This window comes from Aneurinibacillus thermoaerophilus (assembly GCF_019603355.1).
Classification (GTDB): domain Bacteria; phylum Bacillota; class Bacilli; order Aneurinibacillales; family Aneurinibacillaceae; genus Aneurinibacillus; species Aneurinibacillus thermoaerophilus.
In genome coordinates, this window is record NZ_CP080764.1 from 1,372,506 (window position 1) to 1,430,176 (window position 57,671).

Consider the following 57,671-nt stretch of genomic DNA (forward strand, 5'->3'; position numbering starts at 1 on the left):
GATGTGAAGATACTCAGCTTATAAATGAAGCACAACAATTTTTTCGTATCTTCGAACAAATTGAGAGCCAATCACACGCTTTTACTTTGAATACCGATCCTCGACAGATTGCGCAATTTAATGCAGAGGTTTATAATGCTGTCTCCCATATTTGGGCTTATAAAAGAAAACTTCTTGGTCTTATTTTACATTGCAAGTTGCCTGGAGCTAATTTATTTCCTTTACTTATTGATCATATAAGTAGAGAAGCAAATTACTTTAGAAATAGGTTGTCAGAGTTAAATCAAGGTCAATTGGAGCCAATACCCGATGCCATTATCGATGAAAACGTATTTTTCTTGCGTATTATGGCCGATCATGCGAAATTTATTGGTCATCTTCTGGACCCGTCAGAACGAAAACTCGTAGAGCAGGCTCAGGAATTCAGTCATGATTTTGATCAATTATTATTTCAAGCAATTGATTTGGATTCTATGCGTCCACAATCACAAACGTCCCCTCTTCTTAGTCAGTTTCTTGACCAAAACAGAGTATCTGTAAAATCACTTCGTGATTTTAAAAAGACGGCTCGTGATTTAATTGAGGCATGCCGTATTAAAAGTATTATTCACCCGTTACTGGCTGATCACGTATTCCGTGAAGCGGAGAGATTTCTGGAGATTATCGATATGTTTGAAAGGGCACTAACAGGAAAAAAATCTGTTAGTAAATGCTAAAAACGTCCGACAATGCCCACTTTATAAACTAGGATAGCCGCTCCAATTGAGAAGTGGCTTTTTCTTTTGCGTAACGTTACAACCGAGCCAGTGAAACGCAAGCGCACATGTAACGCTTCATCTAATGCCGCTTCATTGGTTGGCTTGTAACGTTAAAACTTTGCGTTACAATTGCAGGAAAATAGTCCTTCTTTTACAATAATATTTTGGGTGTTTAAAATCTATTATGCAAGAAAAACACAACTTGCTTTCTTAAAAGGAATATTGGAGCACTGTATTCAGGAAAAAGAGCAGTTCTCTCAGAAATTAAAAGAAAAGCCGGAGTTAAGAAATTTCTAACTAGAAAGAAGTTCGGTGAGAAATATCCGTTTGGCGATTTATCCTTTTATTATGTAGTGAAGACCAAAAGTAACTTTTTATTTTGCTGAATATGGAAAACTTAACAAAATTCTCTTGATATATGATACTAAATATGATACTATAATATCAGGAGGTGAAACATGGCAAGGATAGATAAAATCCTCGAAAAAATGAAAAACCGCCCTAACGGAATACGGTTCGAGGAAATTGCCATCGTGCTTGAATATTACGGATACATACAAGTGAGAAGCAAAGGGTCTCACCATCATTTCCGAAATCAAGCAGGCGATGTAATCACAATCCCAAAGCAAAATCCCGTTAAGGCGGTGTACGTAAAAAACGTACTAAAAAGGATGGGGGAGTGACGGCTCCCCTTCCTTCAAAATATATTCTATCCTTGTAAAGAATAAATGGCAAATAAAGACGTTTCTTATTACATGAGCTTACCCTATACCATTCAGATTCAACATATAAATGATGAAAGCGGTCAGTATTATTATGCGACTGTGCTTGAATTGGATGGTTGTCAAAGTGATGGGCAAACGGTAGAAGAAGCACATAAAAACATTCGGGAAGCAATGGAAGGTTGGTTTGAGACTAAATTAGAGTTTGGCGACCCAATTCCAGAACCGATAACCGATGATGATTACAGTGGAAAATTCGTCGTGCGTGTTCCTAAAAGTTTACATCGGCAGTTAGCACAAATGGCAGCAAAAGAAGGAATATCGTTAAATCAATACGTACTTTACAAATTAAGCCGTTAAGTCGCTCATCGAGCGGCTTTTTCTTTACCCTAAAACGGAGGTGGGTGATAGAAATGGAAATACGAAAGGTACCTGTCAGCAACATCAATTCAGCGCCGTACAACCTGCGTGTGGATTTACGGCCCGGAGATCCGGAATACGAGAAGCTAAAGCGTTCCATTGCGGAGTTTGGATATGTCGAGCCGCTTGTTTGGAACGAACGTACCGGGAATCTTGTAGGCGGCCACCAGCGATTAAAAATTTTACTGGAACAAGGCCATACGGAAATCGAAGTATCCGTGGTTAACCTGGACGAAGTACGCGAGAAGGCGCTGAACATCGCACTGAATAAAATTAGTGGACGATGGGATGAAGAGAAGCTGGCTATCTTGCTCCAGGAGTTGGCTGAGAGTGAAAGTAGTATCGAGCTGACCGGCTTTGATGGTGAGGAACTGGAAGACCTTCTCTCTGCTTTACCTGCTGACACAGAGCCGGATGAGCCCGTCGTCGATGATGAATATGACGTGCAGGTTGCGCTCGATGCTATCAAAGAGCCGGAAACAAGGCATGGGGATATATGGCGCTTGGGCAGGCATTTGCTTGTCTGTGGTGATGCTGCACGCTTAGAAGATGTACAGCGTCTTATGCAGGGTAAAAAAGCAAATCTGGTAGTTACAGACCCGCCGTATAACGTAGCTGTGGAAAGTGATTCAGAACGTCTGGCTGCAGACAGTCGTGATTCTATTTTAAATGACAACATGTCCGATGAGGATTTTGTTGTGTTCTTAAATCAGATATTTGCAAACTACGCCGCGATCATGAAACCGAACGCGGCGATTTACATTTTTCACCCATCTTCTTATCAGCGAGAGTTTGAGAATGCGATGAATGCCGCTGGAATCGTGACCCGTTCACAGTGCATTTGGGTGAAGAACGCGCCGACGTTTGGCTGAGCGCAGTACCGGTATAAGCATGAGCCAGTGTTTTATGCACACATCAAAGGGAAAGCGCCGGCATGGTATGGCGATCGAAAGCAGACGACAGTGTGGAAAGCAGGATTGCCTGTCGAAATTCCACAACCAGAAACCGTATGGGAAGTATCGCGTGGCGATGTGACGAAATATGTCCATCCGACACAGAAACCATTGGATTTGCTGGCGATTCCGATTGGCAACAGCAGCAAGAAAGGGGATATTGTTGTTGATTTCTTTGGTGGCAGCGGTTCAACGCTGATGACGTGTGAACAGATGGGACGTGAATGTCGGAGCTTGAATTGGACCCGGTATTTTGTGATGTGATTAAGCAGCGATTCTATGAAGCAACTGGTATTGAGCCTGTTCTTGTTTCTCGTATTGATGAAGTGGCATAACCGTAGAAAAAGCAAAAGGAGGACGCTGCGAACGCCCTCCTGACAAGCTGCCGGGTACCCCCGACGAAGGATAGCAGAACACCGTGGCCACGGAAGGGAAAGCTGCTATCCTGTTTCCATTTTACATGGAACTCGGGGGTATGTTCAATGAAAAATACGAACGAATATTCTTGTTTTGGTAATAAGGAAAATGTACTGCTGCAGCACGAAATAGAGACGATGGAAAACATTATGGAGTCGAAGTCAAAGTATCGAAAAATCATTCATGCTGGCATTGCACGCTGGGTGAAAGACTTTCAGGAAGGCCGGATTGAAATTAAAACGGTGGATGATTTGAAGAAGCTGATTGAAATCGACTTAGATCTCCAGCGAGATGACGTATAAAAACAAACTCAACTCAAACCAGATTATGGAGGTGGGTGGAATGTAGTGGGACGAGAAAGAAATCCGAATCGCAGAAAAGCATTTGAAATGTGGAAAGAGAGCAGTGGAACTTTAAGTTTAAAGGACATTGCTGCTGCTTTAGTTTTCGGGAATATATACCGTAATGACAAATATATCGCGGAGATAAAACACCATATTAAGAAATTCAGCGCCTTCTGGTATTGAAATTTTCTTTAGCACCTTTTTCTCTTTGTCATCTAGCAGATATTTAAAACTTAAATTAAGCATATATTATCCTCCTAATAAAATATATGGCTACCTTCTTTTGCGCTCCATTTTATACAATTCTTATTGACTTTGCTGGCAAATCCCAAATGTTATATCTTTTTATGTTGTGCATAATAATTTAATAACTGTAGTTGCCCAAAAACACTTACACAAATTTACAATTGAATAGAAAAGAGACATATCTCTTCACCCTGTGTAAAAATAGAAGTACCACCAACCACTTTTACGCAAAGGAGAAGACTATATGCCTCTTACGTATAGGGTAGCACATCAACAGGAAATCAACAATATTTTACGTACCTGGCGTTTCCCACTTTATTTTTCTAAGCCGGTAATGAACCATATGGTTCATTTTCTCGATGGTGTGATGACCAGAGGTTTTTCTGGAACGTTAACCGATATCCATCGTGAAAGCTGCCATTCACAAGACCGACGGACACTGAGCCATTTTCTTACTCATGGGAAGTGGAATGAGCAGCATTTGATGCGTATAATTCAGCAACAATCATGGGAGAGCATCAAGAGGGAAGCGAAACATACACAAGAGCCGATTTTCGTTATTATCGATGATACGGTCTGTAGAAAGACAAAGCCCTCGTCACAGGCATTGTCCCCTATGCAAGGAACAGATTTTCACTATTCCCATACCGAAGGTAAGTCAGTATGGGGGCATGCAGTAGTTCAGGAATTCATTCGATGTGGTGAAAAAGCATTCCCTTATGCGTTTAGCCGATACGAATCAGAGCAAAACAGCAAAATTGATATTGCATGTGAACTGCTTTCTATGGTGCCAAAAAGTTCTTTTTCTACTTATGTTCTTATGGATACATGGTATCCTGCTCAATCTGTACTCGAAACCTGCGCTTTATCTGGATTTCACGTCATTAGCGGTATAAAAACCAATCGTATTATTTATCCATATGGTATTCGGCAGTCAATAAAGGAATTTGCCTCGCACATCCATAAAGAAGATACCGACCTTGTGACCGTCGGTCACGCTTCTTATCACGTCTATCGTTATGAAGGCAAGCTAAATTTCATTGAAAATGCTGTGGTACTACTGTGTTGGGATGCGACCCAGCCAATGACTCTCCAAACTATGCGGGCATTCTTAAGTACAGACGTTTCCTTATCTAATGAGCAAATTCTAACGTACTACAGTAAACGTTGGGCGATTGAGACTTATTTTCGTACCATGAAAAGCAACTTTTCCTTTAACGGTTATCAAATACGTAGTACCGTTGCAATTAAGCGGTTTTGGACATTGCTTTCTTTTACAGCCATGTTCTGCAGTGCAACAGGACACGGTGATATCTTAACAGGACTACGAAGTTGGCAAAACAAAAAGACAGAGAGTTGGATCGAATTTGTTTACTATGAAGCAAAGGCAGGAACGCAGCTGGATTTGATAAAAAATCAGTTACAAGCTGCCTAGGAGAACCTTCGGTTCTTTCTATATGGTAAATTTTGTATCAAATTTTGGGCAAGTCTAGTCATTTATTAACAAATTATTTATTGCATTTTTTACCTTGGAATATTATACTAATTTTGGAATTTATATATTTTTCTATTTTTAATAGAATTTTCTATCTAGAATTCTCTGAGAAAGATTGGTGAAACAATGCCAGAGACCAATTTATTCACTAATGAATTTCAAAAAAATAAAGAACAAAGTATTTCTGATATACGTTCGTTTCTAAGAAAAGCTAAAGATATGCAAGTTGTTAAATCGACTACTCGGATAATTACTACTCCTCCAGTTCTTAAAGAAGAGAATCGAATTGAATTGGAATATGTATTAAAAAAATTATTAGAGATTATCTTAACAATTCCAGATCGTATCTTTGGTGGGGATCTGGAGCAGATGGGGAGATTTTTAGGTTATCAGCCTAAAGAAATTCGAAAAATTCTGGATGGTACTATTCGCTTTGAAGATAAAGTGTTGTCACGTGGAGATTTATATCAAACGCCAGATGGTTGGAAGCTACTTGAATTGAATTTAGGTAGTAATGTTGGTGGCATGACGATGGCTTGGTTAAATCGTTTGATGCAGGAAACACCGTTTTATAATGAGTTGATAAAATCAAATGATTTGAAATATTTTGATCCATTGATATTTTGGGTTAATACGATTCGTGGCATGTTGCAGATAAATAGTAATTCACTTACTCTTGCTATGGTTGAAAGTGAAAAGGTTTTAAGTAGTTATTCTCATACATTGCAGTTAATGGCAAAAGAACTACAGGACCATACCGGTATTCAGTCGTTTGTTTGTTCGCAACGTGATTTAGAGGAAGGAACTGATGGTCTATATTTTAATGGTCGGAAGATAGATGTAGTATACCGATTATTTGACTTGGGCGATGTGGAAGCAGCGCCCGAGGAATATTGGCACATTTTCGAGGCATTAAGGGCAAAGCGGGTTCAAATGCCAATGGGGCTAGAATACAAAATACTAGGGAATAAAATTCTCTTTGCTATGATGTCAGACCCTCAGTATGAACCCTATTTTTCAAATGAAGAGCTATACATAATACATCGATACATTCCTTGGACGCGGTTGTTTGAAGAAAAGCTAATATCTTTTGCATTGCACAATCAAAGATCTCTAGTTATTAAGCCAGCAGATGGATATGGTGGAATAGGGGTTCTTTGTGGATGGGAACATCGAGAAGAGGATTGGAGGAACACTCTATATTCACTACTTAAAAGAAAAGAGAAATATATCATTCAGGAAAAAGTGACACCCTCAACTAGTGAAGTGTACTGTTCAACACCTGAGGGAGAAATAATCTCTCAAGAAGTACAACTTCTTTGGGGAGCCTATTTATTTGACAAAAGATTTGCTGGTGGTATCCTGCGGGCGAAGCCAATAGGGGGAGGTTCTGTAATTAATTTACACAATGGTGCCGCTATTGGGCCGATATTTATACACGGATGAATTGGAAAAGATACTTTTTCGTTTTTGCCTTGAAAGGAGGATTGAGCTATGGCAGTTCTAATTCTTTGCCGAGAAGAAACTAGTGATGTAATAGAACTGAATCGGGAACTGAAAAAACGTGGATACGAAGTTATCGTATCTACTCCTCAGGATATTTTAGTTCGTTCCTGTGGCGGAGAGAATCAGTTTCTTTACCGAAATGAACCTTTACGAATCTCCTGTGTTTTGGGCTGGGTATCTCTTCAGCAACGGGAATATGGTATGTGGTTACTAAAAGCGTTTGAAATAGCCGGTATTCCTGTGATTAACGACACCGATGTATTGACTATAGGCCAAAACAAGTTTCTCAATTCAATACTGCTAAACCATCACAACATTCCACATATCCCAACTTTTCTAGTGGGGAATATGGATCAACTGGATGAAGTAATCAATCAGCTACATTTCCCTTTAGTATTGAAGCCGATTATTGGTGCTAAAGGACAAATGGTAATACGTGTTGATGATGAGAACGCCTTGCGTAATATTGCTCCTTTTTATATGCAGGGAAATAAACCTTTATATGTACAAGCTCATATAAATAAACCAGGTCGCGATATCCGAGTTCGTGTTATTGACTACAAAGCAGAGTATGCATTTTATCGATACTCGGATAAGGGGACATTCTTAACAAACTTGTCGGTGGGAGGCAATTGGGAAGAATGCCCATTAGAATCTGACTTATCTGAACTTGCTGAAAAGTGCAGTAGAGTATTTAATGCTTCAGTAGCAGGCGTTGATATTGTGGAAGATGAACAAGGAAACTATCTGGTTATCGAAGTAAATACCACGCCTGCGATTACATATCCACGTGATGAAACTGTTTTACTAGTCGCAGATTTGATAGAGAGAGTTCTACAAAAAAATGTTACTTCTTCTGATAGTACTTAATACTATTGAAGAGTTACATGAATCAATTTCATAACTCGGAGCCTTAGAGCCCCAAGGGTTTCAGGAGCTTAAAAAAGTAGCACCTCCCCAAGTTTTACTTACAAACATGTGTTAAAAGCTCGATAATCCCTGTAAAAACGCAGTTTTTAATGCGTAATTATGAAATTGATTCACATAAAAAATTTTTTCATAAAAAGGAGATTGATAAGAATGTTGTTGTCACCAGAAGCATTAATTCAAAAGTTGAAAGACATTGTGTATGAAAACCGTAAGATCACTCATCCGTTATACCAAACAATTATGAAAGGTGAAGCGACACCTCTTTTGCTCAAAAATTTTGTTTTACACCGTTATCATATTAAGAGTTTTTGGACTCGTAATATTTCCGCGATCCATTCCAAATGCCCAGATGTTGAAGCTCGTATTCATCTTGCAGAAAACATTTATGAAGAAGAAACAGGTAAGATTTCTGGAACCGAGCGCCATCTTGACTTGTTCGTGAAATTTGGTGAACAGTTTGGATTGACCTGGGATGAGATTAATAATTTAGAAATCCTTCCAGAGAGTCAAGCCGTAATTGATTGGAACAACACTGTGTGTGGACCTAATCATCATTTCTTGGAAGCTGTTTCGGCCTTAATCATTTATATGGAGGGTCAACCACCAGTGGAATGGGAAGGTCGTACAATGAACCATGCGATGAACTATTTCTATAACGTTAACGAAGCGGGTAGATCTTACTTTAATATCCATAGCAGCGATCAAATGGAGATAGAGGAAGATCATGCTGAAATTGGATACGAACTAATACGTAAATATGCGACAACAGAGGAATTACAACAAAAGGTAATTAATGCATTGTATAAATCGATTGACGTACGTATGAAACACTTTAGCGCTATTCTTCGGGTAACGAACGAACAAGCTGTTCAAAAGGGAATAGCAACTATCTAGAAAACAAAAAAGAAAAAATTCACTCAATGCGGATTCTTTCATTAATTGTGGTTGTTTACTCGGCTTCCACGGAAATGGAATCCGCATTTTTCAAAGTGTTGATGCTAGGGCCTATAAATAATGTGGAGGACATTATTAATGGTTAAGTTATTAGATGTGACATTGAGAGATGGTGGGTATACAAATTCGTTTCAATTCGAACAGCAAGTAGCAATTGACATAGTTGATTCTTTACATCAAGCGGGTATCGACTATATAGAGATCGGATATAGAAATGGCCCGGAAGAAGGACCAACAAAATTGGGGTTATCAGCAAGAGTAAACCGTGATTATATACACGCGATACGCACCCATGTGCCTGGTGCAAAGATTGTGGTTATGCTCCACCCACACAATATTTCAGAACAAGACCTTTTAGAACTTAAGGAATTCAATATTAATGTGGTTCGGATTTGTATTCGCTCGGATAACTTGCAAAACGGACTTTCGGTTATTAGATCGGCTAAACAGCAAGGTTTATTTGTCAGTGCAAATTTTGTCAGGGTGACCTATTTATCCCCATTACAGATTCGAGAATGGATGCTGCAAGCTGAAGCTGCAGGAGCTGATTGGGTGTATTTTGCTGATTCGAATGGCCATATGGTTCCAGATCAAGTTAAAGAGTATGCTGAAATCTTTAAAAAAGTTCTCCAGATCCCAGTAGGATTCCATGCCCATCATAACTTGTCATTAGGATTAACAAACACATTGGCGGCGATCGAAAGTGGTATCGATATTATTGATGCCTCTTTGCGCGGACTGGGAAAAGGGGCCGGTAACTTACCCACAGAGGTTTATGTCTCTTACTTAGAACGGATGAACATTAAACATAATTACGATTTGGTAAGTATCCTAAAAACAGCAGAATATTTGGAAAATAATGTGATGCATCGTCCTATGTATCTAACTACTCGTGATCTGATGTTTGGTATGGCGAACTTCTCAAATGATTTTATCAATCCGGTAATGCATGAAGCTGCTACTCAAGATGTATCTTGGCAACAGCTTACACTGAATCTAAGTAAAAGAAAGCCCATAAAGCCGGTTTTTGAGGAAATTAAAGCTGTTGTTGCTGACATAAAGTCTCTAGATAAAATTTTGGCTCCAACTTTAGAGGAGCGATCCTTATGAGTAAGTATTTTCAGGTAGTGACAGTTTCAGGTTCTCCTTATGAAAGAGGATACCAACATGGACAAGTTTTTGGGGAACAAATCCGTTCTTTTCTAGCAGACAATGTGGCAAGGATTAACATTGTCCGGAAGGATAAAATTTCATTAGAACAGGCCCTATCAATGGTTGATGGTTATATTTCGTTTATTGAACGTGACGTCCCAGATATAGCAGAGGAAATCCGTGGGTTAGCTGAGGGAGCCCAGATTACATATCGAGAGGCAATGTTACTGCAGGTAAGGCGTGAATTAATCTCTCGGGGCTTAGAATGTAGCGCTCTGGGATATGTAGATCAAGAGGAGGGTGCTATTATCGCTCAGAATGTTGATTTACCAGGAAACCTGACTGAACTTGGTATTATCCTAAAAATCAAAAGCTCGGTACCAGGTGAACCTAGTATCATGATGTATACCCATATCGGACTATTGGGTTATCTTGGAGTGAATAGTTATGGGATAGGAATTGGCTTAAATATGGTGTTAGCACCAGGTTGGCGAGAAGGTGTCCCTCCTTATCTATTAATTCGTCATCTCTTACATCAACGTAATTTAAAAGATTGTTTAAGAGAGATTCGCAGGATTCGTCGTACCTCATCACGTAATTTGTTACTCTCAGATGGTCATCGTGTTCTAGATATCGAAATGACAGTAGAAGATGAGCGGTTCATTGAACAACAACTAATTGTTCATACAAATCATTATCTCAATAATGAATTTCGTCAAATTGATCAGATTTCACCAAGCACATCGACTTTCCTACGGCTTGAACGCATGCATAGTTTAGCAGCACATTATGATAATAAGCCTTCCCTTCAACAAATACAAGAATTGCTAAAAGACCATACTAATTATCCCAGAAGTATCTGTGCTCATGGTCAAGGGGATTATAGCCGAGGGGAAACGGTTGCCTCTGTTATTCTTTACCCTAAAAAAGGGGTTATGTATGCAGCGAAAGGTTATCCTTGTGAAAACCAGTTTTATCGTTATTTGCTATTTGAAGAATGAGTTCTATTTTTCACAGTTTCCACCGTTGGGAGATGAAATAATATGAAAGAAACGTATATATCGTTGAATGGACGAATTACCCCCTACGAAGAAGCGAAAATCCATGTATCTTCTGTAGCGATGAAATATGGGGCTTCAGTATTTGAAGGAATTCGTGGCTATTGGAATGAAGAACAAAAGGAATTGTACTTATTTGCTTTAGAGCAACATTTAAAACGTTTGCTTGATTCTATGAATTTAATGGGAATGGAGCATGATTATTCAGTAGATAAACTTATTTTTCAAGTTGAAGAGATTGTAAAAGCGAATCAATTAAAACAAGATTGTTACATTCGGGTCGCTGCTTCAATTGAGGCAGATGGTCCTCTTGACACCCGAGGTCCTGTCCTACTAAATATCGCGGCTTTCCCACAGGGGCGTAAACCAATCCAAACAGGAATTAAGGTTTCAATTAGCTCTTGGACTCGCCTTTCGGATAACATGATGCCTCCACGTATCAAGTGTGTGGCTAATTATCAAAACGGAAGACTCGCTTTACTCCTGGCTAAAACCGACGGATATGACAACACTATATTATTAAACCAAAATGGCAAAGTAGCAGAAGCTCCAACAGCTGCAGTCTTTCTCGTAAAGAACGGAGTACTTACTACACCTGTTGTTACAGATGGTATTCTTGAAAGTATTACTCGTCGTTTCTTGATTGAGGTGGCCCGTGAATTGAATATTCCAATTATAGAACGCCAAATTGATCGTTCTGAATGTTACTTAGCGGATGAGGCTTTTCTTTGCGGGACAGGTGCCGAAATATTGCCGATTCGCTCAATTGACCATTATTTGATTGGAGACGGTAAAGATGGAATTATTACTCAACGATTAAAGAACTTTTACTTTGATGTAGTGTATGGAAAAAAGCCAAAATACAGTCATTTATTATTCCCAATTTATAACTCAAAAGGATGATTTCTATGATAGATTTACTTTTTGAAGAACAATATAAACAAACTATTGAAAATAATCGTCATAACTTGCCTCAAGAAATTGCATCCGTTGTAGATAGATGTGATTCTGAGGGGTTTGTGTTTCGGAATAAGCCATTTCCTTTGTACCCTCGAATTAGTATTCTTCCTGTCGAGGTCCGTAATGAAATTCAAAAAGAAGCAGAAAAAATGATTGATATTCTTGAAAAGGTGATCGAACTATACGCTAATGATCAACGCACTCGTGAATTTTTTATGCTAGGTGAGCAGGCTCAAGAGCTTGTTAAAATTGATCCGGGTTACAAACGAAAAATTCAAATCTCGCGCTTTGATACTTATTTAGTTCCAGGTAAAGATGTGTTTAAAATTTTAGAAAATAACACGGATTGCCCAGCCGGAGTAATTTTTACAGGTCGAATATTAGAAGTAATGAAGCGGATTTCTGTCTTAGATGCTTATTTGCGGAAACTTCCACCGTTAAGAAAAGAAGGAATTGATACCACGGATGCATTTATTCGGCAATTACTCGATACCTACCAAGAGTTTAGACCCGGATCAGAAATGCCATCCGTTGCAATCTTGCAAGTAAGAGGGAAGGAAAGTAAAGAAGTTGGAGAAATGGTAAAACAGTTTGCTTTATTAGGCATAGAGGCAATAATTGCAGACCCGCGGGATCTACAGTATAGAAGGGGTAAGCTATACTCGGGTGATTTAGCGGTAGATCTTGTCTGGAATAAGATTAATACAGCCGACTTTATTCCACTGCTCGATGAAGCAGAAAGAATAAAGAATTATTTAAATGCATGTAAGGATCAAGCAATTTGTCAGGTGAATTCATTTCAAGCACGTTTTATTACTGAAAGTAAACTATGTATGGCTTATCTTTCAACTCCTTCCTTTAGTCATTACTTCACGGAAGAAGAACGGAACGTAATCTCGAAACATATCCCTTGGGCCCGAAAATTGGAGGATGGATCTGTAGAGTACAGGGGTAAACAAATTGAATTGAAACAGTTAGCCTTGGAAGAGCAAGAAAGATTTGTTATCAAAACAGCTTATGATATTCGGGGTGAAGGTGTATTAATTGGTTGCTCTACACCCTCAGACCGTTGGAAAGAAATTTTAGAGGAATGTTGGAACAAGCCATTCATTTTGCAGGAATTTATACCGGCACCGGAAATCGAGGTGCCAGTTGACGATTGTCGGTCATTTAGTAAGAAAAAATTTAGTACGGATCTTTTTATGTTTGGTGGAAAGTTCCAAGGATTTGGCTCCAAAATTAGTGATGAATTTAAAGTGAATATTTTTCAAAATGGAAGCAAACAGGTAATTCTATCGTTGGCCGAAGGGGATCGAAATGGAAAGTCAACTATTTAAGGTATTTACTCAAGACCCTAAACATGGGAATTCAGCAGCCGTAATTTTGGCAGAAGAATTATCTGAAAAAGAAATGCAATCATTGGCGACTCAAATAAACACAGTAATAACAGTGTTTGTGTTACCCTCTCACTTGGCTGATGCTAGGTTCCGTTTTTTTTCTATTTCTTCTGAATTACCCTTTTGTGGGCATGGGATTTTAGCAGCAGCTGATTACTACATGAAGGTCACAGGCCACCAACAGATAAAAGTGGAAACTCAAGCCTCGGTGGTTACTATTTCGCGAAATTCAAAGGGGACCATCCACTTTGAAACTACAGGGGTATCAATTATCGATTGCTCATTTGATCAAAAAGAGGTATTAAGTTTTTTAGGAATTAATGAAGATTTGATACACAAGGACTTACCTTTTTGTATTGCTTCGATTGGGAGCCCTAAATTGTTTGTCCCTATAAAAAAACTGGTGACCGTCCAGTCTATCACCCCTGATTTCGAAGCGATAAGTGAGTGGAGTTCAAAGATGAAAGTGAACGGGGTTTATGTTTATACCTTTGAAACACAACATAGTGATTCATCGCTTCACGCTCGAAGCTTTAATCCTTTGTTTGGAGTCAAGGAAGACGCAGCTACCGGGGTAGCAGCGGGTGCTTTGGCTGGTGTACTAGTCCAGGCGGGATATTTTCATTCAACTCTTATTGTAGAGCAGGGGTATAACTTGGGACAGGAAAGTAAAATTTTTGTGGAAGTAGGGGATGTTATTAAGCTAGGTGGATTTGTGACGCAAATTGGGAAAGTAGAGGTATAACAAAAAAGGAAGAACAAAGGGGAGATTTGACATGGAAAATAAAGTTGATTTTTTTGAACAATTAAGAAAATTACCTACATCCTGTATTTCAGATGCCCTAGATATGCTTGGGATCAATGGTGGGTGTGAATTAATTCGCCCGCTCACCCAAGGTATGGCGCTAGTCGGACCAGCGTTTACATTACAATATGAACAGGTAAAGGAAGGTGAAAAGGCTCCGGCAGGTGAATTTATCGATGAAGTACCAGCCGGTAGTGTAGTTGTTATTGCCAATGGCGGTCGTTATTGTACGGTCTGGGGTGATCTTCTTACTATTGCTGCAAAACAAAAGGGAATAAAGGGAACGGTGATTGATGGCTGCTGTAGAGATGCTACAAGTATTATTCAAATGAACTACCCGATATTTACAAAGGGCACCTATATGAAGTCCGGAAAGAATCGAGTAAAACTAGTCGGAAAACAAATTCCGGTTCGTATTGGTAATACGATTGTTCATCCAGGGGATGTAATATGCGCAGATGATTCAGGAGTAATTGTTATTCCACAAGAGGTACTACCGGAAGTTGTTGAAAAGGCTCTAGCAGTCGAAATAATGGAGCAACAAATCATCCGTGACTTAAGAGAGGGGATTTCTATGAAGGACGCTAGGGAAAGGCACAATTACAATAATTTTGCTTTGCTACTTAATAAGTAATACATCTTGGGGGAGAAATGGAATGGCTATCTTGATTTTTAATCGTAGTAAATCTTTTCATTTTAAGGAGTGGTTGAGTGATCTTAATGAGGAACTTGTATTGTTTACTCAAGTAAGTCGGTCGGATTTGGATAACTATAATCATGTAGAAATGATTGAATCCTTTGATCAAAACGGATGGACAGAAATCCGTGCTATTGAACTCCATAAAAACTTTAATTTTCATACTATCATCGGTCATTCCGAATATGATTTGATTCGTGCAGCACGGTTACGGGAAAAATTTTGTATCAGAGGACAAAGGGTTGAAAGTGCACTTGCCTTTCGAAACAAAGTACTAATGAAACAGTTGGCAGCTAAAGGAGGAGTAGAAGTACCTACTTTTCGATCAGTTAACTCCTCGATTGACCTTTTTGAATTCATCGAAGAGAACGGATTCCCTATTGTTATCAAACCAATTGATGGTGGAGGTTCTCGTCATACTCAAGTTTTATATAATTTCGATGAGATGAAATTAATTCTTCAACAAGGACTACCGACAAATTTAATGGTAGAGAAGTTTGTATCCGGCGAAATGTACCATGTCGACGGTATAATGCGGAACGGGGAAATTTTATTTTCATGCGCTTCCCGTTATATAAATGGATGTTTAGCCTTTACTAAAGGAGCAAGTTTAGGCAGTGTTATACTTGACAAAAAAAGCAGAATAAGCAATCGATTGCATCAAGCCTTGAGTACTGTTCTTGCTTCATTACCGGGAGCTCCAATTTTGGCATTTCATGCAGAGTTTTTCCATACTGATGATGATCGATTACTCTTGTGTGAGATTGCCAGTAGAACGGGCGGAGGACGGATAATCGATACAATTAGGGAGGTATTTGGTATTGATTTAAATCGTTTATGGATTCGTCTCCAATGTGGACTTGATGAAACTCCACAATTAACTCAGAAAGCAGATCAATTAGCAGGTTTTCTAATTGTCCCACCAAAAAACGGAAAATTGTTACACTTGCCAAAAGTGGTACCATTCGAATGGGTAGTCGACTATACTTCGTCTGTTCAACCGGGCCAAACTCTTCAGAACGCAGCTTCAAGTGTTGATAGTATTGCGACCTTAATTGTAAAGGGAACGACCGAAAAGATGGTTGAGTCCAGATTGAATCAATTGAACGAATGGTATATGAACGAACTAGTATGGGAAGAGGAATGGGGGGGGTAGGATTGGTTAAAGAACACAATGAGAAATTGTTTACCAGAACATTCTCCCTCTATCTAGCTTCGACCATTATCAATTTTTTGGGGACAGGTATGCATGGTATTGCATTACCATGGCTATTGTTGGAGATGACAAAGAGCCCCTTATCAATCGGGATACTCCTCTGTATCCGAGCATTACCAGGCATATTCTTAGCCCCATATGCAGGCTATGTCGCAGATTGTATGGATCGACGTATCAATTGTTTTCTGATGAATCTTTTACAAGGCATTGTAGTTTTTGTTACAGTGGGTCTTGGCTATTATGGCCTTCTCAATCAGTTTTATATTTATAGCATGGCGCTACTTATTTCTATTGGCAACACTTTCTTCTTTCCAGGGATTCGTGCCTATATTCAGGAAGTCGTGGGAAAAGCTAATCTACTACGTGCCAATTCTTTGACTGAATCATTAACACAGGCTGGAATGCTCATAGGAACTGGTACAGCCGGTCTCGTTATTAGTTCTTTTGGTACGATGACTGCTCTTTTTATTGATGGATGTACCTTTCTAGTGTCTGCTATTTGTATTATTTTGATGAATAAAACTAAGGCTTCTTTTTCAGTAAAGCCCCAGAAGTTTGCCATTTTAAAAACAAAGTTCGAGGTTCTAAAGTATGTTAAAACTAAGTTCATACTATTTGTTACAATCTTGTTATTATTAGTGCCAACCTTCTGTGTACAAGTTAACAATGTTCTAGTTGGGGCTTTTACAATGGATTTACTGAAGTTAGATGCATCCGCTTATGGACTTATTAACCTATGCTACGCAATTGGTGCAATGCTCTCAGGGTTTATACTAGCTTCTTTAACTAAAAAAAGAGTAAACGACAAATATTTTATTTTCGTTTCTATACTTGCTCTTGGATTATTCGAAGGTTTATTCGGTTCTAGTCAGAATCTATCAACTGCTATGCTTATAACGTTTATAATCGGATCTTGTGTTGTAATTACACGAACCTGGTTAAATACAAAAGTTATGAGCATAACTGATAATGAGTACGCGGGCAGGATTCAAAGCACGATTGGTTTCCTAACTTCAGTAATGCTTCTTGTCTCCGGATTAGTGGTTGGAGGGATAGCGAAAAACGTTGGTTATAATTTAGTTTTCTATTTACTAGGTACTTTCGTAGTTCTAATTGCTTTTATCTCTTTGTTTTATTACTCGAGACAGGAGAACGCAACTACTACGAGTAATACCAGTGAAGCTACCGTTAAGGCAAAAGTAAACGAAATGTAATTTCAACATAATTGAATCAATTTCATAACTCAAAGCCCTTGAACCGTAAGGTTCAATAGACATGAAAAAAAGGAGTACCTCCCAAAATCTCGAATAGAGTAGTTGCTCAGACAACTCAATGAGAAAGGTTAGTCTCCTCATGTACTCTATTCGTCAAGGACATTTATTTTCCCTGCAAGACTTATTAGATTTAGAACCTACTGAGCACTACACAGCAATTTTTGAAGGCATCAATATTATGCCTCTGCTTAAAATTGTGTCTAAAAAAGTATGTGAAGGTGCGCCTCAATCGCTTAATTATCCAGCGATGATTTATTCCCTGTTTGCTCGTATTCTAGAAGGTATTGCAACCATTAAACTTCTTGTTCGTCGCTTGAAAACCGATGTTCTTTTTCGTTTGGATTGCGGATTTTCTTTTTCTGATCGAGTACCATCTGAAGCTTCTTTTTCCCGTTTGATTCGAAGAATTAAATCCTCCAATGTGCTCGATGAAATAAATCATGCCCTTGTTTTACAAGCTGTTGAAGAAGGCTTCATTGATGGCAACCACATTGCAATTGACGCTACCCATGTAGAAGCGCGAGACCAAGCTCCACAAAAAGAAGAAGTTGAACAACAACCCGTCAAAGAGCCGAAAAAACGGGGGCGTAAGAAAAAAGAAGCCTATGAAGCATGGAAAAAAGAACAAGAAGAAATCGAAAATCATCTTCCTCTTTTTGAACAGAAAATCGAAAAACAATTGGACTACACCTTCGGTGAACTCCAAAAAGAAATGCCAAACGCTCCTCGGTGGAGAATTAAGAAGAACTCCGAAAATAAAAATGTTTTCTGGTATGGCTACAAACTCCATCTAGCTGTAGAAACCAAAAGCCAGTATCTTTTAGCTCACTTGCTTTCGTCAGGAAACATGAATGATGCTAAAGCTGCTATTCCCCTGTTAAAAGGAGTGGCTGAGCGTTTTCCTTTTCTCAACATCACGAAAGTGATGGCGGATGCTGGATATGACTACAATCCGATTTATGAGCAGATTTATCGCATGAAAGCGGACGGTATCATTGCTTATAATAAGCGGAATGAAGCGCCACCTATCGGTGTCGACAAGTATTTTGCACCGACATGTGTTCGTGAACACTCCTATCGGTATGACAGTTATGATGCAAAATATGAAACACTCAAGTATACAAGACCAAAGGAATGCAAAGGTTGTCCGTTAGCTGACGACACGCTGTGCCAAAAGGTCATTAAAATCAAAAAGACAATAGACTTACGCCGTTATCCTGCCCCTGCACGCGGAAGTAGAGCATGGAAAAAGCTTTATAAGGAACGTACTTCTGTGGAGCGAGTCAATGCCTACTTAAAAGAATATTTTCAGCTTAATAATGTCCGATACCGTTCTGGAGAGTTGGCAAAAGTTCATGTCGATTTGCTGTGTCTATTGTTTAATGCTTCTAAATTAGCTGTAGATCGTATTAATACCAAATTAAACGATAAAGCTGCTTAGTAGGACACGACCTCCGGTCGTTAAAAAAAATTAAATACGGAAATTCTGCAGGTATTGAAGTTTTTAGAAAGCAATTATGAAATTGATTCACATATCTAAAGTCGATGAAAAAGGCGGAATACTCCTTCCAGACGAACTAGCGAAAAGCATCCATAGCGGACTGTTGAACGTTCGGGTGGAAGAGGGAAAGCTCTTGGCGAAGGAGCCAGCACCAGACTATACCCTTACCTGGATACCGGAGAAAAAATAATCCGGTCATGAGCCGGACATTTTCATTATTATCCATATGTAGAAAGGGGTTATGCAATGTAATTTTATCAAGAGCTATGTTTGTATGATAATTTTTAGATCATTAGCGAAATATAGCAAGAGGTAAACGTTTTTTGATGCTAACAAAAATGCTAACATTTTTGCTAACGAACTTATTTTACTTGGTTCTTCTCAACGTATAAAAACTGCATATTGTGCAGAAATAATATGGTTATTTACCTATATTTTCTCTGTTTTTCTATGTTATTTATCAAAATTGAAAAGAGTCATGTAAACATATCTGTAGTGAATAAATAAAGAGGGGATGCAGAAAATCCAGTATTATCAAGGATTTTCTGCTTTTTTTCTTTTGGGATTTGCTCTTAAAATCTTTGATTGCCCACATTTTAACCACCTTTAGTTTGTTAAAGTGTTTTTTTAGCTAATTTCATAGCGTTATCAAAACGTTGGGAAGCCTTTTTCTGCTTGTCCAGAACAAGTACTACGTCGTATTGGCTGTTAAACTGTCAATTGGAATGTATATAAATCAACCTTATAAGCTCCTATTGGTTTACCATCTTCGTAAATAATAGTGGCACGATTATATTTTATTTTTTTTATATTATACCCTTGATTTTTCGCATCCTTAATCAATCGCTAGACTTGCGTATGTTTGCAGTGTTTGCTGATCGTTCTTCATTGCATCACGAACTGATTTTTCGGGCAGTTCTCCCTTCTGTGTACAAGAAACCGCTAATAGTGCTACAATCGTTAGTACAATTATTTTTGTTACATGGAAACTTTTCATCTGCTATACCTTCTTTCTTTTATTTTCAAGTTATAAGATAAAAATGAACAACTAGGTGATGCCGCAAGGACTCTCATTATGTATGTTTTCATGTAAAATAGGTTTGTAGCTTATCTATGAGGGGGAGAAACAACCTTATAACTGGCTTGACAAATCATCGCTGCAGCCATCTTATTAAACAAGCTGAAATTTCACAATCAAAATTCAAGAAAATGATAAAAGAAACCCCGCTGTCCGGTAGCTCGGATGACGGGGCAAAGCATAACCTAGAGATTTAGGCTAGTGGTTCTTTTTATTTGCATTTGCCAACAAACACTTTTGGGAAGTAGTATTTATTGGAGCAGGTATTTCAAAGCGCTTTTTGGTAAACTTTCCAGATTGGACAAGTCTATTGGAGGAATTTTGGGAGAGGTTAGGTTTTCAAAACTTTTATCCGATAAATTGTGTCAATTGTTTATTAAATTTATCACGCTCTTCCCACATCAATCCGTGACCACTGTTTTCAAACGGCACAAGCTTAGAGTTTTTAATTCCCTTATTCTGTGCTACAGCAAGTGGAAATAAGCATATTTTGTCATGCACACCATGAAGGATTAAAGTAGGAACGTTTATTTTTCCTAGATCAAAAAACAAGCTTTCGTCTCTAAGAGAGGCGAGAACTGCTGCCGTAGACCAACCTGCTGCCTGTAGTCCCAATTGGAAGAACCAATTTGAGAAAGGCCTGGTTATATGCTGGAAGAAAAACATACTTCCAAATTCTTCTAACATTTTTGGTCGATCATTATACGTTTCCTGAATGAGTTTATTTACATCTTGCTTGGGTAATCCATATGGAAAATCAGGACGTTGAGTTAGGCTAGGAGCTGCCGCGCCGAATAAAGCAAGTTTGGATACCCCCCACCCTTTATGACGAGCCATATATCGAACGGCGATCGCTCCTCCCACGGAGTGTCCCGCGAGTGTGAAATTTTGTAATTTAAGTATGTCTACCACAGTTCGCACATCGTCTGCCAATCGATCATACGAGTAGTCTCCCCAAGGTTTATCTGATTTACCGAACCCTCTGATGTCCACTCCGATACACCGATATCCCATTGCGGGAAATATATTAAACTGATATTCAAACAGTTTATGATTTGCTGGCCAACCATGTATAAATAAGATTGGCTTCCCACCTCTTGGGTTAACATCTTCTACATAAATTTTTACGTCTGGTTCTACTCTAACATAGTATCCCACGCCGATTCCCCCAATTAGTAAATCTCGTCAGAAACACGTTATTCATTTGGACTTAAAAGGGTGAATGACCGATCCGTTTTTTAAACTGATGCTGCCCGATCAGTTGAATAAGGAAGAATGCTAAGATTAACATCGTGTTTAACAGGGCTTTTTTACACTGTCAACCACAAGGGGATAATATCACAAGGTCGGGGTTTTTGTCTGACCACGTACTTATTTTATTTTCTGCAACTAACTAAAACTGATTTCCGTTTAGATAAAATAAGATTTACTGAACTTTATTTTTCTTATTTTTTGCGTTGTTCATTAAAATTGAAAAGAGTCGTGTAAATGCATCTGTAAGGAACACGAAAGAAGGAAAATTGTAGTTACATTGAAATAGCAGGGGAGAAAAGATTTTAGTAGAATTCAGTGTTAATATCTAATAGTAGCAAAAGCGTGAGCTTCTTTTGCTTTGCTATGTCCTATAATCGTCAGAATGTAAACAAGCTGTTCCTAAATGAGAACAGCTTTATTTTTGTTTTTTCCTTATTTTAACATGATAAATAATAAGAGAGAAAAATAATTTTTAAAAAGTGGCTCAAAATACCTTTCTCAAACGTTTCTATTATTAGAGAAATGTGAAAGGGTGGTAAGGATGATTCCAGAATTTCGTAAGCCATATCAAAACGGAGAGTTGCGGATTGGAAAAGCGACCTGGAATGAAGAGGATCGCTCGGTTAAGTGGGCGTATCGAAGCAGAAATGGGGGGATTTCTCCACGCAGCCCAGAGGTGCCGATAGATGTGCTTTGTGAAATGATGGTGTTTGCTCTAGAAAATGGAGAGATTTCTAAGGAGCAAAAACAACGTTTGCGAAGCTTGTTGTAGTGTTTCAACAATAAAAAGGGGTGGACTCCTTGAAGTCCCCCCTCTTTTTATATCCCAAAAATTAGAGGTATCTCAATCGCGGAAGATAACGTCCAGATGGATGGTGAATTCCTCAAAAATGCCGACTTTGACTTCATCCTCTTTTCCGAATGAGCCAGCCAGTTCGTATTTTCCGTTATCGTTCAGTATGAATACATCAAGTGTTTCATTCGCGGGGGCAACAATCCAGTATTCCCGTACGCCTGCATGCTCATATAACTTGTACTTCAGCCATTTGTCATATTTAGCTGTAGCTTGTGAAAGAATCTCAACAATCAAATCGGGTGTTTCTTTGCATCCTCTCTCGTCCAGCTTTTCCGGATTGCATACAATGGTCATGTCAGGTTGCACCACATTTCAATTTTCAATGAGCCATCTGTATAAGGTAAGTATAGCAAATGTCGGACGAGAATCCTGTCCTTGTTCGAAGCCGATTCATCCCCCACTTTTCCTACGTTTACAAGAGGGGGTCTTCTTGGCTGATAGGATAAAAGTGTTATTACGATATGAAATTGCATACTTAAATGGGGAGGCTACCGTTTATATAATTGAAACAATCTACATCTATAGAGAAAACAGGAGGATAAGATAATGAAACGAACACTCGGACTATGCCTGACCGGTTGTTTATTGTTAGGAGGAGCAGGGGCTGCATTTGCACAAGCGGAAAATCCACATGCAATATCGAATATGAACATCGCTCAAGATTATTCTGGAAATGGACTAAAATACATGATGATTGTAAATGGTCAACCATTACAGGATCGCTCTATTTATACTTCTGGGGACGAACTTATGATACCGTTGCGTCCTGTCGCGGAAGCATTGGGATATAAAGTGACGTGGAATAATGAAAGTCAAAAAATTGAATTATCTAAAGCACATGGTTGGTTCTTCTTAAAAATTGGAGAAGATCAATACAACTTTGCAAAGATGCTGATAAAGCTTGGAAAAGCACCTGAATTAAAAAATGGAAAAACATACGTACCGTTACGTTTTGTAGAAGAAGTTTTAAAACTAAATGTAGTGATAGATGAAACAGGCAATATTACCATTTCAGAATCCGGAGAAATAGCAAATCATATACAAGAAACAGCCGGAATTGTAACAGAAGTAAACGATGGTAACCATGGTAATACCTTGCTTTATGTTATGGGAAAAGCAAATACGAAAAATGGGTATAACTCGATTGCATTACATGTCGATGAAAAAACCGAAATTATTGACGGTTTAACTTCGAAGATATTGAAACCAGAGGATATAAAAGCAAATGCGAAAGTCCAGGCATTTTATGACTCAAGATTAACCAAGAGTCTTCCACCTCAAGGGCATGCCAAGCGTATTGTTGTATTAAATCAGACAGGAAAGGTTTCTGGTACAATTAAGGAAGTACGGCCAAGTAAAGATAGCATTCAGGTACATATAGACGGAGAGTCAGATCAAAACATTGCAAATGATGTTGTATTGAATATCACTTCTGAAACGAATGTGGTATCTAAAGACGGAAAAGTACTATCTCCTGATCAATTGAAAACGGGAAATGAAGTGATCGCTTATTATGGTCCTGTCATGACTCTTAGTCTCCCACCAATGGGTAAGGCTGATACTATCATCATGAACATGAACTAGAATTCTCTCTTTAAAATTAAGGAAGCATATGAAGAATTCTTGTCTGTTATGATAAGAACATACTCGACAGCTTGAGATGGTCAAGAACAGTTTTCAAAGAAAAAATGAGGGTGTCCTAAAAGTGATGGGGCCCCCTTTTGTGTTGCTATATATATGCATATACGAAACAATAAGTAATCTATCTATAATATTGTATTATTTTTGTACTCAAATAACCTTTTGAGAAAGTTGCGTTAATAGGAATATATGTTATTCAATTTCAAAGGCGGTATTTCGAGCGTTAAGTGTTAAATTATGCGGGTCTACTTTGCTAGCATGAATAATAGAAGGACCAATCGGGCAATATCCGTCTTGTCTTTATAGATCCGTCCTCTGACAACAAAAGCGGAAAAGCGATCGTAGGCTTCTGAATCCCCAGATGTTTTGCGAGCGCTGTTTTTACCGGCGCGGTGCGGGAAAAATCATTTCTTTACATATGAAGCGGATACAAGTACAAGAAGAAATATTGTGGAAAAGTGTGGATAAAATGGAGAAGCAGAGGTATGATAAAAAGGGCAAAAGATTATACAGACAAGGGGAGAAAAAGAAAAATGGTTGTCCGAATACGAAGTACAATTCTGGCAGGAGTGACCTGTATGTTGCTCGCTTGGCTCGCTTTCGCGACGCAAATTCAGGCTGCTGACGCATCCGGGCCGTCCGGTGAACTGTACTTTCTGGAACCGACTCCGTATTATAACGCGCCGCAGGATGTGCAGGCAGCTGGACAAATCCCGCAGCATGAAATGCCGGAGCCGGTTCTTGAACAACAGGGGCAATGGTTCAAAATTCACTATGAGAAACGGGATGTATGGGTAAAGCAATCCGACAAGCTGTATGTCCGAGTTCTTCCGGTAAAAACAGGAGAGGATCAGACCCCTAACCGCAAATATATGTTCCTTCATCATCCGCTATCCGTTTATCAGCAGCCGGATGCCCGTTCCAAGCGGCTTATGTATATTCATCCACAGCGGATTCAGGTGCTTAAGCAAAACGGAGGCTGGTACCAAATCCGCACGGATGCGGGGCCAGGCTGGCTATATGCATCGGCAGATTATGTGACCGAAGTCATCGGTGTACGCAAGATCAACGTCACCTCTCCCGTACAATTGTACCCGTATCCAGATACATTCTGGAAGCCGATAGGCACATTGGACAACGTGCCTTATGAAACAATTGCGTATGCGAACGCGGGTCGCTGGTACAAAATTGAACAAAACGGCCGTTTTGTGTGGTTGCATGCCAAGGATGGGCAGGTTCAGCCTGCCAAAGCCTCATATCCTGCCCGCAAAACGGAGGCGAACGGATATGTTGGCAACACGATTTTTATGACCGAAGCCAAACATACAAAAGTCGGTGATTTATTTAAGCGCATGGTGGTCGAATGGCACGGAAAACCGCACTGGCTCTTTGACACGTTTATTATTCGTCCAGTCGGCAAGGAACAGCGTGGCTATAGCTTTGAAACGTTCGATACGACGAAAGGGAATCCATCTGAGACGCTTACTAAGTATGTAGAAGAAATTTTCGCGCCTGGCAAAGAGGTAGATTTGCTGGAGAAGGCAACGTTGAAAGCGCGTGCTTATATGGAAGATTCTACATACCGTACAAATGTTATCATCGGTTTGCCGAACCCGATAGGAACGGTGCATCCGGTGCAGCGCACCGCGCTGGTGGAAGGGTATATGGATCGGATCATTGCTCAGTGGAACGCAAAAAATCCACAAGCGCTGCGGCTTGTGGGCTTTTATTGGACGAATGAAATCGTTCCTGATTCAGACCGTGAGTTTGTGAAAGAAATCGGCACAATCGTGCGCAAGAAGGGATATAAATTTTATTGGGCGCCATATTTCCAGGCAGCAGGTGCCGAACAATGGAGAACGCTCGGATTTGACTTCGCCTGGATGCAGCCGAACCATTACTTCAGCAAAGACAATTTCACAGGCATGGATATGCTAGGAGAGACAAATACGATTGCTCGGCAAACAGGAGCCGGTACGATGCTGGAGTGGAACTGGAAGCTGCTTGAGGATCCGAAATACGTGCGAGCATTAAACGAGTATCTTGACCTAGGTCGCCTTGTGGGTGCGGAACACCCAAGCGTGTTTGTATACGATGGGGAAGGAGCGATCGATGCCTTTTTCCATGATGGGAATTCACAAAAACTTGGCTATGTGAAAGAAAAGCTACTTGCCTACCTTTTATCACCGTCACAAGAAGAATAAAAAGAAAGAGGGCGATGGGCCCTCTTATTTTTTTACGTGTTTTTGGATCACAATGTTGTTGATTTCAATTGTTTGTGAAGCTGTGTCATAGTACATATCCCCGACAATCGTACCTTGATCTTTGGCCATAAGCATAACGCTCCAATCGGCGCTTGCTGGAAATTCCAGATAAGCAGGTACGTTTGACCGGGCATTTCCGGCAATTTCTCCGCTGTACCATTTGTCTGAAGCAACATGATAAATAAGCGTTTGATGTTCCGAAAGGGAAGGCAGGTAGATGCGCAATGTCCCGTCATGCGTCACTTCTATTTTTTGAAACGTTTCATATAAACGTTTTGCCCAGAAATTGATCGCATTGTAATCTCGAATTTGGCCCCGCTTGGGAAGGATAGCATTTTGTGCTTTGTGCAAGTTTGCGACTACTGTTTCAGGGCTGCTGCTAATGAAACGGGTGACAGCAGGATTGTAAGACGGTTGTTCCGGCATTTTTTGCATGGTGGATGCGATGCCAGTGTCGTGGGCCATTTTTAGAAATTGAACCGCTTCCACTCGGCTGACTTTTTGGGAACTTCCGTATCCTGCGATGGTTGATTCACCATCCATGCCTTTCGTAATGCCGTGCTCATACATGTAAGCGATAGCGCCTTCGTCATCGTAATGGTGGCCGCCGGCAGCGGAGAAAAGGCGCGCAACTTGGATACGTGTCAGCGCGTCAGCGCGTTTGGCCGGATCGTTTATGCCTGCTGCCGGAAGATTATATTCACGCGCGAGCGCGTATACTTCCTCTGTTGTTCCTGTTCCCAGCTTGTCCCGCGTGTCAGGGAATAGGCGCATCATCATCGTAAGAAACTCAGCTTCTGTAATCACTTCGCCGGGATTAAAGGTTTCGGTCTGCTTTTCATTCAGTATTCCGGCCTGTGCCGCCCAGGGAAGGGTTCCATTTTTCCAGGCCCAATGGTCGCGCGGCACGTCGGTAAATATACCAGATGCGTCCAGCGCGTAGGCCGGAGGCGCGGAAGCAGCCATGATACCAGCTGCGAGAATAAGTGCGGTGGTTTTTAGCTTTATCTTGTTTGTTTGCGTTGTCATCTTCTCTTCTCCCTTTCTATGTACTAAATATGTTGCATTCATATATTAGGCTCTTCATATATTCCAATGTTTGTTTCAACCTTATTTTCCTCCACTTTCTATATATTTTACCTTATATTTGGCCCTACACCAAAACATGTTTTGCAAAGAGCAATTATGTCATATGTGTGGATGAAAAAAAATATGAGAGAAAATATTCATTTCCTTTCCTTGCAATTCTATCTTTTTTATGCATACTTTGGACTATAAGGCCTATAATATTAATTTTTTTTAACATTATAGCTATGATAATCGACAAATACTGATAAATTTGTTATAGTAATAAATGACTGTAAAGTTATATAAATGCATGCTTCGATAATGGCAAACCCACTGAAAAGTGGGGACGCAAAGCCACGGGCCTACCGTTTATGCTGGCATAAACCATGGCAGCCGGGTTGCCGAAAAGCTGGGGTTATAAATAAATGAATAGGCATATAACCACGGCTGTTTCGCGCACGAAAGAGCCCTTTTTTATTTTCTTTTCAAAAAAACACAAAAAGGAGACGAAAGATGAAACGACAATATTCTATCCAATTCAAACATCAAGTAGTGAAAGAGGCTTTAGAGGTAGAAAGTTTAAGTATAGTCGCGCGTAGACATCGCTTAAACTCCCGCATCATTTATCGCTGGGTTCGCGAATTTAAGGAAGGAAAATATTCACTGGCGCAAAATAAATAGTGGATAAACACGCACGTTGTCTTTTGGCTTTTTGAAAAAATGGACTCCAATGGTATTATCTGAATTTTTAGTTCTATTCATTATTTTTTGCTTATATGATAAAAAGTTCTCTCAAGGGGGAGAACTTTTTATTTTCTGTTGTTTAAAGTATTAAAATACTACGTATTAATAAAAACACGGATGGTTCTTATGTGATTCGGGTACAGTAAAAACGGAGGTGATAGCCGTGGCCATTGGACTTACGAACAAGCAAATCGCGGAACGGCTTTCCGCCGCTTTTACGATCGAAGAAATGAAAGAAGCTGTGCAGGCATTAATGGTGGAGAACAATCGTCTCATTGAACGGCAGTTGCACACAATGTTTCAGGAATATTTAACAGAAAACCATTACGAAATAGACGATGGGATAGAAGACGGGATGCAAATTAGATTTCATTAAAAACGGCGAATGCCCTGCTTTGGGTGTAGAATGTACGACAAAACAAATCCTCCTGCAATTTTCCAGGAGGATTTGTTTTGTGGCGCATCGTCTATCCATCAAGTTTCCTCGCACCAATTGCATTTGTGGCTTTTTTTTGTTTTTGGCTTGTCAGCCAGCTGAAACCGCGGTTTACCAATTGGGCACAAATCGCCGACACAGCGAATGTAACTGCATAGATGCTCAGCATATACAGCGCGGATATAGCTTTGTGATGAAAAATCCATTCAATGGTAAAGTTCGTTTCCATAAACTTGTTAGCGTATATAATAAATGCTGGATGTAGTAAATAGATATAGAATGTTAAACCTTTCTGAAAGCGCAGGTGCAACGCATCCACAATATAATGCAATATCGCCGCGCTGGAGACGAGCAGCGCAAATGTTGCTAAGACAAATATTAGATGGTTAGCTGTATATAGTTTAGATGACATAACGAAAAAGTACATAGTAAATCCGGATAGAACCAATAATCCAATAAGAACAATTTTATGCTTTTCCATAAACATAAACATCGGTTTACGATACCAGTACAGTAAGTGTCCTAAATACAATGTAAAAATCCAAGTCGGTAAAAAATGACGTATACCTAGACCAAACCAGCCATGTGCAATTATATGAATATACATATATTGTATGACAAAGAAAAGGGTGATAACCAACAGAATGTTTTTCTTCATAATTAAGCGGCGGAAAAGATAAGCGAATACATAATACTGGCAAAGCATAAAAATAAAGTACAGGTGCCCTGCGGTTTGACCGGTCAAAACATCCTGCCAGTCTTTTTCGTTTGTCGGTATGCCCTTTTTCATAATAATAAAGTACAGCACACTGGCAAACAGAAAAGGAAAATAGATGTATTTTAGCTTTCCTTTAAAAAAGCGTGTGCCTGAAAATTTTTTTCCATCCAGACTGTGTGCAGTAAAAAAACCAGTAATAATTGCTAAAATCACTGTCCCGTAACGGCTAATCTGGTTCAAAGCTGTCTCCCAGAATGTCCACTCAATGTAATCGTCGACATCCGCAGTGTAATGACCGGCAAGTACAAGAAATGAAGAAAGCAGTTGCATCAAAAACAGTGAAGAGAAAAGTCTTTTATCTGAATACATAAAAATTCCTCCGGATTTTAAGTGCTCTACGCTTATCTATGCTCAGATTATACAAACATTTTATGTTAAGTCAATAAAAAATTCATAAAAGATGGAAAATTATACAATTATACAATGAGAATAATGGCAGGAGGAAAGGACAAGCTATAGAAGGAGGTGGCTATTATGTCCAAAAGAGTGAAATACAATATAACGTTGGATCATAAGCGACAACAAAGCACTCAAGCGACGCCTGGAAAACAGGATAGCGAATTTGCTAGCTATACCGATACTCAGGCGGTACGTCTCGATAAACGGCAGCCAGGCGGTGAGTCGCAAAGCAAATATCCGCGCCATGAATAAAAATGTAAGCTTCAGCTTTATCGGAGCTTTTTGCTGAAAAAGTCATTTTTTGTCGTTAAAAAGGTGGCAAGATCATAGTTTGATCATAATTTTGTAACTCATCTTTAATATGTAGTTTTTACAATATAGATGCATACTTCTTTTGAGAAAGCTATATATTTTGGTTGATATATTGACATTTGTATTGTGGGTTATCCCCTTGGCTTTTCCTTCGAACCGTAAAAGAATACGTATGTATCAATTCTAATGTATATGGCCATATACGGTAGCTGCTTAAGTCATAAATCAAAGGAGGTCGCTGCTGTATGGATTACAATGTTATCGTCATGAGCGGAATGGTGTTTTTGATCGTATGTTTATTGCTTGGAGCGGTTCCCGCCCTATTTTTCTATTTACGAAAAAAGAATGTGAATATATAGGCTTTGACTCCAAAAAATGCGCCTGTTCTTTTCACTTCGGGCGCTTTTTTCGTTCACACATCCTTAGTTTTTATGTGAGAATTCTTGACATAAGTAGTTTCATTCGCTAGATTCAGTGTTTTGAATCCGGTATAATGGAAAGACGAGGCACAAAGGAAAGGATGGAAACGTATGAGTGGCATTGTGGGTTTTTTGGGAAACCGGAGTGCTGTGCCGATTTTGCTGGATTGCTTGGATACGCTTGATTATCGAGGATATGATTCAGCAGGTATTGCGATTTCCAACCAGCAGCATGTCGAGATTCGGAAAACGGTGGGCCGGGTTAAAGATTTGCGCGCGCATTTGCTGCGTGAGCCCGTTATGCACGGTACGATTGGCATCGGCCATACGCGCTGGGCGACGCATGGCAAACCTTCGGAAGCGAACTCCCATCCTTTGACCGGCTGCGATCGCCGTTTCGTGGTCGTACATAACGGTATTATCGAGAACTATCCGCAAGTAAGGCGCTCTCTTATGGCACAGGGGCATACATTTAAAACAGAAACGGACACAGAAGTAATTCCACATTTGCTGGAAGAATACGATACAGGTGACCTAGAGGAGACGGTACGGAAAGTGTTACCTATGCTGAAGGGTTCGTTTGCGCTTGCCATTATGTCCGAAGCGCAGCCGGATACCATTATCGCTGTCTCTCAGGATAATCCGCTCGTGCTCGGAGTGGGCAGGAAGGAAGCGTTTTTGGCTTCGGATATTCCCGCCCTATTGCCGTACACAAGGGAGATTTATCCAATTAAAAACGGAGAAATTGCGATTTTGACACCGGGCAAAGCGACGGTAAAGCGGCTGGACGGAACAGAAGTGACGCCGCACTATTCGCTGGCGGACGAAACGGTTTATGATGTGCTGTTGCACGATTACAAACATTATATGATGAAGGAGATTTTCGATCAGCCGAAAGCATTGGAGGATATGCTGACGGGACGGTTGACGCCGGAAGGGGTGGATCTCCCGGAGCTTGCACAAATATGGACAGTGGAAAAGCTGAAAAATTTGCGTAAAGTTGATATTGTAGCGAGCGGGACATCCAATCATGCGGGAGTTATCGGCAAAAAAGCGCTGGAGCAGTTGCTTGATTTGCCGGTGGAAGTGTCTTATTCATCCGAATTTATCCATGAGCACGGGACGCTTGACGAGCGGAATCTGGTGATTTTGTTGAGTCAGTCAGGTGAGACTGCGGACACGTTATCAGCATTGCGCGAAGCGAAGAAGCATGGTTGCTCGACGCTGGCGATTACAAATACTGCTGGTAGTACGCTCTCTCGGAAGGCAGATTGTACGTTGCTGACGAAAGCGGGGCCGGAGTTTGCGGTCGCATCTACGAAAGCATATACATCACAAATCACGGCGCTTATTCTTTTGGCGATTTGGATGGCGCAAAGGATGGGAAGCGCTAGAAAAGAAGAGGTTTCGGAACTGCTTCAGGCGCTGGAACGCTTGCCGGGTGACGTTGATTCGACGCTCATTATGACGCATGATGCGATTGATCAGTTTGCCCAGCTGACGTATGATCAGGAGCATCTATTTTTAATCGGACGCGGATTGGATTATGTGTTGGCACTGGAAGGAGCGTTGAAATTGCAGGAAGTGGCTTACATTCACGCGGACGCATACGCGGCGGGCGAGATGAAGCATGGAACGATGGCGCTGATTACGCCGGGCGTGCCTGTGATCGCGTTAGCGACACAGGCGCGTGTGTTTGATAAGACGGTGAGCAATATTAAGGAAGTAAAGGCACGGGACGCGTTTGTGGTCGGGATTACAACAGTAGGTGACGATGTGCTCGCAGATGAGGTAGATGAGGTGATGTACATTCCGTCCACGCATTCGTTGTTGTTGCCGATTCTGGCGGCGATTCCGCTGCAACTTCTCGCATACTACGCCGGCACGGTACGTGGTCATGATGTCGACCGCCCTCGGAACCTGGCCAAGAGTTTGACGGTGGAATAGAAGGCAATTAGGGTTATTTGAACTTATGGTTTTGATGTTGTTTGACATTAAAGTCGGTAACCTAACATTAAAGATGGTAACCAATAAAACTCTTTAGTAAGCCAATCACTTAACTTTTTGTATAGGTTGTGCTTAGATAGGGATTTGCAACTAAAAGTTCACCAACAAACGTCGTGTGTGGTTTCGCATACGGCGTTTGTGAAGTGTTGCTCGTAGGAAAAATAATTGAGATGTAGCGGCATAGCATAACTTCGTCTTGATAACTGGGTTCATATGACCATTTACAAATAAGTTTCAACTATTCCGAGTTAACAGAAAGAAAAGAGTGCACCATGGTATTGTAGAAAGACCGATCTCTTAATCGTCGGATATGGTGCACAGTCATTACGTTCAATTCAGTCTAGCATTTCAGCCAAATCTTCTTGAGGGTCCCCAATTAACTTTAGATTAAATGTTTTTTGCAAGAAGTTTAATACACCTGGTGTTAAAAATTCCGGAGCCTTCGGACCAATTCGTATATCTGTTATTCCTAAGCTAAATAATCCAAGTAATATGGCAATTGCTTTCTGCTCAAACCAAGACAATACAATACTGACTGGCAACTCGTTGATTTCACATTGGAAAGCGTCAGCCAACGCGCGCGCAATTTTTACAGTGGAAATGGAGTTATTGCATTGCCCCAGATCAATATATCTTGGGATACCTGTATTTCCTACTGTTCCAAAATCAATATCGTTAAAACGAAATTTCCCGCAGGAAGTAGTTAAAATGACAGAATCATTAGGAAGCAACGTAGCTAATTCCCGATAATAATTACCACCCCGTCCGGGAGCATCACAACCGGCGATCACAAAAAATCTCTGAATCTTGCCTTCTTTTACTGCCGAAATAATTTCCGGTGCCAAACCGATCACCGTTTCGTGGTGATAGCCGGTGACCAGTTTCTGATCCGAGTCGATATTTGCCGATGGCAAATGCAAAGCTTTTTCGATGATAGGAGTGAAATCGTTATTTTCAATTTTCGTAACGCCTTCCAGCCCTGCTACTTCATAGGAGAAGAATCGGTCAGAGTAGGTTCCTTTAATCGGCATAACGCAATTGGTTGTTGCCAATATGGCACCAGGGAATTCTTCAAACAATTTTCGTTGATCATACCATGCCTTTCCGATGTTTCCCTTTAAATGAGGATATTTTTTCAATTCAGGATACCCGTGGGCAGGCAACATCTCCGAGTGAGTATAAATATTGATTCCTTTGCCTTCCGTTTGTTTCAGCAATTCTTCTAAGGCAAGTAAATTATGCCCGGTTACGACAATACATTTTCCTTCGATTTTATTTTGCGTTACAGTAATCGGTTGAGGTATACCAAATCGTTCTGTATGTGCACGATCCAACAATTCCATCACTTTGATCGCTGCCGAACCAACTTTCATGGCCATATCAATATGTTCTTGCAAATTAAAATTCACATTTGTTAAGGTAAAGTACAGAGCTTCATGGGTAATAGCATCAACTTCGGGATCTGTATAACCCAATTCCCTTGCATGTGTTGCATAAGCAGCAATTCCTTTGAGGGCAAATATAATCGTATCTTGTATGCTTGCTAGATCTTCATTTTTCCCACATACGCCGACTACTTTACAACCGCCAATCGCTGTTTGCTCACATTGATAACAAAACACGGATATTGCCTCCTTACTATTTTAATTCTTTTGGATTTAATTTCTTTTGTGTAATCTTTGTGTCTGTTTCCATTATACTTAAGAAATCATTTGTTCAGATGTGATAAGCATCACACTTTGTGATCTATTTCACAAACTAGACAAAATTTCAGGATCTCGTTATTTACTTTGAGCGTTTTGCATAATTTTCGCTCTTAGAGCCGCAAGGCTTTTTTAGTCACAAAAAAGGACTTCACCCCAACTTGTAGAAGAATACAGGTGACCAAACCCATTCCACTAAAGAGGAGGAAGTCCACTGTGTATATTCTACAAGAAACGCTATTTTCCTTTGAAGAATGGCTAAAACTTGAATCAAAAGAGCGATTAGAACTTTTTTCTCTTCTTTGGACTTACGTCCATATGCCAAACAATTAAAAAGTCATACCCCACAAGGAGCACCAGGATATTGCCGCGAAGCCATTCTACGCGCTTTTCTGGCTGCACCTATGGAAGGCATTACGACATTTACCATGCTGCATCGCCGCTTACAAACAGACTTACGCTTTCGTTATCAATGTGGTTTTCGTCTAGATCAGGATGCTCCATCTGTCTCTACATTTAGTCGTGTATTCGCGGATATGGTGGAAAAGCAGATAGCTGAGCAGTTATTCCACGACTTGGTTTCTTCCTGTCAGACCGAAGGTCTGATGATCACACAGCACTTGCTATTGATAGTACAGCGATTGAAGCGTATGAACGAAAACAGCCGAAGAAGGAGTCTGAAACCACAGGAAATGCCACGTGGGGTGCCAAGTTTGATACGTATGGCAACAAAATCACCTGGTTTGGCTACAAAATTCATCTTGCTGTGGATACGGAAAGTGAGCTTCCCATTGCTGTAGAAGTCACACCTGCTCATGTAAATGACGGCGACATGGGACCCGCATTGATGAATAAAGCGGCTAAAGTTTCAGATATCGACCTCGAATTTATCATGATGGATGCTGGCTATGACCAGCTAAAGAATTATGAAGCTGCCCATGAACTGAACGCACAAGCCATTATTCCGCTTAATTTACGAAATGAAAAAGAGCCACCGACAGGATTTTCCTCTAACGGAACACCACGCTGCTCCATGGGTTTTGATATGGTATATTGGGGAGCAGACAAACGGTACTTAAAGTTTCGCTGTCCTCATACCGTTGGGAAAGTTGACTGCCCACATGGTTCTGCCTGGTGCTCTCCTTCTGATTACGGAATGGTTGTTAAAGTGAATCCAAATGACGACTTGCGTCGTTTTAGCATTCCTCATCGGGATACGAAACGTTGGAAAGAACTTTATAACAAGAGAACAAGCGTAGAACGCGTTTTTGCCAGACTCAAAGAAAATCTAACGGTAAATCAACTTCATATCCGTGGTATTCAAAAAGTAAAAACGCAAGTTTTTCTGAACCTCTGTATTTTACTTGCTTCAGCCTTGGCTATGTCTAAAGCGTCTGTACGCCAACGTTGTGCATAAAAAGTAGAACAAAAAATTCTGCCCGTATGTCCTTGAACAGCTTTTAAATCAGGAAGCAACTTTAAAAAATAAAGTAAAATCAACTTTAGTATCGTATTCGCTTTTTCACTTTCGGTGAAAATTGCTATTTTGCAAAACGCTCATTTTGCAAAACGCTCATATAAAAGATTGCAAATGATTTTTTGAAGTAGTTTCTCTTTCTCAAAACAATATCAAATACTAAAATCACCAAATCAAATGTAGTTTATTGCCAAAAAAGAAAAAAATATAATAAAATAACTATAGGTTTACAATATCTAAGATAAGGAGTGATCTAATTGCCAAAATATTTAAAGGTGCTGTTGTGGTCAATTCTTGCATTAGTGATTATATTTTGTCTTATTGGCGTTATTACCTTTTTTTCATACACAATTTAATAAAACAACAAACAAGTATTCTTTTTGTCTATATGCAAACGAATAAAATAATATTTCAGTCAGCCAAACTTAGGGGTCTAGCTAAAGCTGTAGCAAGAGACTAAGTGCTAATACAATCTGACATGAGCGCCTCAAGTAGCTAAATAAAAGGCAGGAAAGAAATGGGGCAATAGGAAATACCATGAAACAGCCGTTCTACCAAAATAAGTTGCATCAGTACCTCTATTAAAGAGGCTCTTTGTCAGTAAACAGAGTGTATGAATATATGAGTGGTGTACTGATTACGTGATAAAACTGCAAGATAATAAAAATTAGCTACCTTATTTCAATAAAGGGTAGCTAATTCATTTTTAGTTAATTAAATATTTCCAACAAACTTAAAACTCTGTCCAGCCTTTGCTTTTTAAGTGGTTTTTCCCATACTGATCTCCGATAACCTGTACATATGCATTACCAATTTGTACATCTATAACATCTTTTATTGGTCCGATCTTATAATCGTAAATACCTATTCCTTTAAATACTCCACCTGAAACATAAAAGTCTTGACTTTGTTTAGTTGTTTTAACCATTGGGTTCAAGTTTCTCTTTACGTATGATTGTCCTCCCAGTGATTTTGTAGCACCATTTGAGTTGTACTCATATCTTCCTTCAACATGGTAGATTGTCCAATCTATTCCCGCAGTAGTCATTGTAAAATCATGTTCTACAAATTTTTCGTTTGCTAGAAGGGATGGGTTTTTAGAGCTTTCTTCTTTTACTTCAGCATTAGCAAATGAATTTTGTATCATGGTTGGATTTTGCATAGCTTCTACAAATTTTTCTTGCTCTTCAATAGATAAATTTTTAAATTGGTTCAAAACTTCTTTTGCATCTTGTACGGCTTCATCTGCAAATTTTGGATCAACACCAAGTCTAAGTGCCTCATCCTTATCGTAATTCTCCAAATATTTAGCGTATGACGCTGGACTTTCTAATGGGTTTTCATTTTCTTGTGCATAAGAAACCCCTCCTGTTAATATAAGACCTACTGTTAATAAAAAGCCTAGTAACAAACTAAAAAACTTCCTAAACACACTATCACTCCTATTCGCAGATTTTTATAGCAACTTCTGAACTGACAGGTTCTCTAATGAATATTTCATTCTGATACACCCCTCAATTCAAAAGGAACTATTATCCCTTGTATACTACCTTCCCTCGGAATTAAGAGATACATTAATTCCAATTATATAAAATGAATTATTTGTAAAAAAAGGTATATTGTTCAATCCCTTTCTTCCTTGTTATTATAACAAATATACAATATTAGGGAACTTACTTTTCTCGCCAAATAATACAATATTTGTACCATTTTCAACAATAAATTACATGAAATGCCAAATAAAAATAGATAATATACTTCCAATCGCTTATTCTTTTTAAATCTCTTAAAAATTACATATCATATAAGAATCTTTTACAAAAAAAGGAGTTTCTATATCGAAGAAATTTTTAGGAGGTTTTTACTTATGGTTAACGTCATATTGAACTTGTTTTATTTTATTTATTATGGTGTTTTAACAATAGGGAAAAATAAAAAAAGATCATTAAGCAAATCGATATAATTAATCAGGATGGAAATAAATATAGCTTTTAGCTGTTAGTTCAGGTATTATCCCTTCTTCCAGAGAACATTCTTGAACTTATGAAAAGGAAAGAATTGATAATCCTATACAGTAAAGACAGTCGTCCTGTCGAAAATGGTAAATATATAGATTGCTATAATTATGAGCGTTTTGCATAATTTTCGCTCTTAGAGCCGCAAGGCTTTTTTAGTCACAAAAAAGGACTTCACCCCAACTTGTAGAAGAATACAGGTGACCAAACCCATTCCACTAAAGAGGAGGAAGTCCACTGTGTATATTCTACAAGAAACGCTATTTTCCTTTGAAGAATGGCTAAAACTTGAATCAAAAGAGCGATTAGAACTTTTTTTCTCTTCTTTGGACTTACGTCCATATGCCAAACAATTAAAAAGTCATACCCCTCAAGGAGCACCAGGATATTGCCGCGAAGCCATTCTACGCGCTTTTCTGGCTGCACCTATGGAAGGCATTACGACATTTACCATGCTGCATCGTCGCTTACAAACAGACTTACGCTTTCGTTATCAATGTGGCTTTCGTCTAGATCAGGATGCTCCATCTATCGCTACATTTAGTCGTGTATTCGCGGATATGGTGGAAAAGCAAATAGCTGAGCAGTTATTTCACGACTTGGTTTCTTCCTGTCAGACCGAAGGTCTGATGATCACACAGCATCTTGCTATTGATAGTACAGCGATTGAAGCGTATGAACGAAAACAGCCGAAGAAGGAGTCTGAAACCACAGGAAATGCCACGTGGGGTGCCAAGTTTGATACGTATGGCAACAAAATCACCTGGTTTGGCTACAAAATTCATCTTGCTGTGGATACGGAAAGTGAGCTTCCCATTGCTGTAGAAGTCACGCCTGCTCATGTAAATGACGGCGACATGGGACCCGCATTGATGAATAAAGCGGCTAAAGTTTCAGATATCGACCTCGAATTTATCATGATGGATGCTGGCTATGACCAGCTAAAGAATTATGAAGCTGCCCATGAACTGAACGCACAAGCCATTATTCCGCTTAATTTACGAAATGAAAAAGAGCCACCGACAGGATTTTCCTCTAACGGAACACCACGCTGCTCCATGGGTTTTGATATGGTATATTGGGGAGCAGACAAACGGTACCTAAAGTTTCGCTGTCCTCATACCGTTAGGAAAGTTGACTGCCCACATGGTTCTGCCTGGTGCTCTCCTTCTGATTACGGAATGGTTGTTAAAGTGAATCCAAATGACGACTTGCGTCGTTTTAGCATTCCTCATCGGGATACGAAACGTTGGAAAGAACTTTATAACAAGAGAACAAGCGTAGAACGCGTTTTTGCCAGACTCAAAGAAAATCTAACGGTAAATCAACTTCATATCCGTGGTATTCAAAAAGTAAAAACGCAAGTTTTTCTGAACCTCTGTATTTTACTTGCTTCAGCCTTGGCTATGTTTAAAGCGTCTGTACGCCAACGTTGTGCATAAAAAGTAGAACAAAAAATTCTGCCCGCATGTCCTTGAACAGCTTTTAAATCAGGAAGCAACTTTAAAAAATAAAGTAAAATCAACTTTAGTATCGTATTCGCTTTTTCACTTTCGGTGAAAATTGCTATTTTGCAAAACGCTCACTTTATGAAAGTACAGGTAAATCCTCTCAAAATCTAACATGAAAGAACAACAGGTGTAGTTAGGTGATACCTTTCTCCTTCAATTTTCCGGGATTGGTTACAAGTATAAATTCACGAAAAGGTAAATTGTTACCACTAGGAGCAAGATATGCAGCTTTAATTAGTTCCCCCTGAAAAAGTCAGTCTTCGAAACATTAGGAATTTCTTTAAAAGTGATTAGTTACTCATTTTGAGGATATTTATGGAGAGATGTGGAGGTTCTTGATGCTTTTTGATGGGTTAACTTGTCTTTTTCGTTCGATCTCATTAGCGATCTGTGAGAGACGATGAAGATTGTAGGCGAAAATGGCATAGTCTACTCAAGCTCGGGTCCTCTCTTTTTTTGAGAGGAGGGGCTGTCTTAAAAGTCATAAATGATGATTGAGGCTCACCTCTTTTTTGTCTGCATATCCTATTTATTGGAAATTGAGTTGTGATGTTCGTATGGATTAGTCTGCTTTTGCCTTCTGCAGCTTACAGAGGGCTACTTTTTTCAAGAGATTGTAGGCGACGCTAATCAGCGCTTCCGTATCCGGAGTCGACGATGATGTTGGCTGGAAGCGTGTCAAATCGTTGTTTCGTTTTCTCCAAATGTTCGATCATGCACCACGTATCGGTTCGATCTTGGTGGACGCTGTAACCGACAATAAATTGATCCTCTAGCATCATCAAGATTGCTTGAAATATTTCTTCAATCAAGCCTTTCATTCGTTCGGAGCGAAAACGGTTAATCGTACGGAAATCTGGCGTTTGACGTGCGCTGATTCACATGAATGGAATCTGTTCACGAACGGCTTTGGCGATTTGACGGGACGAGTAGATTTTTTGCGTGTAGGCGTAGATGATAATTTTCGTCATCGTTTTGGGGTGGTAGCTGTGGCGACCGCCGCCTAGATAATATTTTGTGAAGAGGGCATTATCGAGTTGATCGATCGCATCATTGGCTTACACGAACGACGTGACGAGGAGAAATGAGTTCTTCAATATCCATTGGTAAAAAGAATTGATTCATGATATATATAATTTTTAACATAACACGCGAGAAGTCCCCTTCTTCCACGCCTCCGGCGTAGGTGGGGGGATGAATCGTGCTTCTTTTTCTCTTCTATTCGTTGTATACTAGGAATGTACGTTCGTAGTGAAAAAGAAGGTAATTCGAATGATTCGAACCGTAAAAGTCGCTTTTACCGCATCCCGCTTCACCATAGATGCCCTGTTTGCCTTAAATCGCTTCTCGGCAGAGGTGTGGAATACGTGCTTGGCTGAAGCGAAAGTCTACTACCAGCAAACCGGGCAGTGGATCGGTAAAACCGAACTACAAAAACGCTTGAAGCGTCGTTTCCCGATGCACAGCCAGAGCATACAAGCTGTGTGCCACAAATATCTTTGGGCACGAGATAGCGCACATCAGGCCCGAAAGGAAGGGCACACGAACGTCCGCTATCCATATAAGCAAAAGAAGTATTTCAACACAAAGTGGGCGGCAGACGGTTTTACCATTCATCCCAACGGACGCATTTTGTTGAGTCGCGGCATCTGGGAAGGCAAGCGTCAAGCACCGAACCCGCCGGGTTCGCATACATGCGCCATTGACCCGGGTGAAATTCATACGCTTGCAGCCGTCGCAACAACTGGAGACAGTCTCATTGTGACCGGACGAAAAATCCGAAGTATTCACCGCCTGCGTAACAAGAAGCTTGCAGAGCTTCAGCGAAAAATGAGCAAGTGCCAGAAATACAGCCACCAGTGGAAGCGGTACAATCGGGCGAAACAATATCTTCTTTCTAAAAGTAAACGCCAGTTACAGGATACCTTGCACAAAACGACGAAACAGTTTGTCGAATGGGTGGTCGCCCAGTAAGTGAACGAAGTCTACCTTGGAGACGTCGAAGGCGTCCAGCGAAAGAAGAAAAAGAAACGTTCTCGCTGCCACAATCAGCGAATGAGCCAGTGGCAGTTTGGGAAAGTAAAGAAGTACCTAACGTACAAACTGAAGGCGGAAGGCATCATGCTCCACAAGCGCGAGGAACGCTATACATCGCAAACCTGTCCGGTTTGCGGGGCGAAAAAGAACGTGCGTGGTGCGGCTATACCCAACATCGGGACATTCACGGTGCGGCGAATCTACTGTCCAAAGTGTTGTATGAAAACCGGATTCAGTCCTTGCGGTTTGAAATTCAGAAACCCACGTATCTACGGATCGCCTAAGCGAGAAGTAGTAGATGGTTTGTTCCGCCCCACGCCCGTAAGGGTGTGTTGCTGAATGATTCCCCTCGCAGACGGCACGTGTCTGTGAGATCAGCGACAACCCGCTGATCGCCTGTTCTATCGAGGTGGACAGTTCAGAAACCCCCACTTCAACCTATGGTAAGTGGGGGAGGTTCATACATAAGAGACATTCCTTTCTTGGTAATTGTTGGGTGGTACTTGCATTTTACTAAAAAGGCGTCTTTTTTTTACGAAAAAAAAACGGGGCATCCCGATTACTTTTGGGACAGCCCCTCTGAAGTATTATTACTTCAGAACAGATCGATCCGACAATTCCCCTTTCGGACCGAAGAATTCGAAGTGGATCGCTTCCTCAGCTACTCCCCATTGTTTTAAAGCACCATAAATCGTCTTCATAAAAGGTATGGGACCACAGAAATAAAAGTCTGCGCGAGGGCTCGGCACGATGGTTTGAAGCCATTCCAAATCAATATAGCCTTCTTTATCGTAATTGCGGGCCGCCCTGTCTTCTTCCGTTGGTTTTTCATAACATACAAAAGAGCGTACATTTCCCCGTTCAGTCGCCAAGCGAGTAACATGCTCTCTCATCGCGTGAACTGTACTGTTGATCGCAGCGTGAATGAACGTGACTTCACGTTCAGGCTGTACTTCGGCAAGCGTATTCAACATACTGATCATAGGTGTTAAACCAACACCGCCGCTGATTAGCACAATAGGCAGCTCTTTTTCCATATCCAGTACAAAATCACCAGCAGGTACACTGATTTGCAAAACGTCCCCTTCTTGCACATGTTTGTGCAGGTAAGTGGAGACAATCCCTGCCGGCTTGTCTGCACTTTCATCCTCACGTTTAACACTTATTCGGTAATAATCTTTACCCGGTGAATCCGATAAACTATATTGACGGATATGCGTGTATTTTTCTCCTGGGATACCTATTTTCATGCTGATATACTGCCCGGGTAGAAAGGAAGCGATCGCCTGGCCATCTTCCGGTTTTAAATAGAAAGATGTGATCACATCGCTCTCCTTTACTTTTTTAACCACAATGAATTTTCTGAAGCCTGCCCAACCCCCTTCTTGTCGTTCTGCCTGCTGGTACATTTCCGCTTCCACGCTGATGAATACATCGGCAATGGCTTGATAAGCTTCCTTCCATGCTTGGATAATTTCATCAGTTGCGGCATTTCCAAGCACATCTTTAATGGCTATCAGTAAGTACTTACCCACAATTGGATAATGCTCAGGCTTAACGCCTAAGCTTATGTGTTTGTGAGCAATTTGTATAACGGCTGGCAAGATCGCCTCAAGATTGTCGATATTCGCCGCAGCCGCATAAACCGCATTTGCAAGCGCTGTTTGCTGTCTTCCTTGTTTTTGGTTTGCATGGTTAAAAATATTCAGCAACTCTGGGTGATTTGTGAGCATCGACTCGTAAAAACGGGTTGTGATCGCTTTACCGTGATCTTCTAAAACAGGTACGGTAGATTTGATAATCTCGATCGTTTTTGGACTCAACATTTTGGCTCCTCCTCTTAGTCACTTAGTTGACTTGTTTTCCAATAGAATCCTTGCAAATTCATTATAGAGCAGGGGAATCATCCGGACAGTGATATAAATCACAACCAGATATACGTGGCAGCGTTGCCAAACTCATTGTGTGCCCAGAGCGGGTCCATGTTGGACTCGTGCAAGCTGATGAGGACTAGCCGGTGAAAGTCCGGTCCGGATAATCGCCAGGGAGCCTGGTAGCAGACGGCCGGTACTCAGGGGAAACGACGGGTATCGAAGCGCCGTGTCAAAAGCCCCTTTGGGGGAGCAACCGGTCGGTCTGTAGTATCAAGCGAATCCTGCCGCCGCGTGATGGCAGCCCCAAATAGGGAACAAGCGAGGGCCGAATCGAGAGTGTCACGGTGAAGGCCATCATCGGAACTGGGGAAGATACCTAACCTTGACCAACAGGAAACGGAGACCGTATAACTGGTGAGCCCCGGGAAGTCGGTTCTCCGCCAGGAGGGTGGAGGATGTATTGGCAGTAAGAACACGGTGTAACATCAAATGCTTATGGAAATGATGAGCATGAAGTATAGTGTGAAAAACATTGGGAAAGCTGATTATTGAACTCACATTATGAAGTATGAACAAGCTAGGGCACAAGAAGGCGGTTGGGAAGGTTTTCGGGAATTTGTAGTGGTTAAAAAGGTAAAAGAAATTGACGTGCTCACTTCATTCTTTAAATCCTGCGGACGGAAAAGCAATCGCTCAATTTCAACCTGGGCAATCCTTAACCTTAAAGGCAAAAATACTAGGCGAAAAATATACACATATTCGCCACTACAGTTGAGTACATTGGATGAGGATTAGGGAAAGAGGAAGGGGGATTTTTCCTTCTTACTGGGGTACCACCACATCGCCTCGGCGTATCAAAATCCAGGACGACAATCTACTTCAATAGTGCATAAACTTAGGAGGTATATGTTTATGAAAGCGCTTATATTCCGTGAACCAGGAAAGTTCGAGTGGGTAGAGAAGGACAAGCCGACGATTCAGAAACCGACGGATGCAATCGTAAAAATCACCAAAACGACGATTTGCGGCACGGATTTGCATATATTAGGCGGTGATGTACCGGCGGTAACCGACGGTCGAACCCTGGGACACGAAGGTGTCGGAATCGTAGAAGAAGTAGGCACGGGTGTAAACAATTTCAGGCCCGGAGATAGAGTGCTGATTTCTTGTGTCACTTCCTGTGGAAGATGCGATTATTGCAAAAAAGCGATGTACGCTCACTGTGAAGACGGTGGTTGGATTTTAGGGCACCTGATCGATGGTACTCAGGCGGAATACGTTCGTATCCCTTATGCTGATACGAGTATGTATCACATTCCCCCGGGAAGCGATGAGGAAGCACTTGTCATGTTGAGCGATATTTTGCCGACGAGTTTGGAAATTGGGGTGATTTACGGCGGCGTTCAGCCGGGGGATGTGGTCGCTATCGTCGGGGCCGGGCCGGTCGGGATGTCGGCACTCATGACAGCGCAACTTTATTCGCCGGCGGAGATCATCATGGTCGACCTTGACGATAATCGCTTGGAGCAGTCCAAAAAGTTCGGGGCCACCAAGACAGTTAACAGCTCAGAGGGAAATGCGGTTGAGCAGGTGATGGAATTAACGGATGGAAAGGGCGTTGATGTAGCGATTGAGGCCGTCGGGTTCCCGGTGACCTTTGACATCTGTCAGCAAATCCTGAAGCCCGGCGGACGGCTGGCCAACGTTGGTGTACACGGCAAGCCTGTCGATCTACGCTTGGAACAATTGTGGCTTCGCAATGTCAAGATCACGACTGGGCTGGTTAGCACGAGCATGACACCGATGTTGTTAAAGACAGTGCAGTCTGGAAAGATCAAACCAAAACAATTGATCACTCACCGCTTTCCGCTGGACCAGATCATGCAGGCGTACGAGGTGTTTAGAAATGCTGCCAGAGAAAAAGCGATGAAAGTGATTTTATACAACGATTGAATCTCTTTGAAAGGAACGGCTCAAACCGTTCCTTTGCTCGTTGTGTGCCCGGCATGGATGTCATCTATAGGGTTCAAGTCCCGAATGATGAAGGCAGTTGTAGTCATTAGCTTAAGACAGGGGTGTCGACCGCGAGGTCGAATCTGAAGGAAGTCGGCGGCAAACCTACGACCTGAGGAACACGAACCTCATATGAGGCCAGTGCTCGCTGGATGAGTCTGCAATACACAAGACAAAGTCCTAACTGCCGAAGACAAGTAAAGGTAAATGAGGCAAGTAGATGGAGAGAAAGATGGCACTGTTACCCGGGGAGGTCTGTCTGATACGCCGAGTGTTCTTGGTAACCTCATCCGCCTTACTGTTCCATCTCATTGATTCTGTTCGGGGTCTTATATTATGTTATTATGTGCTTGGGCTTAGCTTAATTCTCATACGTTACCTCCAGTGGAATCGGGGGCGCTTGGCGGACGATTGGGCCAATACAAGGCGTTTATCATGCTCGGCATGTTGCATATGAAGGTACATTATCGCCAGTTGAGCGATTTCATGCCTTTATATCAGCCTATCAAACACAACGACCTTTTGAAGCAAGCGAACTAGCTGTTTTTGATGATTTATTAGCGATTATAAGAGCGTTTCGCTTTGACCGTATTGAAGACGGAATTGCGTTAAAAAATGCATTCGACAGTAATCAATTTATGTCTGAAATGATTTGTTGTAATGCTTTTAGTAATGTGTTAGTTTGTGACACGGAGGACACCTCGTTTATGCAATGGATTGTATGGGGATACAGCCTATTGTATACGAACGTGTCCTCTTTGGCTGAAATTAGTGCCAAAATACATGAGGTTCCCCGTTATGGCCCAAGGCAGTTCACAGCCAAAACCATTGCCTTATGGGTATTGCTCTATCGTAGAGAAGGATTTCACGGTCTAAAACCAAAAGGGCGATCAGATCGGGGACGCTCACGTACAATCATTCAACATCAGCAGTAGACACTTACATGATAGCATATATTACAATTTGAAAATAATGCCTATAAGAGAATAGATAATTACAGTTGAAAATAAGACTGTCATATGAAGTAGGGAATAAATAAACATTGATTTAGCCCATTTCTCTGAATCCATCTTTTTATAACCGAAAATACTTAAGATAAGCCATATAACACTTAAAAGGAGGGCTACTAACATAAGACCGAGACTTAAAGACCCAAAAAGAAAACTTATTGCAATTAAAATGATTAAATAAATATTGGTTTGTATATATGTTCTTTTAACACCTTTGACTACTGGAAGCATAGGAACCTTCGCAGCTTTATACTCATTGTGCTTGCGAATAGCTATGGCATAGAAATGAGGCATTTGCCAGATAATTGTAATCACAAAAAGACCAAGAATAGCAGGATGTGTGACGTCTGGATAAATAGCCGCCCATCCTATTAGAGGTGGCATTGCTCCAGAAATACTTCCAATCTCCGTATTATAAATTGTTCTTCTCTTACTCCACATCGTATAAGGGACAATATAAAAAAACAAACCTAGAAACCCTAGGAATGCTGCTAGAGGAGTTGCTAATGAAAGAGCTACGATTCCGAAGATAGACATAAAGATACCAAGCCATAATACTGTTTTAGGCTTTATTTCTCCTGTCACAGTTGGTCTGTTTTTCGTTCTCTCCATAATAGAATCTATATCTCGATCATATAAGTTGTTAAAAGCTCCAGCTGCACCCATTACTAAAATCGAACCAATCAAAGCAAATATCATTTCCGGCAATTTCTCAAACAGGCTAATCTGATATGTATATAATGCCAATGTTAATCCAGCAAACATCGGAATCAGGTTTGATTTAATAATCCCGATTTTAATAGTTTGCGCCAAAATTTTTGACAAAGTCTGTTTCTTCGTTGTAAGTTTTTTTTCCTTTCGCATTATTCGCTTCTTCCCTTCTTCCCCTCTTCCCCTTTTACTGATTATCTATAATTGTCATAATCCAATTTAGAGTGACATTATTGATGGTTACTTCCGAATTAGAAATACAAAATAAACTTTACATACTTATTAGAATTTATATACTATATGGTATGTTAATGCTATATGGTATGATTGTCAAGAGAGGGAGGAAGAAGAATGGTCAGACGAAGATTAACTCAAGAGGAGCGAAAAAAGGAAACACGGCAATTACTTTTAGAATCAGCTGTTGAGGTCTTTGCTCAATTAGGCTTTCATGGGGCTTCTGTTGATAAAATTGCAGAATATGCTGGATTTAGTAAAGGGGCAGTTTATGCACATTTTCATTCCAAAGAAGAGCTCTTCCTAGCCATATTGGAACAACAAATGAAGTTACATGTGGACAACATCCATCAAGTAATAGACCAACAGCATTCATTTTCACATTTTATTGAAACAATGGATGAATATTTCCTTTCAGTTAGGCAGGAAAATCGAACATGGAACATGCTTAACATGGAATTTCTTCTTTATGCGATGCGTGAAGAATCGGTGCGTCATAAATGGTCTAACATGATAATTGAATCAGTTGAAAAAATTTCAAAGGCCATTGAGAAATTGATGTCGAAAGAGAATTATGAGTCTACTCTAACTCCGAATGAAATGGCATGGACTATTCTTTCGTTAGAAAATGGCATTGCTGTATTATATTATATTAGTGAAGGTCGTATGCCTCATAATTTATATGGAAATGCACTGCAACATATGCTTTTGCCTACTCGTCAGGAAGATTAGAAAATATTCCAATCATAACAGGTGTAAGTATATTAGTTATATTAATCACAAAAAACCTAATCCTCAAATCGTTGCAGTGACTAGGCTGAGAATTTCGTAATGAATTTTGCGTGTTTATTTTTTGTTTTCATCTTCAAACATTAAGTTTTTATAAATAATATCTTTTAACAACTCCGTATGATTATGCAAAAAAAAGTGATTTCCTTTTAGTTCATAAAATTCAACCTCTTTTTCAGCCATTTCTCTCCAAATATTATTATAGTTTTGGGTAAGCTTATCATCAGAACCCAGGATAATTGTCAGTCCACAATCTATTTTTTTACTTTTATATTCATATTTGTATTCTTCAACAATTCTAAAGTCATTTCTTAATATAGGAAAAAAGAAATTTAGTACATCTTTATGTTTTAGCAAATCGCTTGGTATTCCCCCAAGTTCAACAACTTGCTCTAAAAACGTATCATTATCTAAGTGGGATATCTTAATACTTTTTCTTAACATTGGCGGATTAATTCCACTCAAGAAAAGGTGTTCAGGTGCTTCAGTTTGACTATTTTTAAGCTTGTAATATAATTCATAGGCTATATAAGCCCCCATACTGTGTCCAAATATAGCGTATTTTTCATTACCCTTGCTTAATTTAATTAATTCATACATATCATCAACCGCTTCAACGATATCAGTATAACTATTTTCATTAAATCTTGTACCACGTCCTTTATATTTTAACGGTATAAATTCAATTTTATGTGTATTTTTCAGCCAATCCCTAAAAACTGTTTTTGAAGATCCAGCATATCCTAAGCAAAAAACTTTAATTTCAATTACCTCCTAATAATAAAGTATCTAATTCTACTTGATTGTATTCATGAAATTCAAAATCTCCAATCTCCTTCGTTGAGCATATGGACATATGATAATTATCATGAATGATCTCACTGTGAAAGTAAAACATTGTATTATTACCTTCGTGGTATAAATGAATCTTATTGTTTTTAAATGAAAAATAAAATGAATTTAGAGGTGAGTGCAGTCCGCTACCTCTTGCTTTTAAGTAACTTTCCTTTAAAGTCCATATTCTAAAAAAATTTTCCTTGACATTAGAGGCACTACTTATGTAGTTATACTCTTGTTTTGTAAAAAATCTCATTGCCAGTTCTTCATAGTCTAAGTCAATATACTCCTGGATATCAATACCAACATTTTCATTTGATATAGCAATCGCAATAAATTCACCAGAATGAGATATATTAAACGACAGCCCCTTGCTTGAAAGTAGGTAGGGCTTTCCATATTTTTCGTATGCAAGTTCAATATCCGTTAAATCACGGCTAAGTTCGCGTGAGATAAGATATTTTAAGAATAAGTGACTCAGAAGTGAGCGAATTTTATCACTTTCATTTAAAAACCTAGAGATTTTCTTCTTTGTCTCTCTATTTAACAATGGGTATAAACTCTGGTAATCATTGAGATTACGAGAGCCATCTATACGAATTAGATGTACTTGCATTGATAAGCTCTCCCTAATATTAAGTTATCAATAATAAATGACCTGGCAAGTGAAATATGCAGTACTAATGAACTGTATATTTCTGAGCTTTTAGCGATTTTAAAAAGCACTATGGCAATTAGGGAATTAATTTTCTTAATAATAATTCTATTACGAATATAAATATTTATGTTGATATATTATTGGTAATTGTTGCTATTATATTGTGATATTTTCCTTGGGTTTATTTGGTATTTTAACATCCTTTAAAGAGAAATACAAGAAATAGGAGTTTCAATAACTCTCAACTTACCGTGAGGATTAAGAGAGTCAGCGTCTATCGTCTTACCTTGGACTTTAACTATTTCTTTATCTCCCAATACCGTATCAATAAAAAGTAAAGCAAGCCCATTTTTATGGCAATTTGATCGTAACGAAGATTACTTTTGACTGTATATTTACGGTTATGCTACCTGCTAAGAAACAGAATATCAATTTGGAGGAAGTGGATTTCACTTATGTTATTTGAACGCATCAAAAAAATATCAGAGACAAATCCTGACTCTCCAGCGATATTAACTGAACAAGAGTTAATTTCTTATCAAGATTTTTTATTAGAAGTAGAAAAACTTGCAAACCATTTTAAAAAATGTGGTTTGACTCAAGAAACACCACTAGCTATTGTACTTGGAAAAAATGAAGTGATTTGGACAGCTGTAGTTGCCGCGAGTTACTTGAATGTGCCCGTCATGTTAGTAGATCCTAATTTAAAAGAAGCAGAAATGAACCAAATTATGAAAATGTATCAGACTTGTTTTGAGTTGCGGGAAACGAATGGTTCAGTAGCAGGGGAATATAAAGGAGATGTTATTCAGAAATTAAACTGTTTTGGTAATGAGTTTTTATTAATAAACAGTGGAATGACTGCAAATTGTTGGAATGAATACATAGGTTCAACAGAAGATCACAGTTACATCGTTCTGCTAACTTCCGGTTCTACTAAAGTGCCATCTGCAGTAGTTAAAACTGTGAAGAGTATCGTAGGAGATGGGGAACGAATCGGACACTCGCTTGGTATCGTTCCGTCAGATCGAGTACTTTGTGCAGCTCCCGTTTATCATGCATTTGGGTTGATATGCGGCTGTTTTGCAACTTTCTTATTATATTGACATAACTAAATGTGACACCGTGATGCAACTATCTAGTTATGCTTTTGATGGAGCAACATTTGATATTTTCGGAGCATTATTAAATGGGGCAAAAATAATAATTGTTCCTAAAGAAACGATGTTAAACGTCCGCCAGTTAGCTGATTTAATCGAAAAACAACGTATTTCAGTTATGTTTATTACAACAGCATTTTTTAATGTTCTCGTTGATATTGATATAAGTTGTTTAAAACATGTTCGGAAAATTTTATTTGGCGGAGAGCAAGTTTCAGTTAAACATGTTCGCAAAGCATTTCAATATCTTGGATCTAACAAAATAAAGCACGTATATGGTCCAACAGAGAGCACGGTATTTGCAACATGTTATGACGTTAATGAAATGCAAGAATGATCATGACGAGATGCTAAATGAGTACGTAGACCAAATCACGAATATACAGAGTGAGGGTCCATATGTACTTTTTGGATATTCTGGAGGGGGGAATTTAGCGTTTGAAGTGGCTAAAACAATGGAACAAAGAGGTATGCAGGTATCTGACATTATCATGTTAGATACTACACCTTGGAACAAAGAAGTTCAGGAAATAGCATCCACAATACTTGCAGAGGCTGCTAATTTGGCACATTTAGATGCTCTAGAATGGACGGCTACTCCATATGCGCAAAATAAACGTACTAAGTTTCTGATGTACATGGAGAATTTAACAAACTCAGGATTAGTAGAAGCTAATATTCATAATATAGTTGTTGACACCGTAACGAGGTTACTTAAGAAAAAGTGGATAAATACCACATCTAAAGCATATATTGAATATAATGGAATCGGAACACATGATGAGCTACTAAATCCTGAATATATTCAAGAAAACGTAGAGATTATCAAACAAATTTTGAACAAGATTAAAGATAAAGCTTTTGAGGAGATGGTATAATTTTTGTTTAAATGGGGCTGACTCCATAGTCATCAAGTTAAGGTTCAAAAACTTTTAGTTTTTGAACCTTTTATCTATTCTTTATCTATATAAATTTGCTTTGAGATTTTAACGTTTCAAAAACCGATACACAATACATGGAGGGGCCTATCTCCTTCATGTATTGTGTATTTTCTTTTACATCTTGATGAACTAAATCGGAAACTGTAACAAATTTGCACCCCTGTTTCGAAAGAATATCCAGTGTTTTTTCCAACGCTTTTACGGGTTGCGTTTGATTGACTTCAGAATCATGCAGTAATATGAATCCGTCCGATAATTCCGATTATGTAAAAGCCCACTTTTGGGTGTGTAAAAGTGGGGGGAGGAGCAATAAGATGGGTTTTGTGAGATAATCTGTAAGATTTACTTGTTATCACTTATCCTTAAAGGGTTTCCTATTCCTCCATAATGAGTGAGTCGATTCTTCATTCCTATCTCGTATTAGTTGTCACAAATTGAGCATGAAATAACCACCAGAATGATAAAGAGAACAAGAATCACTCCCAATTCTCGTCTTTCTGTTCCAAAGAATCCCATTTTCTCACCTCCTTTTCATGTGACATCTAATTCCATGCTATGTGAAAAGGTAAGGACAAGTGTTAGGTTATAGCCTTAATTAAAGATTTTAGGTTTTTTGCTTGCAAATTTTTAAGCTATGAATAAGCTGAAAAACAAGAGTTTGCTTACTGTTGGTGAAGCTGGCATTCTCTCAGATGGTCGTGTAGTAACTTCAAGAGTTTGGTTTATGAATCCTATTATTTTCTGTTATGCTAATAAAGAAAATGGTGTTGTGTTTTTACGTGTCTATCGATACTCGTATAAATTTGTTCCCTTTTAGAATCTACCTAAATATAAATAGTATAAAATAACCCTACAAAGAAGGAAGAGGAGCAACGAGACGATTGTGGAGAACTGGGAAATCGTAAAGAAATTATCCAGCCGAAAGAAATTAGGAACGGTTTGGTTGGTTCGCAGAAGCAAAAGTGGACAGACTGAAACAGGGTATTTTAAATTTTCAAACCCACAAAATGAAAGGTACATTGGTCCTCTCGCAGGAAATGAACTGCTTGCTTACCATCTGGCTTCAAGGCTGCACCTACCGATTGCCCGCGTAGAAGCAGCAAAGATTAAAGGGCAGCTCGGTGTAGTATCGCTAGCACGCCCTGAGCCTAAATTATATAAATGGGATCAATTAACTAGACATATCTACCATAATATTCCGAGGTTTATTCTTCGCCCTGAAAGACTGCTCAAAATGTTTGTTTTTGATATTTGGATTTGCAACATCGACCGACATGGGGGAAATTTGCTTGCTTACCCTGTAGGGGAAAAATATGATTTCTATCTTATTGACCATGGTCTGTCTCTGCTTGGTGCTGTGCAATGGCAGGGATTTTCCTGGGATCATCCACACTGGGACAGGGTAGTGGGTTACAATCGAAATTACGTAAGAGGCTTAAGCAAATATATTCGTAGTTATGAGCAGCTGAAGCCTTACGTAAAAGTGATACAGCATATACCTTACCAGGAGTTAGAAAAATCTGTTGATTCGATTCCACTGACTATGCTTTCCCATGAAAATAAAAGAACCGTAAAGCAGCTGCTGCTCTCACGTCAGAAGAAGCTGCATACCATTGTGCAGCAGTGGATAAAAGATTACAAAAGACCCCCGGAACCGTAATTTCCGGGGGTCTCTGTTTGGTGCGCCCGGCATGGGCGTCATCTATAGGGTTCAAGTCCCGAATGGCGAAGGCAGTTGTAGCCATTAGCTTATGATAAGGGTGTCGACCGTGACAAGGGCGAGGCTCTGTAAAAATAGGTATTTAAATCAGTAACAATAGCCCAGCATAGTTCATATTTTGTTGAGGGGAGTAATTCGAAGTATTTGGTGGATTCACCCGTTACGCAGTTGTTCTTTGTTTTGTCCTCTTTTCGAGTTGCTGGTTCGCTGCCGGCACAATTATCAATTTAATAAACGGAGGTTGTAAAAATGGATGATTTCAAAGATGAACTCCAGGAGCTGAATGTTGATCATTTCGAGGCAGGCCAACTGGTTTCTTATGATAATCAAAGCCAGTACTATGTTGATCAGTCTCGACAATGTTCTAATTGTTTTCATTGTACCCGTTGCTTTAATTGCTCTCGTTGTTCTAATTGCTTCAATTGTTTTCGTTGTTTTAATTGCTTCAATTGTTTTCGTTGTTTTAATTGCTTTCATTGTACCCGTTGTTTTAATTGCTCAAACTGTTCCCGTTGTGGCGGTGGCCGTTGAGCCCATTGTTTCTAGTTTCTTAACGGAAACCGTGGTTGCATAAGGAGAAGAGCCCCTGCATAAGTTGCTGCAGGGGCTCTTTTCTACAAGAGTAGACATAAGGGACAAATAGCAGTACATAAGATTATGGTGAAGGTGATGGTGCAGAACTTGAGAACAGATCATGGTAAGGAGGAGTGTAATGACAAATTTGCCCCCTTCTACGCGCCTGAAAGTGAAAAGGGACACATTTTTTCTCCCTGATCCAAACGGTGGTGTGTATTTTCGGAACAACGTAAGCTCGTTCCGTATGAAAGGCAGTACGATCGACCAGTGGATTGAAAAACTGATGCCCATGTTCAACGGGGAGCACACGTTGGAGGATTTGACAGACGGATTGCCGGACCAATATCGAGGTCGGGTATATGAAATCGCAGAAATTCTGTACCAAAACGGCTTTGTTCGGGATGTGAGCCAAGACCGTCCGCATCAATTGACGGAGCAGGTTCTCAAAAAGTATGCTTCTCAAATTGAGTTTTTAGACAGTTTTGTCGATTCCGGTGCATACCGTTTTCAAACCTATCGTCAGGCCAAAGTGTTGGCGGTTGGCTCTGGTCCTTTTTTTGTCTCGTTGGTTTCTGCGTTGCTCGAATCCGGATTGCCCAAGTTCCACGTGCTGATCATGGACTCGGTGCCGACCAATCGGCTGCGGTTGGTGGAGCTGGTGGCACATGCCCGCAAAACGGACCCTGAGGTGGCGGTAGAGGAGGTCACCTTGCAGAAGGGGGGGATGAGTTCTTGGCGGGAGGCTGTGCAGCCGTTTGATTCGATTTTGTATGTGTCGCAGGAGAGTAATGTAGAGGAACTGCGGGTTCTTCATGCGATTTGTAGGAAGGAGAAGAAGGTGTTACTCCCCGCCATATGTCTGCAGCAGATGGGTATGGCGGGCCCACTGGTGCATCCAGACTCTGAGGGATGCTGGGAGTCGGCGTGGCGCCGCGTCCACCAATCCGCGCTTTGCAAGGACCAGGGGCTGCACGCCTTCTCCTCCACAGCGGGAGCGATGTTGGCGAATGTGCTCGTGTTTGAATTGTTCAAAAAGGTGACGGGAGTGACGAAATCGGAACAGACGAATCAATTCTTCCTGCTTGATCTGGAGACGTTAGAAGGAAACTGGCATTCGTTCCTGCCCCATCCGCTGGTGACCGGACGTGTGTCAGCTGAATGGGTTCAAGATTTTGATCTTCTTCTTGAACGGAGCTCGAGTAGAAGAGAGCCGAGCGGATTACTTCCTTACTTCAGCCAGTTGACATCGGCGGAATCAGGAATTTTCCATATTTGGGAGGAGGGAGATTTGAAGCAGATTCCGTTGGCCCAGTGCCGAGTTCAGGCAGTTGATCCGCTGTCGGAGGGGCCGGCTGAGCTATTGCCAGACATTGTCTGTGCAGATCTGACGCATGAGGAGGCGCGGCGGGAAGCGGGGCTGGCCGGGATTGAAGCGTATGTGTCGCGAATGGTCGGTCTGCTCGTTACGACGCTTTCCTTACATCAGGAAGTAGAGGATAGTATGGTAGAATCGCAGGAATTTGTCGGTGTCGGAGTGGGGGAAACGGTTGCGGAAGGTGTTTGCCGCGGTTTGCAAAGATGTTTGGCCGAAGAGTTGGGCAAGCAACAGGCCAATCTGAAACCTTCTGTCTTTCGAGTGCAGTTGGGTACGGTAGAAGATGAACGTTGCCGGTTTTATTTGCAGGCACTGACCACAATGCAGGGAGCACCGATGATCGGCTTGGGAGAGGAAGTGCGCGGCTTCCCTGTGGTATGGGTCGGTACGAGCGGTCGCTGGTATGGCAGTGTAGGTTTGAATATAACAATGGCGTTACGGAAGGCGCTGCAACAGGCGCTTATGAAGGCACAAAACCAAGCGACTTGTCCTACGACACACGCGTTAGAGGTTTCATCTGTGCTCCTGGAAGAAAAAGCATCGCTAAGTCTTGTGATTCCCGCATGTGAAGAGACGACACAATCGGAGGTTCTACAGTCCTCCTTGCAGGTCTTGAAACGAAACCGCACGCGGCTCTTGATCTTTGATCTGGCGCTGGAACCGTTTTTGAAAGAGGAATTGGCAGGGGTGTTTGGCGTGCTGCTGCGAGAGGAGGAATCCCGATGAGCGCTTTCGTGGCAGTTGTCGGAGAAGGGCTGTTGGCGGAGCACGTGTACGGAGAACTGTCCGCTCAATACCAGGTCGTTCGTCAGACAGATTTCGAGGCAGGAGTACCGGAAGCGACGGAGTTGGCTCTGGTGTTGCACGATGCCTGGCATCCTTCCGTTCATCAAAAGGCGGAAGAAGTGCTGCGACCAATCGGCATCCCCTGGCTGCGAGGCTTCGTTTCATTTGGCGAAGGCATAGTCGGACCGCTGGTTCGCCCGGGTACGCCAGGGTGTTCCAGGTGTGCCGACAGGCGACGACTCATGGCAGGACACGACCGTAAGGAGATGTGGGAGCTGCAACAGAGGCTGGCGGCGCACGGGGGAGTGCCATGTGACGCGTGGGCATCGCGCACAGGACTTTTGCAGGTAGCTCACCTGCTCGGGGCCGAGGCACAGAGGGTGCTGCAGGGCAGCCAGGCTTATTCGGAAGGACGGGTGTTTTTGATCAACCTGAAAACGCTGAAGAACTCATGCCACTTCTTTCTGCCTGACCCGTTGTGTCCGGTTTGTGGCCGATTACCCGACGATTCATTGATCGCGGCCCGAATTTCACTCCAACCAAGTCCTAAGATCAGCACCGACAGTTATCGCTGCCGTTCGATGGATGACCTGAATAAAGTTTTGGTCAAAGACTATCTGGATTACCGGATGGGCCTTTTGAATGGTAAAATGTATGACCTTATGTCGCCGTTTGCCGATGTAAGTGTAAATCTGCCGTTGTTCGCGGGAGACGAGGGAACAGCAGGTCGGACTCATTCCTATGCGGTAAGCGAGTTGACTGCCATTTTGGAGGGATTGGAGCGATACTGCGGCCTGTCACCTCATGGCAAACGAACGGTAATTCATGACAGTTACCGCAATCTGGAAGATCAAGCACTCAACCCCCTTAAGGTCGGGGTGCACGCGAAGGAACAGTATGCGCGGCCCGGTTTTCCATTTCAACCGTTTCATCCTGATCGCCCAATGGATTGGGTATGGGGCTATTCGTTTTTACAAGAACGTCCAATTTTGGTTCCGGAGCGGCTCGCCTATTACGGCTTGGGTTGTGGGCATGGCTTTGTCTATGAAACTTCCAATGGATGCGCGTTAGGCGGAAGTTTGGAGGAGGCCATTTTCTACGGCATTATGGAAGTGGTCGAGCGCGATTCGTTCCTGATGACTTGGTACGCGCAGCTGCCTCTCCCACGCATTGACCCTTATTCTGCTAATGACCAAGAATTGCAGTTGATGGTCGACCGTTTGCGGGCGGTGGCGGGATATGATGTGTATTTGTTTAACGCGACGATGGAGCACGGGATTCCAAGCGTTTGGGCGTTGGCGAAAAACAGAAAACAAAAGGGAGTGAATCTCATTTGTGCGGCCGGAGCTCATCTGGACCCGGTACGGGCGACGAAAGGTGCGATTCACGAGTTGGCCGGACTGATGCTAACGCTTGACGAGAAATTTGAGATGAACAAGGAGGAGTATGTGCGGATGCTCCACGATCCGTCCCTGGTGCAGCAGATGGAGGACCATTCCATGCTGTACAGTTTGCCGCAAGCGCAGGAGCGCCTGCAATTTTTGCTGGATGAAAATCGTCCATTGCGAACGTTTGACGAGGAATTCAAGTGGAAGGCGAGGCATGCAGACCTGACCGATGATCTGCAGGACATTCTTCAGGTGTTTCGCCAATTGAACCTCGATGTAATTGTGGTGGACCAGACGACACCGGAAATCATACGAAATGGACTGTATTGCGTGAAAGTGCTGATTCCGGGAATGTTACCGATGACATTCGGATATCACTTTACTCGTGTGATAGGGCTGGAGAGGGTGCTCCGGGTACCGGTAGAACTCGGGTATGCGAAGCAACCGCTGACGCTTGAACAGCTCAATCCACATCCGCATCCGTTTCCATAAGCCATGACGAGGATAACTAGGGGGGAGAGAAGGATGAGTCTGGAGGCATTTCTTCACAACCTACATTTTGACATTGACAAGGCAAGGCCACCGGACTTAGAGGTGGACTGGGAAGACGCACCGCTTGCGTATAAGCTCTACCGTGGCTTACCTGTGATTCCATTGTCTTCGGAAGTACCGCTCACGCTCGAAGGACGGGAAGCACCCGCGAAGCCTGATCTTCGCGGAATCGGTCATTTTCTTTGGTACGTATTCGGGCTTACTCAATTCTGCCAGTCAGTCTTTGCCTCGAATTCCACGGAA

At 40.8% G+C, this 57,671-nt stretch carries 50 protein-coding genes, 5 pseudogenes and 1 riboswitch (2 of these 56 cut by a window edge); of the genes and pseudogenes, 41 read left to right on the forward strand and 14 right to left on the reverse strand.

Features of this window, described 5'->3' with window-relative positions:
• The 6 genes and pseudogenes from K3F53_RS07315 to K3F53_RS19630 form a co-directional block, all read left to right on the forward strand.
• Window positions 1-716, forward strand: partial view of a DUF2935 domain-containing protein gene (locus tag K3F53_RS07315; protein ID WP_057899172.1) — the 3' portion only. Its footprint begins 94 nt before the window's first position; only the last 716 of its 810 coding nucleotides appear in the window; the start codon falls outside the window, past its left edge; its stop codon occupies window positions 714-716.
• A gap of 500 nt (window positions 717-1,216) precedes the next feature.
• Window positions 1,217-1,441, forward strand: coding sequence for a type II toxin-antitoxin system HicA family toxin (locus K3F53_RS07320; protein WP_220559992.1), 225 nt, complete (start codon window positions 1,217-1,219; stop codon window positions 1,439-1,441).
• 45 nt (window positions 1,442-1,486) lie between these two features.
• Complete coding sequence (locus K3F53_RS07325) at window positions 1,487-1,840, forward strand: type II toxin-antitoxin system HicB family antitoxin (protein ID WP_057899170.1); 354 nt, start codon at window positions 1,487-1,489, stop codon at window positions 1,838-1,840.
• A gap of 53 nt (window positions 1,841-1,893) precedes the next feature.
• A pseudogene (locus tag K3F53_RS07330) lies at window positions 1,894-3,188 on the forward strand (site-specific DNA-methyltransferase).
• Between the two features lie 147 nt (window positions 3,189-3,335).
• Window positions 3,336-3,572: a hypothetical protein gene (locus K3F53_RS07335; protein WP_091261084.1), complete on the forward strand. Its 237-nt coding sequence runs from the start codon at window positions 3,336-3,338 to the stop codon at window positions 3,570-3,572.
• Between the two features lie 45 nt (window positions 3,573-3,617).
• Window positions 3,618-3,701: pseudogene (locus tag K3F53_RS19630) on the forward strand (phage terminase small subunit-related protein); the annotation flags it as partial.
• Window positions 3,702-3,710: 9 nt separating this feature from the next.
• Here the strand turns inward: K3F53_RS19630 and K3F53_RS19370 are convergent.
• Complete coding sequence (locus K3F53_RS19370) at window positions 3,711-3,860, reverse strand: hypothetical protein (protein ID WP_236781872.1); 150 nt, start codon at window positions 3,858-3,860, stop codon at window positions 3,711-3,713.
• A gap of 244 nt (window positions 3,861-4,104) precedes the next feature.
• Between K3F53_RS19370 and K3F53_RS07345 the strand changes: the two genes are divergently transcribed.
• From K3F53_RS07345 to K3F53_RS07405, 13 genes are all read left to right on the forward strand, one after another.
• Complete coding sequence (locus tag K3F53_RS07345) at window positions 4,105-5,295, forward strand: IS701 family transposase (RefSeq protein WP_220560003.1); 1,191 nt, start codon at window positions 4,105-4,107, stop codon at window positions 5,293-5,295.
• A gap of 186 nt (window positions 5,296-5,481) precedes the next feature.
• Window positions 5,482-6,801: a circularly permuted type 2 ATP-grasp protein gene (locus tag K3F53_RS07350; protein ID WP_057899167.1), complete on the forward strand. Its 1,320-nt coding sequence runs from the start codon at window positions 5,482-5,484 to the stop codon at window positions 6,799-6,801.
• A 48-nt stretch (window positions 6,802-6,849) separates the two neighbouring features.
• On the forward strand, window positions 6,850-7,731 hold the full coding sequence (locus tag K3F53_RS07355) for an ATP-grasp domain-containing protein (protein ID WP_057899166.1): 882 nt from the start codon (window positions 6,850-6,852) through the stop codon (window positions 7,729-7,731).
• A gap of 210 nt (window positions 7,732-7,941) precedes the next feature.
• The gene (locus tag K3F53_RS07360; RefSeq protein WP_220560013.1) at window positions 7,942-8,685 is read left to right on the forward strand and encodes an iron-containing redox enzyme family protein; all 744 of its coding nucleotides are present in this window, start codon (window positions 7,942-7,944) and stop codon (window positions 8,683-8,685) included.
• A gap of 138 nt (window positions 8,686-8,823) precedes the next feature.
• On the forward strand, window positions 8,824-9,855 hold the full coding sequence (locus tag K3F53_RS07365) for a beta/alpha barrel domain-containing protein (protein WP_057899164.1): 1,032 nt from the start codon (window positions 8,824-8,826) through the stop codon (window positions 9,853-9,855).
• A complete protein-coding gene (locus K3F53_RS07370) occupies window positions 9,852-10,898 on the forward strand; it encodes a C45 family autoproteolytic acyltransferase/hydrolase (RefSeq protein ID WP_057899163.1) in 1,047 nt (348 codons plus the stop codon). Before K3F53_RS07365 ends, K3F53_RS07370 begins: the two co-directional genes overlap by 4 nt.
• A gap of 42 nt (window positions 10,899-10,940) precedes the next feature.
• Window positions 10,941-11,858, forward strand: a complete 918-nt coding sequence (locus K3F53_RS07375; protein ID WP_220560033.1) for a branched-chain amino acid transaminase — start codon at window positions 10,941-10,943, stop codon at window positions 11,856-11,858.
• A 5-nt stretch (window positions 11,859-11,863) separates the two neighbouring features.
• Window positions 11,864-13,252 carry a circularly permuted type 2 ATP-grasp protein gene (locus tag K3F53_RS07380; protein ID WP_057899161.1) on the forward strand — a complete coding sequence of 463 codons (1,389 nt, stop codon included), beginning with the start codon at window positions 11,864-11,866 and terminating at the stop codon, window positions 13,250-13,252.
• On the forward strand, window positions 13,233-14,057 hold the full coding sequence (locus K3F53_RS07385) for a PhzF family phenazine biosynthesis protein (RefSeq protein ID WP_057899160.1): 825 nt from the start codon (window positions 13,233-13,235) through the stop codon (window positions 14,055-14,057). Before K3F53_RS07380 ends, K3F53_RS07385 begins: the two co-directional genes overlap by 20 nt.
• A 31-nt stretch (window positions 14,058-14,088) precedes the next feature.
• Complete coding sequence (locus K3F53_RS07390) at window positions 14,089-14,751, forward strand: RraA family protein (protein WP_057899159.1); 663 nt, start codon at window positions 14,089-14,091, stop codon at window positions 14,749-14,751.
• A 22-nt stretch (window positions 14,752-14,773) separates the two neighbouring features.
• The gene (locus K3F53_RS07395; protein ID WP_220560042.1) at window positions 14,774-15,970 is read left to right on the forward strand and encodes an ATP-grasp domain-containing protein; all 1,197 of its coding nucleotides are present in this window, start codon (window positions 14,774-14,776) and stop codon (window positions 15,968-15,970) included.
• Window positions 15,971-15,972: 2 nt separating this feature from the next.
• The gene (locus K3F53_RS07400; RefSeq protein ID WP_220560052.1) at window positions 15,973-17,244 is read left to right on the forward strand and encodes an MFS transporter; all 1,272 of its coding nucleotides are present in this window, start codon (window positions 15,973-15,975) and stop codon (window positions 17,242-17,244) included.
• A gap of 139 nt (window positions 17,245-17,383) precedes the next feature.
• Window positions 17,384-18,745, forward strand: a complete 1,362-nt coding sequence (locus K3F53_RS07405; RefSeq protein WP_220560061.1) for a transposase — start codon at window positions 17,384-17,386, stop codon at window positions 18,743-18,745.
• Window positions 18,746-19,640: 895 nt separating this feature from the next.
• On the opposite strand, the gene K3F53_RS07410 is transcribed toward K3F53_RS07405, so the two are convergent.
• Window positions 19,641-19,802 carry a hypothetical protein gene (locus K3F53_RS07410; RefSeq protein WP_220560063.1) on the reverse strand — a complete coding sequence of 54 codons (162 nt, stop codon included), beginning with the start codon at window positions 19,800-19,802 and terminating at the stop codon, window positions 19,641-19,643.
• Window positions 19,803-20,231: 429 nt separating this feature from the next.
• Window positions 20,232-21,041 carry an alpha/beta fold hydrolase gene (locus K3F53_RS07415; RefSeq protein ID WP_220560064.1) on the reverse strand — a complete coding sequence of 270 codons (810 nt, stop codon included), beginning with the start codon at window positions 21,039-21,041 and terminating at the stop codon, window positions 20,232-20,234.
• 637 nt (window positions 21,042-21,678) lie between these two features.
• Between K3F53_RS07415 and K3F53_RS07420 the strand changes: the two genes are divergently transcribed.
• Window positions 21,679-21,909, forward strand: coding sequence for a hypothetical protein (locus tag K3F53_RS07420; protein ID WP_057899155.1), 231 nt, complete (start codon window positions 21,679-21,681; stop codon window positions 21,907-21,909).
• Between the two features lie 72 nt (window positions 21,910-21,981).
• Here the strand turns inward: K3F53_RS07420 and K3F53_RS07425 are convergent, their stop codons facing one another.
• Window positions 21,982-22,287, reverse strand: coding sequence for a Uma2 family endonuclease (locus tag K3F53_RS07425; RefSeq protein ID WP_057899154.1), 306 nt, complete (start codon window positions 22,285-22,287; stop codon window positions 21,982-21,984).
• Window positions 22,288-22,539: 252 nt separating this feature from the next.
• On the opposite strand from K3F53_RS07425, the gene K3F53_RS07430 reads away from it, so the two are divergent.
• Both K3F53_RS07430 and K3F53_RS07435 read left to right on the forward strand, forming a co-directional pair.
• Window positions 22,540-23,577, forward strand: a complete 1,038-nt coding sequence (locus tag K3F53_RS07430) for a copper amine oxidase N-terminal domain-containing protein (RefSeq protein WP_057899153.1) — start codon at window positions 22,540-22,542, stop codon at window positions 23,575-23,577.
• A gap of 542 nt (window positions 23,578-24,119) precedes the next feature.
• Window positions 24,120-25,838: a DUF4855 domain-containing protein gene (locus tag K3F53_RS07435; RefSeq protein ID WP_082706028.1), complete on the forward strand. Its 1,719-nt coding sequence runs from the start codon at window positions 24,120-24,122 to the stop codon at window positions 25,836-25,838.
• A 24-nt stretch (window positions 25,839-25,862) separates the two neighbouring features.
• Here K3F53_RS07435 and K3F53_RS07440 read toward each other — a convergent pair whose 3' ends face one another.
• Window positions 25,863-26,927 carry an S-layer homology domain-containing protein gene (locus K3F53_RS07440; protein WP_057899151.1) on the reverse strand — a complete coding sequence of 355 codons (1,065 nt, stop codon included), beginning with the start codon at window positions 26,925-26,927 and terminating at the stop codon, window positions 25,863-25,865.
• A 352-nt stretch (window positions 26,928-27,279) separates the two neighbouring features.
• Window positions 27,280-27,372, forward strand: a riboswitch (cyclic di-GMP riboswitch).
• Window positions 27,373-27,479: 107 nt separating this feature from the next.
• On the opposite strand from K3F53_RS07440, the gene K3F53_RS07445 reads away from it, so the two are divergent.
• The gene (locus K3F53_RS07445) at window positions 27,480-27,647 is read left to right on the forward strand and encodes a transposase (protein ID WP_082706026.1); all 168 of its coding nucleotides are present in this window, start codon (window positions 27,480-27,482) and stop codon (window positions 27,645-27,647) included.
• Between the two features lie 226 nt (window positions 27,648-27,873).
• The gene (locus tag K3F53_RS07450; RefSeq protein ID WP_057899150.1) at window positions 27,874-28,086 is read left to right on the forward strand and encodes a hypothetical protein; all 213 of its coding nucleotides are present in this window, start codon (window positions 27,874-27,876) and stop codon (window positions 28,084-28,086) included.
• Between the two features lie 91 nt (window positions 28,087-28,177).
• On the opposite strand, the gene K3F53_RS07455 is transcribed toward K3F53_RS07450, so the two are convergent.
• Window positions 28,178-29,233 carry an acyltransferase family protein gene (locus tag K3F53_RS07455; RefSeq protein ID WP_220560067.1) on the reverse strand — a complete coding sequence of 352 codons (1,056 nt, stop codon included), beginning with the start codon at window positions 29,231-29,233 and terminating at the stop codon, window positions 28,178-28,180.
• A gap of 165 nt (window positions 29,234-29,398) precedes the next feature.
• Between K3F53_RS07455 and K3F53_RS07460 the strand changes: the two genes are divergently transcribed.
• Window positions 29,399-29,575, forward strand: coding sequence for a hypothetical protein (locus K3F53_RS07460; RefSeq protein WP_220560068.1), 177 nt, complete (start codon window positions 29,399-29,401; stop codon window positions 29,573-29,575).
• A 590-nt stretch (window positions 29,576-30,165) separates the two neighbouring features.
• Window positions 30,166-32,001: a glutamine--fructose-6-phosphate transaminase (isomerizing) gene (glmS, locus tag K3F53_RS07465; RefSeq protein ID WP_057899148.1), complete on the forward strand. Its 1,836-nt coding sequence runs from the start codon at window positions 30,166-30,168 to the stop codon at window positions 31,999-32,001.
• A 395-nt stretch (window positions 32,002-32,396) separates the two neighbouring features.
• Here glmS and hcp read toward each other — a convergent pair whose 3' ends face one another.
• On the reverse strand, window positions 32,397-33,683 hold the full coding sequence (gene hcp, locus K3F53_RS07470) for a hydroxylamine reductase (protein ID WP_220560077.1): 1,287 nt from the start codon (window positions 33,681-33,683) through the stop codon (window positions 32,397-32,399).
• 297 nt (window positions 33,684-33,980) lie between these two features.
• On the opposite strand from hcp, the pseudogene K3F53_RS19885 reads away from it, so the two are divergent.
• Window positions 33,981-35,181: pseudogene (locus tag K3F53_RS19885) on the forward strand (transposase).
• A gap of 793 nt (window positions 35,182-35,974) precedes the next feature.
• Here the strand turns inward: K3F53_RS19885 and K3F53_RS07480 are convergent.
• A complete protein-coding gene (locus K3F53_RS07480) occupies window positions 35,975-36,673 on the reverse strand; it encodes a hypothetical protein (protein ID WP_220560089.1) in 699 nt (232 codons plus the stop codon).
• Window positions 36,674-37,495: 822 nt separating this feature from the next.
• Here K3F53_RS07480 and K3F53_RS07485 point away from each other — a divergent pair.
• Window positions 37,496-38,698, forward strand: a complete 1,203-nt coding sequence (locus K3F53_RS07485; protein ID WP_220560098.1) for a transposase — start codon at window positions 37,496-37,498, stop codon at window positions 38,696-38,698.
• A gap of 695 nt (window positions 38,699-39,393) precedes the next feature.
• On the opposite strand, the gene K3F53_RS07490 is transcribed toward K3F53_RS07485, so the two are convergent.
• Both K3F53_RS07490 and K3F53_RS20020 read right to left on the reverse strand, forming a co-directional pair.
• Window positions 39,394-39,552 carry a hypothetical protein gene (locus K3F53_RS07490; protein ID WP_327860702.1) on the reverse strand — a complete coding sequence of 53 codons (159 nt, stop codon included), beginning with the start codon at window positions 39,550-39,552 and terminating at the stop codon, window positions 39,394-39,396.
• A pseudogene (locus K3F53_RS20020) lies at window positions 39,532-39,913 on the reverse strand (transposase); the annotation flags it as partial. The pseudogene K3F53_RS20020 and the gene K3F53_RS07490, both read right to left, overlap by 21 nt.
• Before the next feature lie 126 nt (window positions 39,914-40,039).
• On the opposite strand from K3F53_RS20020, the gene K3F53_RS07500 reads away from it, so the two are divergent.
• Both K3F53_RS07500 and K3F53_RS19375 read left to right on the forward strand, forming a co-directional pair.
• The gene (locus K3F53_RS07500) at window positions 40,040-40,741 is read left to right on the forward strand and encodes a transposase (RefSeq protein WP_246615693.1); all 702 of its coding nucleotides are present in this window, start codon (window positions 40,040-40,042) and stop codon (window positions 40,739-40,741) included.
• Entirely contained in the window at window positions 40,742-41,143 is a 402-nt protein-coding gene (locus tag K3F53_RS19375; protein WP_246615694.1) for a zinc ribbon domain-containing protein, read from the forward strand. It begins immediately after the preceding gene.
• A 251-nt stretch (window positions 41,144-41,394) separates the two neighbouring features.
• Here the strand turns inward: K3F53_RS19375 and hmpA are convergent, their stop codons facing one another.
• Complete coding sequence (gene hmpA / locus K3F53_RS07505) at window positions 41,395-42,630, reverse strand: NO-inducible flavohemoprotein (RefSeq protein ID WP_220560107.1); 1,236 nt, start codon at window positions 42,628-42,630, stop codon at window positions 41,395-41,397.
• A gap of 960 nt (window positions 42,631-43,590) precedes the next feature.
• Here hmpA and K3F53_RS07510 point away from each other — a divergent pair.
• Window positions 43,591-44,631, forward strand: coding sequence for a zinc-dependent alcohol dehydrogenase family protein (locus K3F53_RS07510; protein ID WP_057899143.1), 1,041 nt, complete (start codon window positions 43,591-43,593; stop codon window positions 44,629-44,631).
• 767 nt (window positions 44,632-45,398) lie between these two features.
• Complete coding sequence (locus K3F53_RS07515; RefSeq protein ID WP_220560109.1) at window positions 45,399-45,626, forward strand: hypothetical protein; 228 nt, start codon at window positions 45,399-45,401, stop codon at window positions 45,624-45,626.
• Window positions 45,627-45,647: 21 nt separating this feature from the next.
• On the opposite strand, the gene cyoE is transcribed toward K3F53_RS07515, so the two are convergent.
• A complete protein-coding gene (gene cyoE / locus K3F53_RS07520) occupies window positions 45,648-46,565 on the reverse strand; it encodes a heme o synthase (protein WP_057899142.1) in 918 nt (305 codons plus the stop codon).
• A gap of 198 nt (window positions 46,566-46,763) precedes the next feature.
• Between cyoE and K3F53_RS07525 the strand changes: the two genes are divergently transcribed.
• Window positions 46,764-47,378 carry a TetR/AcrR family transcriptional regulator gene (locus K3F53_RS07525; RefSeq protein ID WP_057899141.1) on the forward strand — a complete coding sequence of 205 codons (615 nt, stop codon included), beginning with the start codon at window positions 46,764-46,766 and terminating at the stop codon, window positions 47,376-47,378.
• Window positions 47,379-47,492: 114 nt separating this feature from the next.
• Here K3F53_RS07525 and K3F53_RS07530 read toward each other — a convergent pair whose 3' ends face one another.
• Window positions 47,493-48,203: a thioesterase II family protein gene (locus K3F53_RS07530; protein ID WP_220560830.1), complete on the reverse strand. Its 711-nt coding sequence runs from the start codon at window positions 48,201-48,203 to the stop codon at window positions 47,493-47,495.
• Window positions 48,199-48,888, reverse strand: coding sequence for a 4'-phosphopantetheinyl transferase family protein (locus tag K3F53_RS07535; protein WP_057899139.1), 690 nt, complete (start codon window positions 48,886-48,888; stop codon window positions 48,199-48,201). Before K3F53_RS07535 ends, K3F53_RS07530 begins: the two co-directional genes overlap by 5 nt.
• A gap of 497 nt (window positions 48,889-49,385) precedes the next feature.
• On the opposite strand from K3F53_RS07535, the gene K3F53_RS19635 reads away from it, so the two are divergent.
• From K3F53_RS19635 to K3F53_RS07575, 8 genes and pseudogenes are all read left to right on the forward strand, one after another.
• Window positions 49,386-50,036 carry a class I adenylate-forming enzyme family protein gene (locus K3F53_RS19635; RefSeq protein WP_057899138.1) on the forward strand — a complete coding sequence of 217 codons (651 nt, stop codon included), beginning with the start codon at window positions 49,386-49,388 and terminating at the stop codon, window positions 50,034-50,036.
• Window positions 50,011-50,424, forward strand: a pseudogene (locus K3F53_RS19640) (AMP-binding protein); the annotation flags it as partial. The gene K3F53_RS19635 and the pseudogene K3F53_RS19640, both read left to right, overlap by 26 nt.
• On the forward strand, window positions 50,411-50,968 hold the full coding sequence (locus K3F53_RS07550) for a thioesterase domain-containing protein (protein ID WP_057899136.1): 558 nt from the start codon (window positions 50,411-50,413) through the stop codon (window positions 50,966-50,968). The pseudogene K3F53_RS19640 and the gene K3F53_RS07550, both read left to right, overlap by 14 nt.
• 946 nt (window positions 50,969-51,914) lie before the next feature.
• A complete protein-coding gene (locus tag K3F53_RS07555) occupies window positions 51,915-52,691 on the forward strand; it encodes a HipA family kinase (RefSeq protein WP_057899135.1) in 777 nt (258 codons plus the stop codon).
• 309 nt (window positions 52,692-53,000) lie between these two features.
• The gene (locus K3F53_RS07560; protein WP_220560128.1) at window positions 53,001-53,282 is read left to right on the forward strand and encodes a heterocycloanthracin/sonorensin family bacteriocin; all 282 of its coding nucleotides are present in this window, start codon (window positions 53,001-53,003) and stop codon (window positions 53,280-53,282) included.
• Between the two features lie 181 nt (window positions 53,283-53,463).
• Window positions 53,464-55,428 (forward strand): putative thiazole-containing bacteriocin maturation protein, encoded by a 1,965-nt coding sequence (locus tag K3F53_RS07565; RefSeq protein WP_057899133.1) that lies wholly within the window; start codon window positions 53,464-53,466, stop codon window positions 55,426-55,428.
• The gene (locus tag K3F53_RS07570) at window positions 55,425-57,368 is read left to right on the forward strand and encodes a TOMM precursor leader peptide-binding protein (RefSeq protein WP_057899132.1); all 1,944 of its coding nucleotides are present in this window, start codon (window positions 55,425-55,427) and stop codon (window positions 57,366-57,368) included. Before K3F53_RS07565 ends, K3F53_RS07570 begins: the two co-directional genes overlap by 4 nt.
• Before the next feature lie 33 nt (window positions 57,369-57,401).
• Window positions 57,402-57,671, forward strand: partial view of a SagB family peptide dehydrogenase gene (locus K3F53_RS07575; RefSeq protein ID WP_057899131.1) — the start only. Its footprint extends 1,311 nt past the window's final position; 270 of the gene's 1,581 nt are visible here — the first part of the coding sequence; it begins with the start codon at window positions 57,402-57,404; the stop codon falls past the right edge of the window.

What these genes read in the sequence shown, in the direction of transcription:
- K3F53_RS07320 (WP_220559992.1), top strand. Translation starts at nt 1,217, where the DNA reads ATGGCAAGGATAGATAAAATCCTCGAAAAAATGAAAAACCGCCCTAAC.
- K3F53_RS07325 (WP_057899170.1), top strand. Translation starts at nt 1,487, where the DNA reads ATGGCAAATAAAGACGTTTCTTATTACATGAGCTTACCCTATACCATT.
- K3F53_RS07335 (WP_091261084.1), top strand. Translation starts at nt 3,336, where the DNA reads ATGAAAAATACGAACGAATATTCTTGTTTTGGTAATAAGGAAAATGTA.
- K3F53_RS19370 (WP_236781872.1), bottom strand. Translation starts at nt 3,860, where the DNA reads ATGCTTAATTTAAGTTTTAAATATCTGCTAGATGACAAAGAGAAAAAG.
- K3F53_RS07345 (WP_220560003.1), top strand. Translation starts at nt 4,105, where the DNA reads ATGCCTCTTACGTATAGGGTAGCACATCAACAGGAAATCAACAATATT.
- K3F53_RS07350 (WP_057899167.1), top strand. Translation starts at nt 5,482, where the DNA reads ATGCCAGAGACCAATTTATTCACTAATGAATTTCAAAAAAATAAAGAA.
- K3F53_RS07355 (WP_057899166.1), top strand. Translation starts at nt 6,850, where the DNA reads ATGGCAGTTCTAATTCTTTGCCGAGAAGAAACTAGTGATGTAATAGAA.
- K3F53_RS07360 (WP_220560013.1), top strand. Translation starts at nt 7,942, where the DNA reads ATGTTGTTGTCACCAGAAGCATTAATTCAAAAGTTGAAAGACATTGTG.
- K3F53_RS07365 (WP_057899164.1), top strand. Translation starts at nt 8,824, where the DNA reads ATGGTTAAGTTATTAGATGTGACATTGAGAGATGGTGGGTATACAAAT.
- K3F53_RS07370 (WP_057899163.1), top strand. Translation starts at nt 9,852, where the DNA reads ATGAGTAAGTATTTTCAGGTAGTGACAGTTTCAGGTTCTCCTTATGAA.
- K3F53_RS07375 (WP_220560033.1), top strand. Translation starts at nt 10,941, where the DNA reads ATGAAAGAAACGTATATATCGTTGAATGGACGAATTACCCCCTACGAA.
- K3F53_RS07380 (WP_057899161.1), top strand. Translation starts at nt 11,864, where the DNA reads ATGATAGATTTACTTTTTGAAGAACAATATAAACAAACTATTGAAAAT.
- K3F53_RS07385 (WP_057899160.1), top strand. Translation starts at nt 13,233, where the DNA reads ATGGAAAGTCAACTATTTAAGGTATTTACTCAAGACCCTAAACATGGG.
- K3F53_RS07390 (WP_057899159.1), top strand. Translation starts at nt 14,089, where the DNA reads ATGGAAAATAAAGTTGATTTTTTTGAACAATTAAGAAAATTACCTACA.
- K3F53_RS07395 (WP_220560042.1), top strand. Translation starts at nt 14,774, where the DNA reads ATGGCTATCTTGATTTTTAATCGTAGTAAATCTTTTCATTTTAAGGAG.
- K3F53_RS07405 (WP_220560061.1), top strand. Translation starts at nt 17,384, where the DNA reads ATGTACTCTATTCGTCAAGGACATTTATTTTCCCTGCAAGACTTATTA.
- K3F53_RS07410 (WP_220560063.1), bottom strand. Translation starts at nt 19,802, where the DNA reads ATGAAAAGTTTCCATGTAACAAAAATAATTGTACTAACGATTGTAGCA.
- K3F53_RS07420 (WP_057899155.1), top strand. Translation starts at nt 21,679, where the DNA reads ATGATTCCAGAATTTCGTAAGCCATATCAAAACGGAGAGTTGCGGATT.
- K3F53_RS07425 (WP_057899154.1), bottom strand. Translation starts at nt 22,287, where the DNA reads ATGACCATTGTATGCAATCCGGAAAAGCTGGACGAGAGAGGATGCAAA.
- K3F53_RS07430 (WP_057899153.1), top strand. Translation starts at nt 22,540, where the DNA reads ATGAAACGAACACTCGGACTATGCCTGACCGGTTGTTTATTGTTAGGA.
- K3F53_RS07435 (WP_082706028.1), top strand. Translation starts at nt 24,120, where the DNA reads ATGATAAAAAGGGCAAAAGATTATACAGACAAGGGGAGAAAAAGAAAA.
- K3F53_RS07440 (WP_057899151.1), bottom strand. Translation starts at nt 26,927, where the DNA reads ATGACAACGCAAACAAACAAGATAAAGCTAAAAACCACCGCACTTATT.
- K3F53_RS07445 (WP_082706026.1), top strand. Translation starts at nt 27,480, where the DNA reads ATGAAACGACAATATTCTATCCAATTCAAACATCAAGTAGTGAAAGAG.
- K3F53_RS07455 (WP_220560067.1), bottom strand. Translation starts at nt 29,233, where the DNA reads ATGTATTCAGATAAAAGACTTTTCTCTTCACTGTTTTTGATGCAACTG.
- K3F53_RS07460 (WP_220560068.1), top strand. Translation starts at nt 29,399, where the DNA reads ATGTCCAAAAGAGTGAAATACAATATAACGTTGGATCATAAGCGACAA.
- glmS (WP_057899148.1), top strand. Translation starts at nt 30,166, where the DNA reads ATGAGTGGCATTGTGGGTTTTTTGGGAAACCGGAGTGCTGTGCCGATT.
- K3F53_RS07500 (WP_246615693.1), top strand. Translation starts at nt 40,040, where the DNA reads ATGATTCGAACCGTAAAAGTCGCTTTTACCGCATCCCGCTTCACCATA.
- hmpA (WP_220560107.1), bottom strand. Translation starts at nt 42,630, where the DNA reads ATGTTGAGTCCAAAAACGATCGAGATTATCAAATCTACCGTACCTGTT.
- K3F53_RS07510 (WP_057899143.1), top strand. Translation starts at nt 43,591, where the DNA reads ATGAAAGCGCTTATATTCCGTGAACCAGGAAAGTTCGAGTGGGTAGAG.
- K3F53_RS07515 (WP_220560109.1), top strand. Translation starts at nt 45,399, where the DNA reads ATGCAATGGATTGTATGGGGATACAGCCTATTGTATACGAACGTGTCC.
- cyoE (WP_057899142.1), bottom strand. Translation starts at nt 46,565, where the DNA reads ATGCGAAAGGAAAAAAAACTTACAACGAAGAAACAGACTTTGTCAAAA.
- K3F53_RS07525 (WP_057899141.1), top strand. Translation starts at nt 46,764, where the DNA reads ATGGTCAGACGAAGATTAACTCAAGAGGAGCGAAAAAAGGAAACACGG.
- K3F53_RS07535 (WP_057899139.1), bottom strand. Translation starts at nt 48,888, where the DNA reads ATGCAAGTACATCTAATTCGTATAGATGGCTCTCGTAATCTCAATGAT.
- K3F53_RS19635 (WP_057899138.1), top strand. Translation starts at nt 49,386, where the DNA reads ATGTTATTTGAACGCATCAAAAAAATATCAGAGACAAATCCTGACTCT.
- K3F53_RS07550 (WP_057899136.1), top strand. Translation starts at nt 50,411, where the DNA reads ATGAAATGCAAGAATGATCATGACGAGATGCTAAATGAGTACGTAGAC.
- K3F53_RS07560 (WP_220560128.1), top strand. Translation starts at nt 53,001, where the DNA reads ATGGATGATTTCAAAGATGAACTCCAGGAGCTGAATGTTGATCATTTC.
- K3F53_RS07565 (WP_057899133.1), top strand. Translation starts at nt 53,464, where the DNA reads ATGACAAATTTGCCCCCTTCTACGCGCCTGAAAGTGAAAAGGGACACA.
- K3F53_RS07570 (WP_057899132.1), top strand. Translation starts at nt 55,425, where the DNA reads ATGAGCGCTTTCGTGGCAGTTGTCGGAGAAGGGCTGTTGGCGGAGCAC.